Source organism: Paenibacillus sp. JGP012 (genome assembly GCF_014203995.1).
In the GTDB taxonomy this organism is placed as follows: Bacteria; Bacillota; Bacilli; order Paenibacillales; family Paenibacillaceae; genus Paenibacillus; species Paenibacillus silvae.
Window position 1 is genome coordinate 1 of the sequence record NZ_JACHKG010000031.1, and the last position, 55,305, is coordinate 55,305.

Annotated in this window: 71 protein-coding genes, 1 rRNA gene and 1 other annotated feature (1 of these 73 only partly in view); of the genes, 3 read left to right on the forward strand and 69 right to left on the reverse strand. The window is 46.8% G+C overall.

All coding sequences use genetic code 11. The features are described from left to right. From HNR77_RS24830 to HNR77_RS24840, 3 genes are all read right to left on the reverse strand, one after another. A 16S ribosomal RNA gene (locus HNR77_RS24830) occupies window positions 1–192 on the reverse strand; the annotation flags it as partial. A gap of 544 nt (window positions 193–736) precedes the next feature. After that, window positions 737–967 (reverse strand): hypothetical protein, encoded by a 231-nt coding sequence (locus tag HNR77_RS24835; protein WP_110899305.1) that lies wholly within the window; start codon window positions 965–967, stop codon window positions 737–739. A 168-nt stretch (window positions 968–1,135) separates the two neighbouring features. Beyond that, window positions 1,136–1,753: a stage II sporulation protein M gene (locus tag HNR77_RS24840; protein WP_184190196.1), complete on the reverse strand. Its 618-nt coding sequence runs from the start codon at window positions 1,751–1,753 to the stop codon at window positions 1,136–1,138. A 144-nt stretch (window positions 1,754–1,897) separates the two neighbouring features. Between HNR77_RS24840 and pdaB the strand changes: the two genes are divergently transcribed. Next, on the forward strand, window positions 1,898–2,674 hold the full coding sequence (gene pdaB, locus HNR77_RS24845; protein WP_184190197.1) for a polysaccharide deacetylase family sporulation protein PdaB: 777 nt from the start codon (window positions 1,898–1,900) through the stop codon (window positions 2,672–2,674). A gap of 117 nt (window positions 2,675–2,791) precedes the next feature. Here the strand turns inward: pdaB and HNR77_RS24850 are convergent, their stop codons facing one another. Further along, on the reverse strand, window positions 2,792–3,424 hold the full coding sequence (locus HNR77_RS24850; protein WP_184190199.1) for a KinB-signaling pathway activation protein: 633 nt from the start codon (window positions 3,422–3,424) through the stop codon (window positions 2,792–2,794). A gap of 125 nt (window positions 3,425–3,549) precedes the next feature. Between HNR77_RS24850 and gerD the strand changes: the two genes are divergently transcribed. Beyond that, the gene (gene gerD / locus HNR77_RS24855; RefSeq protein ID WP_184190201.1) at window positions 3,550–4,287 is read left to right on the forward strand and encodes a spore germination lipoprotein GerD; all 738 of its coding nucleotides are present in this window, start codon (window positions 3,550–3,552) and stop codon (window positions 4,285–4,287) included. Window positions 4,288–4,389: 102 nt separating this feature from the next. Here the strand turns inward: gerD and HNR77_RS24860 are convergent, their stop codons facing one another. The 63 genes from HNR77_RS24860 to HNR77_RS25170 form a co-directional block, all read right to left on the reverse strand. Then, complete coding sequence (locus tag HNR77_RS24860; protein WP_184190203.1) at window positions 4,390–5,490, reverse strand: Mrp/NBP35 family ATP-binding protein; 1,101 nt, start codon at window positions 5,488–5,490, stop codon at window positions 4,390–4,392. A gap of 78 nt (window positions 5,491–5,568) precedes the next feature. After that, window positions 5,569–6,324: an N-acetylmuramoyl-L-alanine amidase CwlD gene (gene cwlD / locus HNR77_RS24865; RefSeq protein WP_184190205.1), complete on the reverse strand. Its 756-nt coding sequence runs from the start codon at window positions 6,322–6,324 to the stop codon at window positions 5,569–5,571. A gap of 69 nt (window positions 6,325–6,393) precedes the next feature. Next, window positions 6,394–7,563, reverse strand: coding sequence for a sulfate adenylyltransferase (gene sat / locus HNR77_RS24870; RefSeq protein ID WP_184190207.1), 1,170 nt, complete (start codon window positions 7,561–7,563; stop codon window positions 6,394–6,396). Between the two features lie 108 nt (window positions 7,564–7,671). Continuing rightward, window positions 7,672–8,364, reverse strand: a complete 693-nt coding sequence (locus HNR77_RS24875) for a phosphoadenylyl-sulfate reductase (protein ID WP_145406611.1) — start codon at window positions 8,362–8,364, stop codon at window positions 7,672–7,674. Between the two features lie 769 nt (window positions 8,365–9,133). Continuing rightward, a complete protein-coding gene (gene rpsI / locus HNR77_RS24880) occupies window positions 9,134–9,526 on the reverse strand; it encodes a 30S ribosomal protein S9 (RefSeq protein ID WP_090924661.1) in 393 nt (130 codons plus the stop codon). 19 nt (window positions 9,527–9,545) lie between these two features. Continuing rightward, window positions 9,546–9,983: a 50S ribosomal protein L13 gene (rplM, locus tag HNR77_RS24885; RefSeq protein ID WP_024633564.1), complete on the reverse strand. Its 438-nt coding sequence runs from the start codon at window positions 9,981–9,983 to the stop codon at window positions 9,546–9,548. A gap of 205 nt (window positions 9,984–10,188) precedes the next feature. After that, window positions 10,189–10,962, reverse strand: a complete 774-nt coding sequence (gene truA / locus HNR77_RS24890) for a tRNA pseudouridine(38-40) synthase TruA (RefSeq protein ID WP_184190209.1) — start codon at window positions 10,960–10,962, stop codon at window positions 10,189–10,191. 159 nt (window positions 10,963–11,121) lie between these two features. Continuing rightward, window positions 11,122–11,487 carry a 50S ribosomal protein L17 gene (rplQ, locus tag HNR77_RS24895; protein WP_017692102.1) on the reverse strand — a complete coding sequence of 122 codons (366 nt, stop codon included), beginning with the start codon at window positions 11,485–11,487 and terminating at the stop codon, window positions 11,122–11,124. Window positions 11,488–11,521: 34 nt separating this feature from the next. Continuing rightward, window positions 11,522–12,466, reverse strand: coding sequence for a DNA-directed RNA polymerase subunit alpha (locus HNR77_RS24900; protein WP_024633566.1), 945 nt, complete (start codon window positions 12,464–12,466; stop codon window positions 11,522–11,524). Window positions 12,467–12,602: 136 nt separating this feature from the next. Then, entirely contained in the window at window positions 12,603–12,998 is a 396-nt protein-coding gene (gene rpsK, locus HNR77_RS24905; protein ID WP_068537278.1) for a 30S ribosomal protein S11, read from the reverse strand. A gap of 19 nt (window positions 12,999–13,017) precedes the next feature. Beyond that, window positions 13,018–13,386: a 30S ribosomal protein S13 gene (rpsM, locus tag HNR77_RS24910; protein ID WP_095293406.1), complete on the reverse strand. Its 369-nt coding sequence runs from the start codon at window positions 13,384–13,386 to the stop codon at window positions 13,018–13,020. A 20-nt stretch (window positions 13,387–13,406) separates the two neighbouring features. Beyond that, a complete protein-coding gene (gene rpmJ, locus HNR77_RS24915) occupies window positions 13,407–13,520 on the reverse strand; it encodes a 50S ribosomal protein L36 (RefSeq protein ID WP_003333770.1) in 114 nt (37 codons plus the stop codon). Between the two features lie 152 nt (window positions 13,521–13,672). Beyond that, window positions 13,673–13,888, reverse strand: a complete 216-nt coding sequence (gene infA, locus HNR77_RS24920; protein WP_017692098.1) for a translation initiation factor IF-1 — start codon at window positions 13,886–13,888, stop codon at window positions 13,673–13,675. Window positions 13,889–13,891: 3 nt separating this feature from the next. After that, entirely contained in the window at window positions 13,892–14,200 is a 309-nt protein-coding gene (locus tag HNR77_RS24925; RefSeq protein WP_111271033.1) for a KOW domain-containing RNA-binding protein, read from the reverse strand. A 10-nt stretch (window positions 14,201–14,210) separates the two neighbouring features. Beyond that, the gene (map, locus tag HNR77_RS24930) at window positions 14,211–14,963 is read right to left on the reverse strand and encodes a type I methionyl aminopeptidase (RefSeq protein ID WP_111271032.1); all 753 of its coding nucleotides are present in this window, start codon (window positions 14,961–14,963) and stop codon (window positions 14,211–14,213) included. 3 nt (window positions 14,964–14,966) lie between these two features. Further along, entirely contained in the window at window positions 14,967–15,611 is a 645-nt protein-coding gene (locus tag HNR77_RS24935) for an adenylate kinase (RefSeq protein ID WP_111271031.1), read from the reverse strand. 90 nt (window positions 15,612–15,701) lie between these two features. After that, window positions 15,702–17,000, reverse strand: coding sequence for a preprotein translocase subunit SecY (gene secY, locus HNR77_RS24940; protein ID WP_184190211.1), 1,299 nt, complete (start codon window positions 16,998–17,000; stop codon window positions 15,702–15,704). Continuing rightward, the gene (gene rplO, locus HNR77_RS24945; RefSeq protein ID WP_110899289.1) at window positions 17,000–17,440 is read right to left on the reverse strand and encodes a 50S ribosomal protein L15; all 441 of its coding nucleotides are present in this window, start codon (window positions 17,438–17,440) and stop codon (window positions 17,000–17,002) included. Before rplO ends, secY begins: the two co-directional genes overlap by 1 nt. A gap of 45 nt (window positions 17,441–17,485) precedes the next feature. Beyond that, window positions 17,486–17,671, reverse strand: a complete 186-nt coding sequence (gene rpmD, locus HNR77_RS24950) for a 50S ribosomal protein L30 (RefSeq protein WP_111271028.1) — start codon at window positions 17,669–17,671, stop codon at window positions 17,486–17,488. Between the two features lie 12 nt (window positions 17,672–17,683). Next, window positions 17,684–18,181 (reverse strand): 30S ribosomal protein S5, encoded by a 498-nt coding sequence (rpsE, locus tag HNR77_RS24955; RefSeq protein ID WP_024633574.1) that lies wholly within the window; start codon window positions 18,179–18,181, stop codon window positions 17,684–17,686. A gap of 27 nt (window positions 18,182–18,208) precedes the next feature. After that, a complete protein-coding gene (gene rplR, locus HNR77_RS24960) occupies window positions 18,209–18,577 on the reverse strand; it encodes a 50S ribosomal protein L18 (protein ID WP_184190213.1) in 369 nt (122 codons plus the stop codon). Between the two features lie 117 nt (window positions 18,578–18,694). After that, the gene (gene rplF, locus HNR77_RS24965) at window positions 18,695–19,237 is read right to left on the reverse strand and encodes a 50S ribosomal protein L6 (RefSeq protein ID WP_110899287.1); all 543 of its coding nucleotides are present in this window, start codon (window positions 19,235–19,237) and stop codon (window positions 18,695–18,697) included. A 30-nt stretch (window positions 19,238–19,267) separates the two neighbouring features. Continuing rightward, entirely contained in the window at window positions 19,268–19,666 is a 399-nt protein-coding gene (gene rpsH, locus HNR77_RS24970; RefSeq protein ID WP_110899286.1) for a 30S ribosomal protein S8, read from the reverse strand. A 32-nt stretch (window positions 19,667–19,698) separates the two neighbouring features. Beyond that, complete coding sequence (locus HNR77_RS24975) at window positions 19,699–19,884, reverse strand: type Z 30S ribosomal protein S14 (RefSeq protein ID WP_013312154.1); 186 nt, start codon at window positions 19,882–19,884, stop codon at window positions 19,699–19,701. Window positions 19,885–19,958: 74 nt separating this feature from the next. After that, window positions 19,959–20,501 carry a 50S ribosomal protein L5 gene (gene rplE / locus HNR77_RS24980; RefSeq protein WP_111271027.1) on the reverse strand — a complete coding sequence of 181 codons (543 nt, stop codon included), beginning with the start codon at window positions 20,499–20,501 and terminating at the stop codon, window positions 19,959–19,961. Window positions 20,502–20,533: 32 nt separating this feature from the next. Continuing rightward, window positions 20,534–20,887, reverse strand: a complete 354-nt coding sequence (gene rplX, locus HNR77_RS24985) for a 50S ribosomal protein L24 (protein WP_090924672.1) — start codon at window positions 20,885–20,887, stop codon at window positions 20,534–20,536. 41 nt (window positions 20,888–20,928) lie between these two features. Further along, a complete protein-coding gene (gene rplN / locus HNR77_RS24990; protein WP_090905289.1) occupies window positions 20,929–21,297 on the reverse strand; it encodes a 50S ribosomal protein L14 in 369 nt (122 codons plus the stop codon). 35 nt (window positions 21,298–21,332) lie between these two features. Beyond that, window positions 21,333–21,599, reverse strand: a complete 267-nt coding sequence (gene rpsQ, locus HNR77_RS24995; RefSeq protein WP_184190215.1) for a 30S ribosomal protein S17 — start codon at window positions 21,597–21,599, stop codon at window positions 21,333–21,335. Window positions 21,600–21,645: 46 nt separating this feature from the next. Further along, window positions 21,646–21,843, reverse strand: coding sequence for a 50S ribosomal protein L29 (rpmC, locus tag HNR77_RS25000; RefSeq protein WP_017692083.1), 198 nt, complete (start codon window positions 21,841–21,843; stop codon window positions 21,646–21,648). After that, window positions 21,833–22,267, reverse strand: coding sequence for a 50S ribosomal protein L16 (gene rplP, locus HNR77_RS25005; protein WP_076292170.1), 435 nt, complete (start codon window positions 22,265–22,267; stop codon window positions 21,833–21,835). The genes rpmC and rplP overlap by 11 nt, the downstream gene beginning before the upstream one ends. A gap of 2 nt (window positions 22,268–22,269) precedes the next feature. After that, window positions 22,270–22,935: a 30S ribosomal protein S3 gene (rpsC, locus tag HNR77_RS25010; RefSeq protein ID WP_184190217.1), complete on the reverse strand. Its 666-nt coding sequence runs from the start codon at window positions 22,933–22,935 to the stop codon at window positions 22,270–22,272. 15 nt (window positions 22,936–22,950) lie between these two features. Then, entirely contained in the window at window positions 22,951–23,283 is a 333-nt protein-coding gene (rplV, locus tag HNR77_RS25015; protein ID WP_110899282.1) for a 50S ribosomal protein L22, read from the reverse strand. 35 nt (window positions 23,284–23,318) lie between these two features. Further along, complete coding sequence (gene rpsS, locus HNR77_RS25020; RefSeq protein WP_056697694.1) at window positions 23,319–23,597, reverse strand: 30S ribosomal protein S19; 279 nt, start codon at window positions 23,595–23,597, stop codon at window positions 23,319–23,321. A gap of 71 nt (window positions 23,598–23,668) precedes the next feature. Further along, window positions 23,669–24,499, reverse strand: a complete 831-nt coding sequence (rplB, locus tag HNR77_RS25025; protein WP_076292169.1) for a 50S ribosomal protein L2 — start codon at window positions 24,497–24,499, stop codon at window positions 23,669–23,671. A 31-nt stretch (window positions 24,500–24,530) separates the two neighbouring features. Then, window positions 24,531–24,821: a 50S ribosomal protein L23 gene (rplW, locus tag HNR77_RS25030; protein WP_110899281.1), complete on the reverse strand. Its 291-nt coding sequence runs from the start codon at window positions 24,819–24,821 to the stop codon at window positions 24,531–24,533. Next, window positions 24,821–25,444 (reverse strand): 50S ribosomal protein L4, encoded by a 624-nt coding sequence (gene rplD, locus HNR77_RS25035; RefSeq protein WP_111271025.1) that lies wholly within the window; start codon window positions 25,442–25,444, stop codon window positions 24,821–24,823. The genes rplW and rplD overlap by 1 nt, the downstream gene beginning before the upstream one ends. A gap of 25 nt (window positions 25,445–25,469) precedes the next feature. Then, complete coding sequence (gene rplC, locus HNR77_RS25040) at window positions 25,470–26,093, reverse strand: 50S ribosomal protein L3 (RefSeq protein ID WP_184190219.1); 624 nt, start codon at window positions 26,091–26,093, stop codon at window positions 25,470–25,472. Between the two features lie 47 nt (window positions 26,094–26,140). Continuing rightward, entirely contained in the window at window positions 26,141–26,449 is a 309-nt protein-coding gene (gene rpsJ, locus HNR77_RS25045) for a 30S ribosomal protein S10 (protein WP_017692074.1), read from the reverse strand. Between the two features lie 433 nt (window positions 26,450–26,882). After that, complete coding sequence (gene tuf, locus HNR77_RS25050; protein WP_184190221.1) at window positions 26,883–28,073, reverse strand: elongation factor Tu; 1,191 nt, start codon at window positions 28,071–28,073, stop codon at window positions 26,883–26,885. A gap of 95 nt (window positions 28,074–28,168) precedes the next feature. Then, window positions 28,169–30,247: an elongation factor G gene (gene fusA / locus HNR77_RS25055; RefSeq protein ID WP_145406607.1), complete on the reverse strand. Its 2,079-nt coding sequence runs from the start codon at window positions 30,245–30,247 to the stop codon at window positions 28,169–28,171. 48 nt (window positions 30,248–30,295) lie between these two features. Next, window positions 30,296–30,766: a 30S ribosomal protein S7 gene (rpsG, locus tag HNR77_RS25060; protein ID WP_007432586.1), complete on the reverse strand. Its 471-nt coding sequence runs from the start codon at window positions 30,764–30,766 to the stop codon at window positions 30,296–30,298. Between the two features lie 87 nt (window positions 30,767–30,853). After that, the gene (gene rpsL / locus HNR77_RS25065; protein WP_017692070.1) at window positions 30,854–31,276 is read right to left on the reverse strand and encodes a 30S ribosomal protein S12; all 423 of its coding nucleotides are present in this window, start codon (window positions 31,274–31,276) and stop codon (window positions 30,854–30,856) included. 153 nt (window positions 31,277–31,429) lie between these two features. After that, a complete protein-coding gene (locus HNR77_RS25070; protein WP_090924680.1) occupies window positions 31,430–31,678 on the reverse strand; it encodes a ribosomal L7Ae/L30e/S12e/Gadd45 family protein in 249 nt (82 codons plus the stop codon). A gap of 201 nt (window positions 31,679–31,879) precedes the next feature. After that, window positions 31,880–35,494, reverse strand: coding sequence for a DNA-directed RNA polymerase subunit beta' (rpoC, locus tag HNR77_RS25075; RefSeq protein ID WP_111271020.1), 3,615 nt, complete (start codon window positions 35,492–35,494; stop codon window positions 31,880–31,882). A gap of 112 nt (window positions 35,495–35,606) precedes the next feature. Next, window positions 35,607–39,152 (reverse strand): DNA-directed RNA polymerase subunit beta, encoded by a 3,546-nt coding sequence (gene rpoB, locus HNR77_RS25080; RefSeq protein WP_111271019.1) that lies wholly within the window; start codon window positions 39,150–39,152, stop codon window positions 35,607–35,609. A 413-nt stretch (window positions 39,153–39,565) separates the two neighbouring features. Then, window positions 39,566–40,168 (reverse strand): class I SAM-dependent methyltransferase, encoded by a 603-nt coding sequence (locus HNR77_RS25085; protein WP_184190241.1) that lies wholly within the window; start codon window positions 40,166–40,168, stop codon window positions 39,566–39,568. 98 nt (window positions 40,169–40,266) lie between these two features. Then, window positions 40,267–40,629, reverse strand: a complete 363-nt coding sequence (rplL, locus tag HNR77_RS25090; protein ID WP_184190223.1) for a 50S ribosomal protein L7/L12 — start codon at window positions 40,627–40,629, stop codon at window positions 40,267–40,269. Window positions 40,630–40,699: 70 nt separating this feature from the next. After that, window positions 40,700–41,203 (reverse strand): 50S ribosomal protein L10, encoded by a 504-nt coding sequence (rplJ, locus tag HNR77_RS25095; protein ID WP_111271016.1) that lies wholly within the window; start codon window positions 41,201–41,203, stop codon window positions 40,700–40,702. Between the two features lie 23 nt (window positions 41,204–41,226). Continuing rightward, window positions 41,227–41,374: a sequence feature (ribosomal protein L10 leader region), on the reverse strand. Between the two features lie 68 nt (window positions 41,375–41,442). After that, the gene (gene rplA / locus HNR77_RS25100) at window positions 41,443–42,135 is read right to left on the reverse strand and encodes a 50S ribosomal protein L1 (protein ID WP_090924686.1); all 693 of its coding nucleotides are present in this window, start codon (window positions 42,133–42,135) and stop codon (window positions 41,443–41,445) included. A 94-nt stretch (window positions 42,136–42,229) separates the two neighbouring features. After that, complete coding sequence (rplK, locus tag HNR77_RS25105; protein WP_017692062.1) at window positions 42,230–42,655, reverse strand: 50S ribosomal protein L11; 426 nt, start codon at window positions 42,653–42,655, stop codon at window positions 42,230–42,232. A gap of 68 nt (window positions 42,656–42,723) precedes the next feature. Next, window positions 42,724–43,257 (reverse strand): transcription termination/antitermination protein NusG, encoded by a 534-nt coding sequence (gene nusG, locus HNR77_RS25110; protein ID WP_024633599.1) that lies wholly within the window; start codon window positions 43,255–43,257, stop codon window positions 42,724–42,726. A gap of 22 nt (window positions 43,258–43,279) precedes the next feature. After that, the gene (secE, locus tag HNR77_RS25115; RefSeq protein WP_024633600.1) at window positions 43,280–43,471 is read right to left on the reverse strand and encodes a preprotein translocase subunit SecE; all 192 of its coding nucleotides are present in this window, start codon (window positions 43,469–43,471) and stop codon (window positions 43,280–43,282) included. Window positions 43,472–43,492: 21 nt separating this feature from the next. After that, entirely contained in the window at window positions 43,493–43,642 is a 150-nt protein-coding gene (gene rpmG, locus HNR77_RS25120) for a 50S ribosomal protein L33 (protein WP_072735843.1), read from the reverse strand. A 309-nt stretch (window positions 43,643–43,951) separates the two neighbouring features. Further along, complete coding sequence (gene sigH, locus HNR77_RS25125; RefSeq protein ID WP_024633601.1) at window positions 43,952–44,596, reverse strand: RNA polymerase sporulation sigma factor SigH; 645 nt, start codon at window positions 44,594–44,596, stop codon at window positions 43,952–43,954. Window positions 44,597–44,768: 172 nt separating this feature from the next. Then, entirely contained in the window at window positions 44,769–45,290 is a 522-nt protein-coding gene (locus HNR77_RS25130; RefSeq protein WP_145406606.1) for an NYN domain-containing protein, read from the reverse strand. Window positions 45,291–45,295: 5 nt separating this feature from the next. Further along, the gene (rlmB, locus tag HNR77_RS25135; protein WP_184190225.1) at window positions 45,296–46,042 is read right to left on the reverse strand and encodes a 23S rRNA (guanosine(2251)-2'-O)-methyltransferase RlmB; all 747 of its coding nucleotides are present in this window, start codon (window positions 46,040–46,042) and stop codon (window positions 45,296–45,298) included. A 50-nt stretch (window positions 46,043–46,092) separates the two neighbouring features. After that, window positions 46,093–46,614: a Mini-ribonuclease 3 gene (locus HNR77_RS25140; RefSeq protein ID WP_260410882.1), complete on the reverse strand. Its 522-nt coding sequence runs from the start codon at window positions 46,612–46,614 to the stop codon at window positions 46,093–46,095. Further along, window positions 46,611–48,011, reverse strand: coding sequence for a cysteine--tRNA ligase (gene cysS, locus HNR77_RS25145; RefSeq protein WP_184190243.1), 1,401 nt, complete (start codon window positions 48,009–48,011; stop codon window positions 46,611–46,613). The genes HNR77_RS25140 and cysS overlap by 4 nt, the downstream gene beginning before the upstream one ends. 81 nt (window positions 48,012–48,092) lie before the next feature. Further along, on the reverse strand, window positions 48,093–48,746 hold the full coding sequence (cysE, locus tag HNR77_RS25150) for a serine O-acetyltransferase (protein ID WP_111271012.1): 654 nt from the start codon (window positions 48,744–48,746) through the stop codon (window positions 48,093–48,095). Between the two features lie 755 nt (window positions 48,747–49,501). Beyond that, a complete protein-coding gene (gltX, locus tag HNR77_RS25155) occupies window positions 49,502–50,965 on the reverse strand; it encodes a glutamate--tRNA ligase (protein ID WP_184190227.1) in 1,464 nt (487 codons plus the stop codon). 33 nt (window positions 50,966–50,998) lie between these two features. Continuing rightward, the gene (ispF, locus tag HNR77_RS25160) at window positions 50,999–51,475 is read right to left on the reverse strand and encodes a 2-C-methyl-D-erythritol 2,4-cyclodiphosphate synthase (protein WP_017692052.1); all 477 of its coding nucleotides are present in this window, start codon (window positions 51,473–51,475) and stop codon (window positions 50,999–51,001) included. Further along, the gene (gene ispD / locus HNR77_RS25165) at window positions 51,472–52,164 is read right to left on the reverse strand and encodes a 2-C-methyl-D-erythritol 4-phosphate cytidylyltransferase (protein ID WP_184190229.1); all 693 of its coding nucleotides are present in this window, start codon (window positions 52,162–52,164) and stop codon (window positions 51,472–51,474) included. Before ispD ends, ispF begins: the two co-directional genes overlap by 4 nt. Window positions 52,165–52,266: 102 nt before the next feature. Beyond that, a complete protein-coding gene (locus tag HNR77_RS25170; RefSeq protein ID WP_184190231.1) occupies window positions 52,267–53,352 on the reverse strand; it encodes a PIN/TRAM domain-containing protein in 1,086 nt (361 codons plus the stop codon). A gap of 172 nt (window positions 53,353–53,524) precedes the next feature. Here HNR77_RS25170 and HNR77_RS25175 point away from each other — a divergent pair, with 172 nt between their 5' ends. Beyond that, window positions 53,525–53,920, forward strand: a complete 396-nt coding sequence (locus HNR77_RS25175; protein ID WP_110899262.1) for a nucleoside triphosphate pyrophosphohydrolase family protein — start codon at window positions 53,525–53,527, stop codon at window positions 53,918–53,920. 132 nt (window positions 53,921–54,052) lie between these two features. Here HNR77_RS25175 and pssA read toward each other — a convergent pair whose 3' ends face one another. Together pssA and disA are read right to left on the reverse strand one after the other, a co-directional pair. Next, on the reverse strand, window positions 54,053–54,781 hold the full coding sequence (gene pssA / locus HNR77_RS25180) for a CDP-diacylglycerol--serine O-phosphatidyltransferase (protein ID WP_184190233.1): 729 nt from the start codon (window positions 54,779–54,781) through the stop codon (window positions 54,053–54,055). Between the two features lie 41 nt (window positions 54,782–54,822). Further along, window positions 54,823–55,305, reverse strand: partial view of a DNA integrity scanning diadenylate cyclase DisA gene (disA, locus tag HNR77_RS25185; protein ID WP_184190235.1) — the 3' portion only. The gene runs 594 nt beyond the window's last position; the window shows 483 of its 1,077 coding nt (coding positions 595–1,077); its start codon lies off the right edge, out of view; its stop codon occupies window positions 54,823–54,825.

The window sequence follows — 55,305 nt, forward strand, 5'->3', positions numbered from 1 at the left end:
AGAAAACAAATATTCGGTATTAGCTACCGTTTCCGGTAGTTGTCCCAAGCTTGAGGGCAGGTTGCCTACGTGTTACTCACCCGTCCGCCGCTAAGTCTCAGGAAAGCAAGCTTTCCATCAACTCCGCTCGACTTGCATGTATTAGGCATGCCGCCAGCGTTCGTCCTGAGCCAGGATCAAACTCTCCAATAAAGATGAATTTCGTCAGCGTGGTTAAACGCTGTGAAACTCATCGGGGTATTGAAAAGAGCGATAAGCTCATTTTGAATCTGACGAGATTAAAAATCCCATTATTGTTCCAGTTTTGTTACAGCCAGATGGCATGCGCCAAAAACCTTCACGTTCATTCTGCAAGCAGAATGATTACTCACTCGTTGTTCAGTTTTCAAAGATCAAACATTCGATTTAATGTGTTGTTTTCCATCTCGTCGTCGTTTCAGCGGCGACCTTTATAATGTATCACATTCACATTATCTTTGCAAGCCTTTTTTTGATAACTTTCAATCCAGATATCAAAACAGCTTGATTTAGTGACCAGCTCCTTAAAAAAGGAACGAAAATTAATTTACCATATCATATTAGAAAGGTCAACCCTATTTCGACAAAAACACAGATTCTTTTTCGTTTAGTGCGCGAGATATTTCTTTTTACACATGAAATGAATGAGAGGTGTGAGCACTATATGGATTGCCCCACCTCCTATCACTTTGAACCGGTTTATATATTCAGCCTTACTTCACGGCCTGGACTTCTTCAACTTCCCACCTCTTGCATACTTGGATAACTCTTTAGGCGGGGCAAACCGTGCATACATGCGGAATACCGTCTTGTACCGACTCGCGATAGCATGTTTTATCTCCTGGTCAAGACGATGATCACTCAGATCGAACAGCATTTCATCCAATTCTTTGCGTAATACATAGTCCAGCTCTTTGCATTCCTTCTCGTTAAATAGCATACCCAGCATTAAGAGTTCTCCTTTTTGTGCATATCCTCTATAGTCATACTCGCGTTTTTCAGCAACATGATTCGTTAACAAGCGTTTTGATCTCCTGATTGCTGAAACCCGTTTTATTGTTATGGTCAACTTTCTGGGAAATTATGAATGCTGGGTATCATAATTTTCACAAAACATTTATCCTCTTACAAGCGCATAGGTAAGTGTGCTTTCGATAATTGCGGCAATGAAAAGCAGGATGACTACCCAGAAGCTTGCTGTTAACGTCATTTTCACAAACTCCCTCCAATGTGTCCCGATCAGCGCTCTCTTCTCTCCCCCTAATTGGGCAAGACTGCTTATCGTTAAACCGCCAAACTTTATTCCAAACGCACATGCGATGATAATTACCGGGATCTCGATAATTCCGTGAGGAAGCAATCCCTTAACAACGATATCGAAAAAACTTGCTCCATTATTCATCGTTGCATGAACGACAAATCCCAGCACCATCCCGTTAATTAGCAAAAATATAATGGGTAAGATGCCGAAGAAAATGCCTGCGTAAATGACCAATACACTCTTGATGGCGTTGTTAAAAAAAATAAACAGGAAGAAATTCCATTGCACATTTCCTCCTTGCTCCAACTGTTGGCTCACCTGGCGTATTCCTTCAATCTGATTCAGCATCAGCTGCTCTAAGGGTCCTGTACTCACCCATCCAGCCCCGATTCCAACAGCAAACAGTAGGAAGGCCCAGATTAATGCTGTCCTTATTTTGCTCATGTCTCTCATGAATGCGCTAAATTTTAACATAATAACCTCCTGGTTAACGAAATGATGGACAATCAATGATATAAACGAATAACTGAGCCGTACGAGCATACATTGAAAACAAACAAGCATTTTCCTATCGAACAGAAACAAGCATTTTTTATTGGGAGAGGGGCGCTTAGCGAAATGAACTCGTTCTATGTATTCAGCGGCAAAAAAATCAAACGTAACCTGATTGTGCTCGTTGCTGCCATCTTTGCAATCGGTATTATCTATCTGGAAAGTGGCAACGTGTCTGTATTTTCGGAGGAAGCACCTTCCGCCGTTTACAGTGTTCCAACCGACAAGAAGGTGATTGCTCTTACCTTTGATATTAGCTGGGGTGATAAACGGACTGAGCCAATCCTGAAGGTGCTTCAGGAAAATAAAGTGCAGAAGGCCACCTTCTTCCTCTCTTCACCCTGGAGCAAAACCCACCCTGAGATTGTCACCGCCATCAAGGAGGCAGGATATGAGATTGGCAGTCATGGCCACAGACATGAAAATTACAGCAGCTTGACCGAAGAGCAAATACGTAAAGAAATTTCGACAGCTCACAGCATTTTAACCGATCTAACGGGAAAAGAACCGAAATTGCTGCGTCTGCCTAATGGAGACTTTGATAAGCGCGTGCTCCAGGTTGCTAACAGCCTCAACTATCAGGTCGTGCAGTGGGATACTGACTCTATGGATTGGAAAAATCCAGGCGTACAAACGATTGTAGATCGCGTTGTCAGCAAAGCCCATCCGGGTGATATCGTTTTGCTGCATGCCAGCGACTCTTCCAAACAAACGCATGAAGCCTTGCCCATCATCATTGACAAGTTGAAAAATCAGGGATATGAGTTTGTGACCGTATCCGAATTGCTAAGCCACTCCAGTGTAGAGGGTAAAGAAGTCCGTGACCAAGCCAGCGGCCAATAGCATGCGACAAAACAAGTAAAAAATTGAAAAGAGCTAACATGGTTAGCTCTTTTGGTGTTTATTTTTCAAAGATAACGCCTTATACGTATTGACGCTTCTAGTGAATCGTGCTGTCTCTTATGCCCTGCTCCCCTTCATGGACTTGCCCGCAGGCTCAGCCGATCGCTCTTCTGAATTATCGACCAGTTTGTGCAGAATCAGCATCTGGTATGCATTACATAACAGCAAAGGGACCACAATAAAGATCGTTGCCGCGTTGACATCAATACGCAATACACCGATCGTCTCCACAGCAGTAACGGCTATCATAAAAAAGAGCGTGGGTACCAGCGCAGAGATATGTGTTTGCTTAACTTTCACGTAAGCGGTAACAACTGCGGCCGCCAAAATGAGCAGTCCCAGTACGATATCCGAGATGCGCTCCCGCTCACCACCGACAAAGAGACGTAAAAACATAACATCCAGCAGCGCAAGCACAGTCAGCACAATCTGAACAATCTGCCACCCGCGTTTTGGAAATACACCTTTCCCCATATAATTTAATATGAGATATGCAAAGAAACCCATTTGTGAATATACGCTAATCATCACTCCGGAGCCAAACAAAATCAGAAGATACAGCATAAAGTCAGCTATTCCGTTTGTTTTCTCCCCGTTTACCAGCATCATAATCAGCCCCGTGGCTAATGCGCCTGCAGCGCCAATCAGCAAGGCTGTCCAAAACAGGAAAAACCATCTACGCAAATTCAAATGTTTTCCACCCCCGAGAGTTTATTTTACCAACCTTCACAGCAAAAAACCATCATTGCTCAACATATTTCCCCCTTTCCCATCACATACTACATCCAGTATCTATTCAAGGAGGGATTGTACACATGAAACGGCCTATATGGCAGCTGTCCTGTATCGTGCTCGGGCTATCCGTCATGCTTGCCGGCTGCGGTTCAGATCAAAGTTCTTCGCCTCCTCAGGGCAGTTATAAAGAGATGAAAACGATGGTTGTTGATATTTTGAAAAGTGACGAAGGCAAAAAAGCTGTAGAAGAGGCTTTGACGGGTCAAAGCTCCTCTGGCGGCGGTGGGGGTGGCAGCTCAGAAGGAGGCGGAGGAGCCGGCGGTGGATCAGGAACAGTTGGGATGAAAATGTTAATGCCTATGCAATCTTCGGAACAAATACGTATTGCCGTAAAAGATACTATCACCGCACCTGAATACCAGAAGGAATTCGAGAAAATTATGACAGATCCGCAATTTGCGGGTGAATTCGCCAAAGCGATCAATGCGCAAAGCAAGCAGCTCCATATGCAGCTGATCAAAGACCCCACATATCAGAAATCCATAGCGGACATTATGAAATCACCTGAGGTGTCCAAGATGTTTATGGATATGACCAAAACTCCGGAATATCGCAAGCAGACGATGACCGTTATGCAGGAAGTGATGCAGAATCCATTGTTCCGTATGGAAGTGCTCACGCTGTTGAAAAAAGTTGTACAAGAAGAGCTGCAGCCTAAAACGGAAAGCGGTGGCGGGCAAAAGGGGCAGGAATCCGGTGGTCAGGACGGTGGAGATGGTGGCAGTGGTGATTCTGGAGGCGGTGGTGAAAGCTCATAAAATGCACTCTACGGCTTCGCCAAGCCATCCGACGATGCCAATCGAAGATGATAATAAGCCTGCATCCAATCTAAAGGACGCAGGCTTTTGTCTGTACTCTCGTTAAAATTTGGACTCAATGTTACGGGCAACCTCATCATAGATCGCGCCAATGGATGTTTCTGCCTTGTATACGGAAGGAGAGAAATCCGGCTCGGAAGGATGGTTGTCCGGTGCACCCAATGGAATCTGGGCAAGCAGCACGGTATGCAGACTCTCCGCCAGCCGTCCGCCGCCACCGCGTCCAAAGACATAATCCTTCTCTCCACAGCTGCCACATTCGTAATAAGCCATATTCTCGATAACACCAAGCAGCTCATGTTCCGTCTGAATCGCCATCGCCCCAGCTCGCGCTGCAACAAAGGCTGCTGTAGCATGCGGGGTTGTCACGATGATTTCTTTACTCTGCGGCAGCATCTGATGCACATCAAGAGCTACATCGCCTGTTCCTGGTGGCAAATCCAGCAGCATATAGTCCAGTTCTCCCCATTGAACATCGGTGAAGAACTGACGCAGCATACGGCCTAGCATCGGTCCGCGCCAAATGACAGGGTTATTTTCCCGAATGAAGAACCCCATCGACATGACTTTGACACCAAAACGTTCCACCGGCTGAATGACGCCGTCTTCAACAACCGGGTACTCCTCAATGCCCATCATATCAGGCACACTGAACCCGTAAATGTCGGCATCAATGAGGCCAACCTTTTTCCCTTGACGAGCCAAGGCTGCCGCCAGGTTAACGGTAACGGTGGATTTACCTACCCCGCCTTTACCACTCGCCACAGCAATATAACGAACCCCTGACTCGGGACTTAGCAGCTCATGCCCATCCAGACCTGCTGCATGCCCCTTTACAAGCACTTCATCCTGATCCTGGGCCTCATCGGCTTGTCCTGTGTTCAGACTCTCACGGTCATGCTCAGACGCTGCTCGTGTGCGAACGTGTACATCCTTCACACCATGCTGAGCAAGCAGATTGCGCGCAGCATCTGTTAAAGCGGTTGCATCTTCCGGTCGATTCTCCAGAGTCACCATACTTAATGCCACATGATGCTCTTTCACCATAATGTCACGAATCCATCCCAGCTCCGTCAGGCTTTGTCCAAGCTGCGGTTCCTGTAATGGCTGTAAAATTTCAAGTATCTGTTCTTTGGATAACATCAGACAGCACCTCGGTTTTATCTATTGGCATGTATTAGGTATGCTGTTCCAATTATAGCACTACCTTTCTTCTTATGACTAACTTTTCGGACGTTCTCCTGCGGAATACCTGAGAATCCCGTTATATATGGATGCCGCTACCTTTCGTTGATACGTTTCATCGGCTAGCATACGCGCTTCCTGAGGATGTGACAAAAAGCCAACTTCCACGAGTGCTGACGGAATTTTCAGCGCCTGCAGCAGATAAACGGTATTCACCGTTTTGGCGATCCGGTCTGTATTTTCCAGATTACGAATCATTTCAGCTTGCAGCAAATTTGCGAGCCCTTCATTATCAGGGTGATTGGGGGTGTAGAACACCTGTGCGCCGCTCCAACGATTTGAAGGTACACTGTTCATATGAATGCTGATAAACAGATCTGCCTGTTTATCTTCAATTCGCCGTAATCTTTGCTTGAGATCCTCCGTTTTGCGCTTGGAATATCCCCTTGTGCCTTCCTCTGCCAGGTCTTTATCCATCTCACGAGTCATGACGACAAGTGCACCAGCCTGCTGCAGATAGTCTCTCACATACAGCGCAATAGACAAGTTGATATCTTTCTCGATTACCCCCTGTTTGCTTACAGCACCGCCATCCGGTCCCCCATGTCCTGCATCGATGGCTATTACCTTGCCTGCCAAAGGCAGACTCCAATAGCCCGACGTTTTGGCAGAAGGCATCTCATACGAAACAACTGCCACAAACATGGCCAGCAAACACAGACTCAACATAACCCTCTTCACTGTTTTTAATCTGATCCAGACCACCAGATGTTTACCCATGTTTTTGCGCATAAAAAAAACCACCTCGCCCCTATAAATGACTCTAATCATCTATATGGGACAAGATGGACAAATATACCCTTACGAATGGACTTGCTCTGCCATACCCTCAATCAGCACTTCAGCAACCTCAGGACGTGTGAATTCAGGAGGCGGACACTGACCATCGCGCAGCAGTGCACGTACTTTCGTACCTGACAGCGTCAGATGGTGCTCCTTGCCATGTGGACATGTTTTGCTGGAAGCCATGTTTCCACATTTCGTGCAGAAAAAGCTGTGCTCGAAGAACAGCGGTGTAATTCCGAGTTCCTCAGCTGTAAAGTTAGAGAAGATCTCCTGCGCTTCATAGGTGCCGTAATAATCACCTACACCTGCATGATCGCGGCCTACAATAAAGTGGGTGCAGCCATAATTTTTACGTACCATCGCATGGAAAATCGCTTCCCGTGGTCCAGCATACCGCATCGCCGCCGGGAACACACCCAGAAACGCACGATCCGCAGGATAATAGTTCTCCAGCAGCACCAGATAACTTTTCATCCGTACATTAGCAGGTACATCATCAGACTTTGTTTCGCCCACCAGCGGATTCAGGAAGAGTGCATCCACGATCTCCATCGCACTTTTCTGAATATACTCATGCGCACGGTGCACAGGATTACGAGTCTGAAAACCAACAACCGTTTTCCATCCCTTCTCCTGAAAAATACTGCGTGTCTCTGCCGGGTCGTAATAGAACTCTTCGAACTTTGCCGGCTTCGGTCGGTTTAATACCTGAATTGGGCCCCCTACATAGGTTGCAGGGCGCTCCAGCAGCTTTTTCACACCCGGATGCTCTGGATCATCTGTTTTGAATACACGACGCGCTTCCTCTCCCTGATCCACCTGATAGATGCTTTGAACTTCAAGCAGTCCGTATATCACCCCATCATTTTCACCAACAAGGGCTACTGTTTCGCCTTTGCGAAGAGCAGCCGCCTGTTGATCGTCAACAGCAAGTGTAATCGGTATGCTCCACACCGTACCATTTGCCAAACGCATCCGGGATACAACCGATTGATAATCCTCCTCGTTCATAAATCCTTCAAGCGGCGAGAAGGCACCTACACCGATCAGGTCGAGGTCGGAAATCGTCCAGGTATTGATGCGCAGTGAAGAAAGGCTCTTGCTCTCCTGCAGTAAACGTTCACGTTCTTCTCCTTGTACGACACGCTGCACCAGCGTACCTCCATGAGGCAGAATCGAAGTCATCTTGTCAGCTCCTTATATATCCATTCGTTTATAGTGAGGCCATGCGCTTATATATCCAATGCTGTAGGATACAGAAAACGTCGTTTGCGTCATCCTATCCTCAGGTCCTTATTTATGCAGACCGCACTCCGTTTTATCATTGCCAGACCAGCGTCCTGCACGTGGATCTTCACCAGGCATCACCTGACGTGTACAGTACTCGCAACCGATACTTGGATAGTTCTGATCATGCAGCGGGTTATAGATCACGTTATTGGCGCGAATATATTCCCACACATCCTCACTCGTCCAATGTGCAATCGGGTTGAATTTCATCAGGCCAAACTTTGTATCGTACTCAACTTTCTTCGCATTCGCACGTGTTGGAGCCTGATCTCTGCGAATACCTGTAATCCATGCATCATACTGAGAAAGAATACGTGTTAGCGGCTCTACCTTGCGAATGTTGCAACAAGCGTTAGGATCGGATTTCCACAGCTCTTCCCCATGCTGGGCAGCCTGTTCTTCTGGTGTAATTTTCGGTGACACTCTCACAAAATCGAGATTGTACTTTTCCTGCATCCGATCACGTGTATCATACGTTTCCTGAAAATGAAAATCAGTATCCAGATAAAAAATATCCGTGGACGGACTGATCTTTTGAAGCATATCTACGAGCACAACATCCTCTGCGCCGAAGCTGCACGCAAAAGTAATGTTCGGGAATGTTTCAATTGCATATCGAATAATATCTTCAGGACTTGCATGCTCCAGTTCCTCTGCTTTGGTCCGTGCCAATTCTTCTTTTTCCAACAAGTTCATTGTTTCATTTCCCCCATTCATGATCTGAAAAACAGTAAAAGCCGACTAATCTAATATGAATTATGTATAGTATAAATCTTTCACTCGGTATGTCAATGCCTGCCAGATGGTAAAATACAGCGATTGTAACCTCTAATTAACGGGTAAGATTACATAACTTTTTAGTGTCATTTAGGCAACTCCATCATCTTGAGACAAATTCATCTGAAGATGAGATGGTCGATAGCGAATACTCCGTAGTTTACAAATTGGCTTAAACCGTTGCTGTTGCTGGATTTCCAAGCTCAGCAGTATATTCAAACAAGCCTTACATAAAATCTTAACACGTAAAAGAGAAGAAGTGCAGTTTCCATTCTCTTCCTGAGGATGGATGCGTAGTACGTTTTCAAATGTAAGAGACCTTTATCATATCCATAAGAAAGACTGATAAGCATGGAGTGATATGTGTCGCTTGTGAAGAAACCACATGTATTTCTTGTTGTATTGACCGATGTGTGCATTATTCATTGATGTGCTATTTGGTTTACTTACGGAGGCTCTTACGCAAGCTCTTACGGACATACTCACTGGCGTGCTGACTGAATTGCTGACTAATGTACAATGTGCACCTGGATGTGTCACTGGAGGGCTATGAAATGACTGACCTGACCGCTTTAGTAATCAGGACCACCCGTGCAACGGGTAGTCCTGATTTTCGCGCGTTTCACGCACTCAACTGCCTAAAGCCAAAAAAAAGCTCTTGACCGAGGGCCAAGAGCTTTTGAAAATCTTAACGTTTGGAGAACTGAGGTGCGCGACGAGCCGCTTTGAGACCGTATTTTTTACGCTCTTTCATACGTGGGTCACGAGTCAGGAATCCTGCTTTTTTCAGGGATGCACGGTATTCCGGATCTGCTTTAAGCAGAGCGCGGGAGATACCATGACGGATCGCGCCGGCTTGACCGGAGATACCGCCACCATGAGCGATAACCAAAACGTCATAGTTAGTGAGCGTTTCTGTCAAAGTCAGTGGTTGTTTTACGATCAGTTTGAGTGTTTCCAAACCGAAGTATTCATTAATATCACGTTTATTGATGACAATGCGTCCTTCACCCGGTACAAGGCGAACACGTGCTACCGAATGTTTACGACGACCTGTCCCATAGTATTGTACTTGTGCCATGAAACTGTCCTCCTTTTAATTAACCGCGAAGTTCGTAAACTTCTGGTTTTTGTGCTGCGTGTGGATGCTCAGTGCCTCTGTACGCTTTAAGTCTCAGCTTCATTTTCTCGCCCATGCGAGTTTTAGGAAGCATACCGCGAACAGCCAATTCCAACATACGTTCAGGTTTGTTTTTAACCATCTCTTCTGCAGTAGTTACTTTCAAACCACCTGGGTGCATCGAGTGACGGTAGTATTTTTTGCCTTGCATTTTTTTACCAGTCAATACAATTTTCTCTGCATTGATGATAACAACGAAATCGCCAGTGTCCACATGTGGAGTGAATTGTGGCTTATGTTTGCCGCGGATCAAAGCAGCTGCTTCGCTCGCCAAACGTCCGAGGGTTTTGCCTTCAGCATCAATGATGTGCCATTGGCGCTCAACTTCGTTAGGCTTCGCCATGTACGTAGTACGCATGAAAAGTTCCTCCTTAAATGTTCAAAATCATCATTTTTCATTTATCTTCATTCGTTAAGTGATAACTTTAGGTGTTGATGGATAGTTGTTGCGATGTGAACATCTTAATTGGGGCTGTGGGAAAGCCATTAAGAAAACACAACTTTTATATTACATGATAGGCGATCAAATCGCAAGTATAAATTAAGCTTTTTACTAACCAAGTTTAATCTTTTTTGTATTCAAGATCCCAGAGCATCAATCCGCAGCTAACCGCAGTAGGTCCTGCGGCAGAACGATTGCATGCAGCAATCATATTCGGCACATCAGAGGCTTTCCGTTTGCCCTCTCCGATCTCCAGCAGCGTTCCTACAATGATCCTTACCATGTGCTGCAAAAAGCCGTTACCACTCACGTAGATGTGAATGACGCCTTGATCGCGCGGATGGTCTCTGCACATTGAACGGTCCACTTCTATCCATGCTTCGTATACCGAACGTACATGATTCTCTTTCTGCGACTTGCGTGAAGCAAAGGATGTAAAGTCATATGTGCCTATGAAATGACGCAGGCCCTCTTCCATAGCAGCGATGTCCAGCTTGGCATGATGATGATGCTGTAGTCTTCGGTTAAAGACATCCGGGAATTGATTTGCATTGATCGTGTATCGATAGGTTTTCTTTTTCGCTGCATAACGAGAATGGAAATCTAGCGGTACCTCAATCGCATCAATAACAACAATATCGGATGGCAGTCTCGAATTGAGTGCAATACACCAGCGTTCCACCGGAATCTGTGAAGCTGTAGGAAAATTGAAGATTTGTCTGCGAGCGTGAACGCCTGCATCCGTTCGGCCTGAACCCGTGATTTTAACGCTCTCACCTGTCAAAGCACGAATGGCATCCTCAAGATGATCCTGGATGGTATTGCCTCCTGGCTGTACTTGAAAGCCGTAGTAGGCCGTTCCATCGTAAGTGACCGTCATACATAAGTTGCGCATATTACCACACCTTTGTTCCATACTATACATAAGCCTATCCCGAACAGCAAAAGAAGCCCCTTACGGAGCTTCATTTACAGCACGAATTCCGAAATGAAGAGAAAAAAAGGGTTGATCCAGAATCGTTAGACTCTGTCCCCTTTCCTCATCTCATCTGTTTTACGCGCGGTCTACCAGTTCCAAGTAAACCATAGGCGCTGCGTCACCACGACGAGGTCCCAGTTTCAGGATACGAGTGTATCCACCTGGACGCTCAGCGTAACGACCGGACAATTCGCTAAACAGTTTTTGGATTGCATCTTGCTCACCATCGATTGTTTCGCGGCGAACGTAAGCTGCCACTTGGCGACGGGCATGAAGATCTCCCTTTTTCGCTTTAGTGATCAGTTTTTCAGCAATAGAGCGAACCTCTTTTGCTTTCGCTTCAGTTGTCTGAATACGCTCGTATAAGAACAGGTCGGTTACCAGGTCACGGAACAAAGCTTTACGTGCGCTGGAATTACGGCCCAACTTTTGGTATGCCATTGTTTTCCCTCCTTCACTTCAAGCACTCAGCTGTCTATTCTTCTGTACGAAGTCCCAGTCCCAGTTCCTCAAGCTTCTCTTGAACTTCTTCCAAAGACTTGCGTCCGAGGTTACGGACTTTCATCATGTCTTCTTCCGTTTTCGTTGTTAGCTCTTGTACGGTATTAATACCAGCACGTTTGAGGCAGTTGTAGGAACGAACAGAGAGATCCAGCTCTTCAATCGTCATTTCGAGTACTTTTTCTTTTTTGTCTTCTTCTTTTTCAACCATGATCTCTGCATCCTTCGCTTCGTCTGTAAGACCCACGAAGAGCATCAGATGCTCGGTCAAAATTTTAGCGCCGAGGCTCACAGCCTCTTCAGGACGAATACTTCCGTCAGTCCAAACTTCCAACGTGAGCTTGTCATAGTTGGTCACTTGGCCTACACGCGTATTTTCCACAGCGTAGTTTACGCGGCTGATCGGGGTGAAGATGGAATCGACAGGGATGACGCCGATCGGCTGGTCATCGCGTTTATTCCGATCTGCCTGGACGTAGCCGCGACCGCGATTGGCAAAAATACGCATGTGAAGTCTCGAACCTGGTCCAAGCGTAGCAATGTGAAGATCCGGGTTAAGGATTTCAACATCGGAATCAGCACGAATATCTCCAGCCGTGATTGCTCCTTCGCCTTCAGCATCAATCTCGAGCACTTTCTCCTCATCAGAGTGAATTTTGAGCGACAAAGCTTTCAGGTTAAGGATAATCTCTGTAACGTCTTCCATTACGCCAGGAACTGTAGCAAATTCATGCAGAACGCCATCGATTTGAACCGAAGACACTGCCGCACCCGGCAGTGACGAGAGCAGGATTCGGCGAAGCGAGTTTCCAAGCGTCGTACCGTATCCGCGCTCCAGCGGTTCTACTACGAATTTCCCATAGGTGCCATCATCGTTGACGTCTACCGTCTCAATTTTCGGCTTTTCGATTTCTATCACTGCAATACCCCTCCTTCAAAACGTCGGTCCTCTATGAAACATTTACCTTCTCTTGCGAAAACATGTAGTAGTATGCCTAAACAACCATTATTAGCAGATTGTGCCGGAAGTATACCACACGCAGGGGCAAATCTCATTAGACACGACGACGTTTTGGAGGACGGCATCCGTTATGCGGGACTGGAGTTACGTCTTTGATCAGGTTAACTTCAAGACCAGCAGCTTGCAAAGAGCGGATCGCTGCTTCACGGCCTGCGCCTGGTCCTTTAACCATAACCTCAACGGACTTCATCCCATGTTCCATTGCAGCTTTGGCAGCAGTCTCAGCAGCCATTTGTGCAGCAAACGGAGTCGATTTACGGGAACCTCTGAATCCGAGGCCGCCGGAGCTTGCCCACGAAATCGCATTTCCGTGAGGGTCCGTAATAGTAACGATAGTGTTATTGAAAGTGGAGCGGATATGTGCCACGCCAGATTCAATATTTTTACGGTCACGACGTTTAGTACGTACGACTTTTTTCGGTTTAGCCATTTTCTCTTATCCCCCCTTATTATTTCTTCTTGTTCGCTACAGTACGACGAGGACCCTTACGAGTACGAGCATTCGTTTTCGTACGTTGTCCACGAACAGGCAGACCACGACGATGACGAACTCCACGGTAACAACCGATCTCCGTCAAACGTTTAATATTCAAAGAGATTTCACGACGCAGGTCACCTTCTACTTTGACCTCTTTGTCGATACTTTCACGCAATTTGCTGACTTCATCTTCCGTCAAATCACGAACACGAGTGTCCGGATTGATGCCTGTAGAGCTCAGAATTTTCTGGGAAGTCGTTTTACCGATTCCGAAAATATAAGTCAAGGCGATCTCAACGCGCTTATCACGTGGCAAATCCACACCAGCTATACGTGCCATTTTACGCTACACCCCCTTCATTAACCTTGTTTTTGTTTGTGTTTCGGATTTTCACAGATAACCATTACATTCCCTTTGCGGCGAATGACTTTGCATTTTTCGCAAATCGGCTTGACCGAAGGTCTTACCTTCATGTGAATTACCTCCTCAAAGTTCTGCTTAGCAAAACTCTCTTCGTAAGCATTGACCTTGTTCTACTATTGTAAAACCGGCTTCGAAGCTTTCGCAAGTTTTGCCGGGCAAAACCCGCTTCATAAGCTTCACAGTTCATTGCAACTGTCTACTACTATTTACGGTAAGTTATACGACCTTTTGTTAGATCATAAGGCGATAACTGAACAACTACTTTGTCTCCAGTCAGGATACGGATGAAGTGCATCCGCAATTTTCCGGAAACGTGAGCGAGAATTTGATGACCATTCTCAAGCTCAACCTTGAACGTTGCATTCGGTAGCGGTTCAAGAACCGTACCTTCCACTTCAATGACATCTTCCTTGGCCATTAGTCAGTCTCCTTTCTCTTCAGCTTGAATGTTGGTGGATTCCAGAAACGAATGAACCGCATAGCGGAGCTTTCCGTTTGTCACCCGACCACTCTCGTTTAAACTGTTTACAACCTCACTGCTAATCATGGGCTGAAGTTCAAGATGAAGAATGTTCTTCTTCTTGGGTTGGTCAAACTTTCGTTTGTCTCCATCCGCTATATATACGAACCTACTGTCCACTATAGCAACAATTACTGCGGCTTGGTCCGCGTTGCGGCCTTTACGGATCTTCACAAGTTGACCGAGCTGCGGATTCGACTGATTGTTCATGCCTCATCACCTACGCATTCAGTTTTGTGAAAATTTCCATACCCTCAGGTGTAACTGCTACGGTGTGTTCAAAGTGGGCGCATAACGATCCATCAACTGTAACGACAGTCCAGTTATCTTCCAACGTTTTCACATACCGTCTGCCTGCGTTAACCATCGGTTCAATGGCCAGCACCATACCAGCCTTTAACCTTGGACCACGATCAGGAAGACCATAGTTCGGAATTGATGGCTCCTCGTGCAGATCCGCTCCAATGCCGTGACCGACATATTCACGAACGACAGAGAACCCCTCATCTTCGATATATTTCTGAATTGCATGAGATATTGTAAACAAGCGAACGTCTGGTTTTACCAGCGCCAGACCTGCGTATAACGAAGCCTCGGTGACGTCCAGAAGACGACGGGCTTCTTCGGAAATACGGCCGACTGGATAGGTCCAGGCAGAATCTCCATGATACCCCTGGTACTGCGCGCCAATGTCAAACGTAACGATATCGCCCTCGTTCAACTTGCGTTTGCCGGGAAATCCATGTACCAACTCTTCATTTACTGAAGCGCACACACTGGCAGGGAAACCGTTATAACCTTTGAAAGACGGCACAGCTCCTTGACTGCGGATATATTGATCAGCCATATGGTCAAGTTCACCAGTCGTAATACCGGGAGCGATATGCTCTGCCAAGAGACGATGCGTTTCCGCAACAATTCTCCCTGCTTCCCTCATCAAACCCAGTTCCGTTTCGGACTTACCAATGATCATCAATTAACCTCTCAACAAGGACACGATTTCTTTAGAAACTTGATCGATATCCTGTTCTCCGTCGATTTGACGAAGAAGACCTTTAGTTTCGTAGAACGTGAGGAGTGGTGCTGTTTTGTTGATATATTCGTCCAAACGAGTGCCTACGCTCTCTTCATTATCATCAGAGCGCTGATACAGCTCGCCGCCGCATTTATCACAGATACCTTCCTGCTTCGGTGGATTAAATACGACATGATACGTGGAACCACAGTTTTTACAAATGCGACGACCCGTCAAACGAGCGAGCAATTTGTTGCGATCCACTTTCAGGTTGATGACATGATCAAGACCTGAGTTCAGTCGTGCCAGGATGCCATCCAGCGCTTCTGCTTGAGACAGGGTTCTTGGAAATCCATCCAAAAGGAAACCTTCTCTGCAGTCCGCTTGCTGCAAACGTTCTTCAACGATGCCGATGGTTACATCATCTGGTACAAGTAATCCTTGATCCATATATTCCTTGGCTTTCAGGCCAATGGGAGTTCCCTGTTTAATCGCGAGACGAAATGCATCGCCTGTTGAAATATGGGGAATACCGAACTCTTTCACAATGACGTCTGCTTGCGTACCTTTTCCTGCCCCCGGAGGGCCCATGAATAGGATGTTCACGTTATGTCACTCCCTCCAAGACTACCCTACATCAACAAACAGCACAATAGGTGCCGGCAAGTAAATCTTTACTCAACCGGAACCTATTGCCTATTTATTGATAAAACCTTTGTAGTGGCGTTTGATCAATTGGCTTTCGATTTGCTTCATCGTATCCAGCGCTACACCGATAACGATCAGGAGGGATGTTCCTCCAATTTGCGCTGATTGAGGCAAACCAGAAAGTGCCCCTAAGAATACAGGCAGAACGGAAATGACTGCCAAGAAGATGGCTCCGGCCATTGTCAAACGAGTCATGACACGGGTCAGATATTTCTCGGTTGCTTTACCCGGGCGAATGCCTGGGATGTAACCGCCGTTCTTTTTCATATTATCAGCCATCTGCTGAGGATTCATCTGTACGAAAGTATAGAAGAATGTGAATCCGAAGATCATCACAACATACAGCACCATACCAAGTGGTTTGTGTGTAGTCAAGTTTTGACCGATCCACTGTGCCCAACCATGATTAGCCCAGAAGTTGGCGATAATCGTCGGGAACATCAACAGCGATGATGCGAAGATGACAGGGATAACACCAGCTGCATTAATCTTCAGCGGGATATGTGTGTTCTGTCCACCGTACATTTTGTTACCTACGACACGTTTAGCGTACTGTACCGGAATTTTCCGAATCGCCTGTTGGATGTAAATGACCCCGATGATAATCAGTACGATGACAATCGCAATGATTACAGCTTTGAGGATGTTCATAAACAACTGATCAGGTTGAATGAAGTCGGACTCGATGGTTTGTTTGATAATGTTAGGCACTGTTGCCAGGATACCCGCAAAGATCAAAATCGAAATTCCGTTTCCGATGCCCTTCTCGGTGATCTGCTCACCAAGCCACATCAGGAATGAAGTACCGGCTGTAAGTACAATCGCGATCAAGATATAATCTGCAAATGTTGCGTTAGGAACCATCTCTGTATTGTACAAGCGGTTAAATCCGATCGACGTACCAAACGCTTGAATCAATGCCAGCCCGATGGTTAAATAACGAGTCAACTGTGCTGATTTTTTCTTACCTTGTTCACCTTGCTTTGCCCACTCCGCTAGTTTAGGAATAACGTCCATGGAAAGCAACTGTACTATGATAGACGCAGTGATGTAAGGTACGATCCCGAGTGCAAATATCGAGAACTGGAACAGTGCTCCACCCGAGAACGTATTGAGAAGTCCAAAAACTTCTTTACCCGCAGAATTTGTCGCTTCGAACACATCTTTGTTAACACCCGGTACGGGAACAAAGGAGCCGATGCGGTAAATGATCAGTACAAAAAGGGTAAATAATACCCTTTTGCGCAGATCTTCAACCCGCCAGATATTCTTTAGGGTCTTGAACATTAAATCACCTCGGTTGTACCGCCGGCAGCCTCGATTTTCTCTACCGCAGATTGAGAAAACTTATTAGCTTTAACAGTCAGCTTCACAGTGACTTCACCGTTACCCAGGATTTTGATTCCGGATTTAGCGTTTTTAACAACGCCATTCGTCATCAAGAATTCTGGAGTTACTTCAGTACCCGCAGGCAAACTGTTCAGGTCTTCGATATTAACAACTGCATATTCTTTGCGAGTTGGGTTTACGAAACCGCGTTTCGGCAAGCGACGATACAGTGGATTTTGTCCACCTTCGAAGCCTGGACGAACACCACCGCCAGAACGAGCGTTTTGTCCTTTATGACCGCGACCTGATGTTTTACCCGTACCACTACTTGGACCGCGACCAACACGTTTGCGTTCTTTACGCGATCCAGGAGATGGTGAAAGCTCATGTAACTTCATCGTTCGTTGCACCTCCTTAAAGATTTGTGGGATTATTCCCGTTTATTAAGCTTCTACTTCTTTAACAGATACCAAGTGACTCACTTTGTTAATCATACCACGGATGGCTGGATTATCGTTTTGAATCACTTTGCTGTTGATTTTGCGCAAACCCAATGTTTTCACAGTTGTTCTTTGCGTCTCCGGACGTCCGATCAAGCTGCGGACGAGGGTAATTTCTAATTTAGCCATGAGAATTCCCTCCTAACCCAGAAGCTCTTCGACGGATTTTCCGCGCAGTTTAGCCACGTCTTCAGCACGCTTCAAACGGGACAAACCTTCCAAAGTCGCATTGACCATGTTCATGGAATTCGAAGAACCCAGAGATTTTGTCAAAATGTCACCCACACCAGCAAGTTCGAGAACCGCACGTACAGGACCACCAGCGATAACACCAGTACCTTCAGATGCTGGCTTCAGCAGAACGCGTCCTGCGCCGAACTTACCTGTTACCAAGTGAGGAATCGAAGTTCCTACGAGTGGAACGTGTACAAGGTTTTTCTTAGCATCTTCAATACCTTTGCGAATTGCATCAGGTACTTCGCCCGCTTTACCGATACCCGCTCCAACCCAGCCGTTGCCGTCGCCGACTACAACCAGTGCGCTAAAGCTGAAACGGCGTCCGCCTTTTACTACTTTAGCTACGCGATTAATGTTTACTACTCTTTCAGACAGTTCCAAAGTATTCGGATCTACACGCAAGTCGTTAACCTCCTTTTGAAAAATATCTTAAAACTCAAGTCCTGCTTCACGAGCCGCTTCAGCCAATGCTGCGATACGACCATGGTACAGATATCCGCTACGGTCAAATACGATGTTGGAAACACCTTTGTCTTTCGCACGTTTAGCAACGAGTTCGCCAACTTTGCGAGCAGATTCAACAGATGCACCGTTTTTGATGTCGCCGCTCAATTCTTTGTCTACAGTAGACGCGGAAGCGATCGTTACACCAGCTACATCATCGATGATTTGAGCGTACATATGTTTACCAGAACGGAATACGTTCAAACGAGGACGTGCTGCCGTTCCTTGGATTTTTTTACGAACGCGCAAGTGTCTTTTCAGACGAGCCTTGTTTTTATCCTGTTTCGTAATCATCTCAGGGATTCACTCCTTTCAGGTTACCTCGCTGGCTTCAAACCGGAAGCCACGGGGTATATTAGAAACACACGAAGCAAGCAAGCCGAAAGCCGCGAAAAGGCGGTAAGAGAAATCTTATTTCTTCTTACCGGCTTTACCTTCCTTACGGATGATACGCTCGCCTTCATATTTGATACCTTTACCTTTGTACGGCTCAGGTTCACGAACGGAACGAATTTTAGCAGCGTAAGCACCTACGCGCTCTTTATCGATACCGCGAACGATGATTTTAGTGTTCGAAGGTACTTCGAACTCAATTCCCGCTTCCGGTGTAATTTCAACCGGGTGAGAGTATCCAACGTTCAGAACGATTTTATCTCCGGATTTGCTTGCACGATATCCGACCCCAACCAGCTCCAGAGATTTTGCGAATCCTTCAGTTACGCCGCTCACCATATTGCTGACAACGCTGCGTGTTGTACCGTGCAAAGAACGGTGAGTTTTGTTATCGGAAGGACGCACAACTGTAATTTCGTTGTTTTCAACTGTAACCTTCATGTCTTTATGAAGCTCACGAGTCAAAGTTCCTTTTGGTCCTTTTACCGTAATAACGGAATTGTCCAAAGTGATGTCTACACCACTTGGTACTGTAATTGGTTTGCGACCAATACGAGACATGTGTTGCACCTCCTATCTTGTGACGTTATATTACCAAACGTAGCAAACGACTTCTCCGCCGGATTTTGCTTGACGAGCTTCTTTGTCCGTCATAACACCTTTGGATGTCGAGATGATCGCGATACCCAGGCCGCCAAGTACACGAGGTACTTCATTGCTTTTCGTGTAAACACGAAGACCAGGTTTACTGATTCTTTTCAGACCAGTGATAACGCGCTCGTTATTTTGACCGTATTTCAAGAAAACACGGATAATCCCTTGTTTGTTATCTTCGATAAATTCAGCGTCACGGATGAAACCTTCACGCTTCAAGATATCGGCGATTTGTTTTTTCATTGTCGAAGCAGGCATTTCTACCGTTTCGTGACGAACTGTGTTCGCGTTACGAATACGAGTAAGCATATCTGCAATTGGATCAGACATAGTCATTGTGAGTTAACCTCCTTCCCGTTCAGGACTTTTTACCAGCTTGCTTTTTTCACGCCAGGGATCTGGCCTTTATAAGCTAATTCACGGAAGCAAATTCTGCAAATTTTGAACTTTTGCAGTACCGAATGTGGACGACCGCAACGCTCGCAGCGTGTATAAGCACGTACTTTAAACTTTGGTGTACGTTGTTGTTTAACTTTCATCGAAGTTTTTGCCACTTTAGCCTGACACCTCCTAAATAATTTCGGAGAAAAGGGAGTCTTTCCAGACACCCGGAACGTTTATGCCAACATTATTTAACGAAAGGCATTCCCAGTTGCGTGAGCAACTCGCGGGACTCTTCGTCTGTTTTCGCCGTTGTTACGATGACAATATCCATACCGCGGACTTTGTCTACTTTATCATACTCGATCTCTGGGAAGATCAATTGCTCTTTCAGACCCAGAGTGTAGTTACCGCGACCATCGAACGCTTTGCTCGATACACCACGGAAGTCACGTACACGTGGAAGTGTAACGTTGAACAATTTATCGAGGAAGTAGTACATACGCTCGCCGCGCAATGTTACTTTCACACCGATAGGCATGTTCTCACGCAGTTTGAAACCTGCGATAGATTTTTTCGCACGAGTGATTACAGGTTTTTGACCTGCGATCAGTTGCAAATCGTTTACTGCGGAATCCAACACTTTGGAGTTTTGGACAGCGTCGCCCACACCCATGTTGATAACGATTTTCTCGATTTTCGGCACTTGCATTACCGTTGTATAGTTAAACTTCTGCATCAAAGCAGGAGCGATTTCTTGCAGGTAACGTTCTTTCATTCTTGATGCCATGAATCATAGCCCTCCTTTCTCATTCGGTTCAATTAGTCGATAATTTCTCCGGAACGTTTTGCAACGCGCACTTTCTTACCGTTATCCAACACTTTGTAACCGATACGGGTTACTTTTCCGCTCTTTGGATCGATGTGCATCACGTTGGAAACGTGAATCGGAGCTTCCTTCTCGATAATGCCGCCTTGCGGGTTTTGCTGGTTAGGCTTCTGGTGTTTTTTCACCATGTTAACACCTTCCACAAGGACGCGGTTTTCACGAGGATAAGCAGCGATGACACGGCCTTTTTTGCCTTTGTCTTTACCGCTGATCACCATAACCGTATCTTCCTTTTTAACGTGAAGTTTGTTGTTATGGGATTCCAGAACTTTTTTCACTCTTGGCATTTCGTACACCTCCTGTTTCTAAACATCACGAGCATAATCTATTAGATAACCTCTGGGGCCAAGGAAACGATTTTCATGAAGTCTTTCTCGCGAAGTTCACGAGCAACAGGTCCGAAAATACGTGTTCCACGTGGGCTTCTGTCGTCTTTTACAACAACAGCTGCATTTTCATCAAAACCGATGTAGGAACCGTCTTTACGACGTACAGAACGTTTCGTACGAACGACAACCGCTCTTACTACATCACCTTTTTTGACAACGCCGCCTGGTGTTGCTTGTTTTACAGAACAAACGATCAGATCACCGATTTGTGCTGTACGACGTCCCGTTCCGCCCAGTACGCGAATACACATCAGTTCCTTCGCACCGGAGTTGTCGGCTACAGCCAAACGTGTAAATGGTTGAATCATTTAGAATTCCTCCTTTCAGCTATGCTGCTAATGCATTAGATGATAACCGCTTTTTCTACGACTTCAGCAAGTCTCCAGCGTTTATCTTTCGAAAGCGGACGAGTCTCCATGATTTTCACCGTGTCACCGATTTTCGCAGTGTTTTCTTCGTCATGCGCTTTGAATTTTTTAGTGTACTTGATACGTTTATGGTACAAGTCGTGTTTTTTGTAGGTTTCTACAGCAACAACGATCGTTTTGTCCATTTTATCGCTGACCACTTTACCGATTTGCACTTTACGTGCGTTACGTTCTTCGCTCATTGTTGGCCTCCTTCCTGATTACGGACGGAATATATCCGACCTCTGATTAACCGATTCCCAGTTCTCTTTCACGGATGATGGTTTTAGCACGAGCTATTTCTTTCCGCACATCACGGATTCGAGTCGGGTTATCCAGCTGACCGGTAGCGAGTTGAAAGCGGAGGTTAAAGAGTTCTTCTTTAAATCCGGCAATCTTTTGCTCGATTTCAGCAGAGGTTAGGTTGCGAAATTCACTAGCTTTCATTTGCTTCACCACCCAATTCTTCACGTTTCACGAACTTCGTTTTGATTGGCAGTTTGTGAGCGGCAAGACGCATTGCTTCGCGAGCAATATCCTCCGGTACACCAGCAAGTTCAAACATGATCTTACCTGGTTTCACTACTGCAACCCATTTTTCTACGTTACCTTTACCGCTACCCATCCGAACCTCGAGAGGCTTTTGAGTGATTGGTTTGTCAGGGAAAATTTTGATCCAGACTTTACCACCACGTTTGATGTAACGAGTCATCGCGATACGAGCCGCTTCGATCTGACGGTTCGTAATCCAAGCCGGTTCCGTAGCTTGCAGACCGTATTCGCCAAAGTTCAGTGTAGTTCCGCCTTTAGCTTGGCCTTTCATATGTCCGCGTTGTTGCTTACGGTGTTTTACGCGTTTTGGTACCAACATGATTAGTTGCCTCCTTCCTTAACAGCTTGTTTCTTAGCCGTAGGAAGAACCTCTCCACGATAGATCCATACTTTTACGCCGATACGTCCGTAAGTTGTATGTGCCTCTGCTGTACCATAGTCGATATCAGCACGCAGTGTGTGCAGTGGAACAGTTCCTTCGCTGTAGCCTTCAGAACGTGCAATCTCAGCACCGCCAAGACGTCCGCCTACTTGAGTTTTAATACCTTTAGCACCGGAGCGCATAGTTCTTTGAATAGCTTGTTTCAACGCACGACGGAAAGAAACACGACGTTCCAATTGTTGTGCAATGCTTTCTGCTACCAGGATTGCGTCCAGGTCTTGGTTTTTAATTTCAGAGATGTTGATGTGTACTTTTTTACCGCCAGCAATTTTCGTAATTTGGTTACGAAGATTTTCAACTTCAGATCCACCTTTACCGATTACCATACCTGGTTTCGCAGTGTGAATCGTTACGTTTACGCGGTTAGCTGCTCTCTCAATTTCTACACGAGATACAGCGGAGTCTTTCAATTTATTTTTGAGGAATTCACGAATTTTCACGTCTTCCATCAAAAGATCACCGAAGTCTTTGCCTGCATACCATTTAGACTCCCAGTCACGGATAACTCCGACACGAAGTCCGACTGGATTTACCTTTTGGCCCACACGTTTTCCCTCCTTCTACTTTTCAGATACCACCAAAGTGATGTGGCTAGTACGTTTGTTAATACGACTTGCACGTCCCATTGCACGAGGGCGGAAACGTTTCATCGTTGGTCCTTGGTTTACGTATACTTGCGAGATCACCAAGTTATTAACATCCAAAGAATAGTTATGTTCCGCATTCGCAATAGCGGAGTTAAGCAACTTCTCAACAACTGGAGAAGCGGATTTCGGAGTGTGACGGAGAATGGCAACCGCCTCACCTACTTGCTTGCCGCGAATCAAGTCAACAACGAGTTGAACTTTACGAGGAGCAATCCGGATAAACTTAGCATGTGCTTTTGCTTCCATTGTGTAACCTCCTCTCAAACATTAGAGATGTTCATTTATCTTCTTGTTTTCTTGTCATCATCAGTATGGCCTTTGTACGTACGGGTTGGAGCGAACTCACCCAGTTTGTGTCCGACCATGTCCTCAGTTACATACACTGGCACGTGTTTACGACCGTCGTAAACGCCAAATGTGTGTCCGATGAATTGTGGGAAAATTGTAGAACGACGGGACCAGGTTTTGATAACATTCTTCTTGCCTGATGCTTCCATCTCTTCTACCTTCTTGAGCATGTAGCCATCAATGAATGGCCCTTTTTTCAAACTGCGACTCATGTGGAGATCCTCCCTTCAAACATAGCTTTTATGCATCCGCAGATGCCTCACGAAGTTATGCACAGTGTGTATTACTTCGTGCGGCGACGGATGATGTATTTATCAGAAGCTTTATTTTTCTTACGCGTTTTGTAACCAAGAGTAGGTTTACCCCATGGTGACATTGGCGATTTACGTCCGATAGGAGCACGACCTTCACCACCACCGTGAGGGTGATCGTTAGGGTTCATTACCACACCACGAACCTCAGGACGTTGACCCAACCAACGGCTACGACCGGCTTTACCGATTTTGATGAGCTCGTGGTCTTGGTTACCAACAGATCCGATTGTTGCGCGGCAAACTTTCAGAATACGACGAACTTCTCCGGAAGAGAGACGAACGGAAACGTATTTTTCTTCTTTACCAAGCAATTGAGCTTCTGTACCAGCTGCACGAACCAATTGTCCGCCTTTACCTGGTTTCAACTCGATGTTGTGGATAACGGTACCTACTGGAATGTTTTCGAGTGGCAGTGCGTTACCGATTTTGATGTCTGCGTCAGGACCGGAGAATACTTGATCTCCAACTTTCAGACCTTTAGGAGCGATGATGTAACGTTTCTCACCATCAGCATAGTGAATCAATGCAATGTTGGAAGTACGGTTCGGGTCATACTCGATTGTAGCAACGCGGCCCGGTATTCCATCTTTAGTACGTTTGAAGTCGATGATACGGTATTTACGTTTATGTCCACCACCGTGGTGACGAACTGTAATTTTACCTTGATTGTTGCGGCCTGCTTGTTTGCTCAGCGGGGCCAACAACGATTTCTCCGGCTTATCTGTGGTGATTTCCTCAAATGTAGAAACGGACATGTTCCGTCTTGCCGGGGATGTTGGTTTATACTTTTTGATTGGCACTAGTTTTCCCTCCTTACTTCAAAAATTTCAATTATACAGTTTCAAAGAACTCAAGCGCTTTGCTGTCTTGTGTCAGCGTCACAAAAGCTTTTTTCCATTCGCTTGTATATCCGGAATAACGACCGTACCGTTTCGGTTTAGCTGGAACACGAAGAGTGTTCACGTTTTTCACTTTTACGCCGAAAATAGCTTCAACCGCTTTTTTGATCTCGGTTTTGTTTGCACGGATATCGACTTCAAATACATATTTCAAGTCGTTCATCATGTCAGCAGTACGTTCCGTAATAATCGGACGTTTAACAATATCACGAGGATCCTTCATTACGCGAGCACCTCCTCTACCTTCTGAACTGCTTCTTTCGTAATGATCAGTTTGTCGTGCCCAAGCACGTCAAGAACATTAATGCCGTCAGCAGCTACGAATTTCACGCCAGGAATATTCCGTGCGGAAAGAGCTACATTATCATCATAGCTAGGTGCTACGATCAAAGCTTTGCGACCTACTTTGAGGTTATTCAAGATAGCTGCAAATTCTTTAGTTTTAGGAGCGCTCAGAGTCAGAGCATCCAAAACGATAATGTCATTGTCTTGCACTTTGGAAGAAAGTGCTGATTTGATCGCCAGACGGCGAACTTTCTTAGGCAGTTTGTACGCATAGCTCCGTGGAGTCGGACCAAATACGATACCGCCGCCTTTCCATTGTGGAGAACGAATCGAACCTTGACGAGCGCGACCTGTACCTTTTTGTTTCCAAGGCTTACGTCCACCGCCACGTACTTCAGAACGTCCTTTTACTTTGTGGGTACCTTGACGAAGGGAAGCGCGTTGCATAAGAACTGCATCGTACAGAACGTGTTGATTCGGCTCAATTCCGAATACAGCATCATTCAGTTCAACTTCACCTACTTGGCTACCATCTACATTGTAAACTGATACTTTTGGCATTTTGTGTTCCTCCTTTCTTCAGTGGTTATTTTTTCACCGTTTCTTTAACTTTTACAAGGCTGTTTTTCGCACCAGGGATGGAACCTTTAACAAGGATAACGTTACGCTCAGCGTCTACTTTTACAACTTCAAGACGTTGGATTGTAACTGTTTCATGTCCCATGTGTCCTGGCAAGTGTTTGCCTTTAGGAACGCGGTTAGCTTGGATCGAACCCATCGAACCCGGGCCACGGTGGTAACGCGAACCGTGAGACATAGGTCCAGTGCTTTGTCCCCAACGTTTGATTACGCCGGCAAAACCTTTACCTTTAGAAATACCCGTTACGTCAACGAATTCGCCTTCAGCGAAAATGTCAGCTTTCAGTTCTTGGCCAACTTCATATTCCGCGATGTTGATGCCGCGAAGCTCACGAACGTAGCGCTTAGGTGCAGTATTCGCTTTTTTAGCGTGTCCTGCTTCTGGCTTGTTAGCATTTTTCTCTTTCTTATCGGAGAAACCGATTTGAACTGCTTCGTAGCCATCGTTCTCAAGATCTTTCTTTTGCAAAACAACACAAGGGCCTGCTTCGATAACCGTTACTGGAACTACGTTACCTTCAGCGGTAAACACTTGAGTCATTCCAAGTTTTTTTCCTAAGATACCTTTCATGTTGACACCTCTTTTCCTTTATACGTGGTCTTGTTTGTTGCTATATATTACAGTTTGATTTCGATATCTACACCGGACGGCAGATCCAAGCGCATCAAGGCATCCACAGTTTGTGGAGTCGGGTTAACGATGTCGATCAAACGCTTGTGAGTGCGTTGCTCGAATTGCTCCCGAGAATCCTTGTACTTGTGCACCGCACGAAGAATAGTAATGATTTGTTTTTCAGTAGGAAGCGGAATCGGACCGGATACACCAGCACCGGAACGTTTTGCTGTTTCAACAATTTTCTCCGCGGATTGATCAAGAATTCTGTGGTCGTAAGCTTTCAAACGAATACGAATTTTTTGCTTTGCCATTTTAGTCCCTCCTTCTATCGCCCAATTTTTTATCGGACATACTCCGTGAAAATTTTCTGACCACTCTCCCATGGCAAAGGGGCCGGGTGTGTCAGTAACCTCTCACATCATCGCAACGTCACAAGAACAACATTCATTATTATATAGAAAAGATGGGCGTATTGCAAGCATATTTAAAAAAAACATATAAACAAATCTTTTCTAATGAAAAGACACTGTTTAGTACGAAGTTTTTTGAAATATCCAGGCTGCCTAGCCTATCAATCTATAAAATGAATTTTGTCCATTTTAGATGACGCAGGTTCCGAAACGTTGACATAATAAAAGAGTTCTTTATCCGATGTCGGATAAAGAACTCTTCCGAAGCTTCGTTACAATACAATGTTACTCGTTCCAGTACACTGTTGCTTATAGATAATTGGCTATAGCCAAATTATTTTTGAATTGTTGCTACGGAACCCGCACCAACTGTACGTCCACCTTCACGAATAGAGAACTTAGTTCCTTCTTCGATCGCGATTGGAGAGATCAGTTGAACAGTAACCGTGATGTTGTCACCAGGCATTACCATTTCAGTACCTTCTGGCAAGTTGATGATACCAGTTACGTCAGTTGTACGGAAGTAGAACTGTGGACGGTATCCAGTGAAGAAAGGCTTGTGACGGCCACCCTCTTCTTTAGTCAAAACGTAGATTTGTGCAGTGAATTCTGTGTGTGGTTTAACAGATGCTGGTTTAGCAAGTACTTGACCACGCTCGATTTGAGTACGGTCAACACCACGCAGCAACGCACCGATGTTGTCACCCGCTTGTGCGGAATCCAACAATTTACGGAACATTTCAACGCCCGTAACTACGGATTTTTTAGTTTCTTCTACGATACCAACGATCTCAACCTCTTCGCCGACTTTAACAGTACCACGCTCTACACGACCTGTAGCAACGGTACCACGACCAGTGATAGAGAACACGTCCTCGACAGGCATCAAGAAAGGCTTGTCAGTTTGACGCTCAGGCAGTGGGATGTAAGTGTCGATTTCTTTGAACATCTCAACGATTTTTTGAGCCCACTCACCATCAGGGTTTTGCAGAGCTTCACGAGCGGAACCACGAGTGATTGGAGTGTCATCACCTGGGAACTCGTATTCGTTCAGAAGGTCGCGAACTTCCATCTCAACCAATTCAAGCAACTCTTCGTCTTCAACCATATCACATTTGTTCAAGAAAACAACGATGTATGGTACGCCTACTTGACGGGAGAGCAGGATGTGCTCACGAGTTTGTGGCATTGGGCCGTCAGCTGCGGATACAACCAGGATTGCTCCGTCCATTTGTGCCGCGCCAGTGATCATGTTTTTAACATAGTCGGCGTGACCTGGGCAGTCTACGTGAGCGTAGTGACGAGTGTCAGTTTCGTACTCAACGTGTGCTGTGGAGATTGTGATACCGCGCTCGCGCTCTTCTGGAGCTTTGTCGATTTGGTCGAATGCTACAGCAGCACCACCGTAAGTTTTGGACAATACAGTTGTGATTGCAGCAGTCAGAGTTGTTTTACCATGGTCGACGTGACCAATAGTACCAATGTTAACGTGTGGTTTAGTACGTTCGTATTTAGCCTTTGCCATTTGAACGTGGCCTCCTTAGAATTTATAATTTTATGTTTTCACCGAATGCGGTGCTTCAAACTAGGTTTCAAGCACAAGCATTCAGTGTGAGAAAACTACTCGGTGCCTTTTGTTTTGGCAACGATCTCTTCAGCGATGCTCTTAGGAACTTCTTCATAGTGGGAGAGTTCCATGGAGAATACGCCGCGTCCTTGAGTACCGGAACGAAGAGTTGTAGAGTAACCAAACATTTCAGAAAGAGGTACCTTAGCACGAATGATTTGAGCTCCACTACGGGAATCCATACCTTCGATGCGACCACGACGGGAGTTCAACATTCCCATTACGTCACCCATGTACTCTTCTGGAACAGTTACTTCTACTTTCATGATAGGCTCAAGCAAAACTGGACTACATTTGTCTTTTGCTGCTTTCAGCGCCATAGATCCGGCAATTTTAAATGCCATCTCGTTGGAATCGACATCATGGTAAGATCCGTCTACGATTGTAGCCTTAACGTCTACCAGCGGGAAGCCCGCGAGTACACCGTTTTTCATTTGCTCTTCAATCCCTGACAGTGCAGGTTGAATGTATTCTCTTGGTACCGAACCACCGACAATCTTGCTTTCGAACTGGCTGCCTGTACCTGGCTCGAGAGGTTCGAACTCAACCCATACGTGACCGTATTGACCACGACCACCGGATTGACGTACGAATTTACCTTCAACGCGCGCTGGAGCACGGAATGTTTCACGGTAAGCTACTTGTGGTTTACCCACAGTAGTTTCAACCTTGAACTCACGACGCATACGGTCGATGATGATATCAAGGTGAAGCTCACCCATACCTGCCAAGATGGTTTGGCCAGTTTCTTCGTCAGTATGAGCGCGAAGAGTTGGATCCTCTTCGGTCAATTTGCCGAGAGCCACACCCATTTTATCTTGGTCAGCTTTGGTTTTAGGTTCAACAGCGATTTCGATTACCGGATCAGGGAAGTTCATCGATTCCAGGATAACCGGGTGTTTCTCATCACATAGTGTATCACCTGTACCTGTATCTTTCAAACCAACAGCTGCTGCGATATCACCGGAGTAAACTTCAGTGATTTCTTGACGGCTGTTTGCGTGCATTTGAAGGATACGACCGATACGCTCACGTTTGTTTTTAGTTGCATTCAATACATAAGAACCGGATTGAAGTACACCGGAATATACGCGGAAGAATGTCAATTTACCAACGTAAGGGTCAGTCATGATTTTGAAGGCCAATGCAGAGAATGGCTCTTCATCGGAAGACTTACGAACTGCCTCAGTTCCATCTTCAAGATGTCCAGTGATAGAAGGAACATCAGTTGGAGCTGGCAAGTAGTCGATAACAGCATCCAACATCAGTTGAACACCTTTGTTGCGGTATGAGGAACCACAGATAACCGGGAAGATTTTAACCTCTACTACACCTTTACGGAGAGCGGCTTTGATCTCATCAATAGAGATTTCTTCGCCTTCCAGGTATTTCATTGTCAATTCTTCGTCGAGTTCTGCAACACGCTCAATTAATTCGTTGCGAAGTTCTTCAACCTGTTCAACGAATTCCGCAGGAATATCAGTTTCTTCGATATCTTGTCCCAGGTCATCTTTGTACATATGAGCCCGTTGTGCAACGATATCAATGATACCTTTGAAATCATTTTCAGCGCCGATTGGAAGCTGAATCGCAACAGCGTTCGCTTGAAGGCGATCACGCATGTCGGATACAACGTTCAGGAAGTCAGCACCGATGATATCCATTTTGTTTACATATGCGATACGAGGTACGCCGTACTTGTCAGCCTGTCTCCATACAGTTTCAGACTGAGGCTCAACGCCTTCTTTCGCACTGAATACACCTACTGCTCCGTCCAATACACGAAGGGAACGTTCAACTTCAACAGTGAAGTCAACGTGTCCCGGGGTATCAATGATATTTACGCGGTGACCTTTCCAAGCAGCGGTAGTCGCAGCGGAAGTGATTGTAATCCCGCGCTCCTGTTCCTGTTCCATCCAGTCCATTGTCGCAGCGCCTTCGTGAACTTCACCGATTTTGTGCGTACGTCCTGTGTAAAACAAGATCCGCTCAGTTGTCGTGGTTTTACCCGCATCAATATGAGCCATGATCCCGATATTACGTGTATTTTTCAAGGAGAACTCTCTAGCCATGAAATGGGTCTCCCTTCAAAATTGAAGTTTTTTATTGTGAACTGAATCCTACCAACGGTAGTGAGCAAACGCTTTATTCGCTTCAGCCATTTTGTGTGTGTCTTCGCGTTTCTTAACGGAAGCGCCTGTGTTGTTGGAAGCGTCGATGATCTCAGCCGCCAAACGCTCTTCCATTGTTTTCTCACCGCGGTTGCGGGAGTAGTTCACGAGCCAACGTAATCCCAAAGAAGTACGTCTCTCTGGTTTTACCTCGATTGGTACTTGGTAGTTGGCACCGCCGACACGGCGAGCTTTAACTTCCAGGACTGGCATGATATTCTTGATTGCTGCTTCAAATACTTCCATCGGGTCATTACCCGTACGTTCTTGAATCAACTTGAACGCATTATACAGAATACTTTGAGCAACACCGCGTTTTCCGTCGAGCATGATGCGGTTGATCAAACGAGTAACCAACTTGGAGTTGTATACCGGATCTGGCAACACGTCTCTTTTCGTAACTGGACCTTTGCGTGGCATGGATATCCCCCTTTCTTTCTTGTTCAGCAGACCCTGTACCTTCCAGACCTAAGCCAGAAGGCTATCAGGCTACCTGCTTATAGTGATTTAGGCTTTTTTAGCTTTTGGACGTTTCGCGCCGTATTTAGAACGAGCTTGCATACGGTTGTTAACACCTGCAGTATCGAGTGCTCCACGAACGATGTGATAACGAACCCCTGCAAGGTCTTTTACTTTACCTCCACGGATCAATACCACACTGTGCTCTTGAAGGTTATGTCCGATTCCCGGGATATAAGCAGTAACCTCGAGACGGTTCGTCAAACGAACACGGGCATATTTACGAAGTGCAGAGTTCGGTTTACGAGGAGTCATTGTACCTACACGAGTGCAGACACCACGTTTTTGTGGGGCACTGATGTTAGTGGATTCACGTTTCAAAGCGTTGAACCCTTTTTGCAAAGCTGGTGATTTAGACTTTTCAACTTTTGCTTGACGTCCTTTACGAACCAGTTGATTAATAGTTGGCATGTGATTGCCACCCCCTTCCTCAATTATTCATGTTTCTTTATAAACCTTATACGCTAAGCCCACAGACCCAGGCGGTTCATAAAAAGACAAATGAAAAGTTTTTGCCTTGGAGAATCCATTAAATGTTCTCGGACAAAAACGTTCCTTACCCTATCATTTTACGACAGCAGCCATTGCTGCCCCCACTCCAATCCCGCAAGCTTTGCCGAGATTTTTCATTGTGTCCACTTTTGTGTACTTTACATTGTGCTGTTCACACAAGGCAATGATTTTGGAAGTGAGCTGCGGATCACTATCTTCTGCGACATAGACTTCAGAAGCCATTCCTGTCTGCACAGTCCGCATGGTCTGTTTGGTACCAATCTTGACATGAGCATCTTGCAAGCCTTTTTCATTAGACATCATACATTCCTCCGAATAGGACCATTTACAATCAGCTGCCCACGCACCTTTGATATATTAGCATCTAGCGCAAGCAATGTCAATGCTAATCCTAAAAGATTTTAAAAAGTTTGTGTATGCCAGGGTTACTCCACCAGTTTGACACTAGCGAAGCGCCCAGACATACACATCCTTAATCATTTCAGATCAAAAGAGTCGATGTTAGTCTACCGAAACTGGTTCCAGTTCTTCTACCGAAGATTGGCCATCCTCCGGCTCAGCAAACTTGATACTGCGATACCGGTTCATACCCGTACCTGCAGGAATCAATTTACCGATGATAACATTTTCCTTCAGACCCAGCAATTGGTCTACTTTACCTTTGATCGCTGCATCTGTCAATACACGTGTCGTTTCTTGGAACGATGCCGCAGAGAGGAAGGAGTCTGTTTCAAGGGATGCTTTTGTAATACCAAGCAGGATTGGTTTAGCAACCGCTGGCTCTTTATCACTAAGAATCGCAATTTTGTTGGCTCTTTCGTACTCATACGTATCAACAAATGATCCTGGCAGCAGCGTTGTATCTCCCGCATCCACGATACGGATTTTACGCAGCATCTGACGAATCATAACTTCAACGTGTTTGTCATTGATTTCTACACCCTGGTTACGGTATACGCGCTGTACTTCCTGCAAAATGTAGTTCTGTACGCCGCGTACGCCTTTGATGCGCAGCATTTCTTTTGGATCAATAGAACCGTCTGTCAGTTCGTCACCCGCTTCAATTTCCATGCCTTCGCTTACGCGTACACGGGAACCGTAAGTAACGGAGTACACTTTGGATTCTGCTTCACCTTGAATTTCGATTTCACGACGGTCTTTCGCTTCGCGAATTTCTTTAACCACACCATCAATCTCACTGATTGTCGCTTGACCCTTAGGATTACGAGCCTCAAAGAGCTCCTGAATACGCGGCAAACCTTGCGTGATATCGTCCCCGGCTACACCACCGGTATGGAACGTACGCATCGTCAGCTGTGTTCCCGGCTCACCAATGGATTGTGCTGCAATGATACCAACTGCTTCGCCGATCTCCACGTGTTTACCTGTCGCAAGGTTGCGACCATAACACTTCTTGCAGACACCATGGCTTGCACGGCAACTGAGAACGGAGCGGATTTGCAATTTGGTCACGCCAGCTTTGATAATCGCTTCTGCTTTGTCAGAATCGATCAGTTCATTGCGGCCAGCGATAATTTCTTTTGTTTCCGGATGACGAACAGTCTCGAAGCAATATCTGCCTTCAATACGGTCGTAGAGATCCTCAATAACCTCTTTACCATCCTGGATACGGCTAACGGTAAAGCCTTTATCTGTACCACAATCGTCCTCGCGCACGATTACGTCTTGGGCAACGTCTACGAGACGACGAGTCAGGTAACCTGAGTCGGCCGTACGCAGGGCTGTATCCGCGAGACCTTTACGCGCACCGTGAGTGGAAATAAAGTACTCGAGTACTGTCAGACCTTCACGGAAGTTCGATTTGATTGGGAGTTCGATAATTCGACCAGACGGGTTGGCCATCAGACCACGCATACCGCCCAATTGAGTGATTTGTGATTTGTTACCCCGGGCTTTGGAGTCAACCATCATCATGATCGAGTTGTAACGATCCATGGATTTCATCAGGATGTCCGTGATGTCATCTTTGGATTTTGACCAGATATCAATGATGCGGTCATAGCGCTCTTCATTCGTAATCAGACCACGACGGTATTGATTCGTAACGATTTGTGCTTTCTCCTCGGACTGTTTCAGAATCTCTGTTTTCTCATCTGGAACGACAACGTCAGCCACGGCTACAGTAATACCTGCTCGTGTAGAGTATGTGAACCCGAGCTGTTTGATTTTATCGAGAATAACCGCCGTTTCGGTTGTGTGATAAATTTCAAAGCAGCGTGCGATGATGGAACCCAGATATTCTTTGCCGACACCGCCTGCTTGAGGAGCATTCATGATTGCTTCTCTCAGGTCAGCCCCTTTTTCATATACAAAGAAGTGATCAGCAGTACCTTGATACAGGTTTGCACGAGTCGCGTCATTGATATAAGGGAAGCTTGCAGGGAAAATTTCGTTAAAGATAATTTTACCCACTGTTGTTAACAGCATGCCTTTTTGCTGCTCTTCCGTGAAACTTGTTTTACCAAGTGCCTTAACCGGAATAGCTACACGTGCATGCAGTCCAGCAGTACCCCGTTGGTATGCTGAAACAGCCTCATTGACCGTACGCAGAACCATACCTGTACCCTTCTCTTCCTTGTTGTCCATGGTCAGATAGTAAGAACCAAGAACCATATCCTGAGAAGGAGTTACAACCGGTTTACCGTCTTTCGGGTTCAAAATGTTGCCTGATGCCAGCATCAGGATACGTGCTTCCGCTTGAGCTTCAGCAGACAACGGAACGTGCACAGCCATTTGGTCACCGTCAAAGTCGGCATTGTACGCCGTACATACGAGCGGGTGAAGACGAATCGCTTTACCTTCAACCAGGATCGGTTCGAACGCCTGAATCCCGAGACGGTGAAGCGTAGGGGCACGGTTCAGAAGAACCGGATGCTCCTTGATGACTTCTTCAAGAACATCCCATACTTCAGGACTTACACGCTCAACTTTACGTTTTGCGCTCTTGATATTGTGGGCAAGCCCTTTATTCACAAGCTCTTTCATAACAAAAGGCTTGAACAGCTCAAGTGCCATATCTTTTGGCAGACCACACTGATACATTTTCAGGTAAGGTCCGACAACGATAACGGAACGACCGGAGTAGTCAACACGTTTACCGAGCAAGTTTTGACGGAAACGACCTTGTTTACCTTTCAGCATGTGGCTGAGAGATTTCAAAGGACGGTTACCCGGACCTGTAACAGGACGTCCACGACGACCGTTATCAATCAAAGCGTCAACCGCTTCTTGCAGCATCCGTTTTTCATTTTGCACGATAATATCTGGCGCGCCCAGGTCAAGCAGACGTTTCAGACGGTTATTCCGGTTAATTACACGGCGATACAGATCATTCAAGTCAGACGTAGCGAAACGTCCACCATCCAGCTGTACCATCGGACGAAGCTCCGGCGGAATGACAGGAAGCACATCCATGATCATCCACTCTGGGTTATTGCCAGAGTTACGGAAAGCTTCAATCACTTCCAGACGTTTGATTGCACGGTTGCGGCGTTGTCCTTGTGCAGTGCGGAGCTCTTCCTTCAGGAACTCAAGCTCTTTCTCTACATCAAGGTCTTGAAGCAATTTTTTAACTGCTTCTGCACCCATGCCAGCTTGGAAGCCATAACCGTATTTTTCACGGTAGCTGCGGTATTCTTTTTCGGACAGCAGCTGTTTTTTCTCCAGTGGAGTTTCTCCTGGATCAGTTACAACATAAGATGCAAAATAAATGATCTCTTCGAGTGATCTCGGAGACATATCCAAAGCGAGCCCCATACGGCTCGGAATACCTTTGAAGTACCAGATATGCGATACCGGAGCAGCAAGCTCAATATGGCCCATCCGTTCACGACGGACTTTCGCACGTGTTACTTCAACGCCACAGCGGTCACAGACAACGCCTTTATAACGAACGCGTTTGTATTTACCGCAATGACATTCCCAGTCTTTTGTAGGGCCAAAAATCTTTTCGCAGAACAGCCCTTCTTTTTCCGGTTTCAACGTACGATAGTTGATCGTTTCCGGTTTTTTCACTTCTCCGCGGGACCAAGAACGAATTTTCTCTGGGGAAGCAAGCCCGATCTTCATGTATTCGAAATTGTTGACGTCCAACAAGGAGCAACCCTCCTTAACCAATTCCTGTAATCTAGGTTACGCCCGCTCCGGCCGAAGCCGGAGCAAAACGTGAGCCTGATGAAAAACGCCGGTCATCATGCGCCCGAAGCAATTATTCAGCTCCGACCTCTGCACCCTCAAGGTTGAGGCTGAGCTTATCGCTCGCAGCGTCATCTTCATCGTCCATTTCTTTCATTTCAATCTCTTGCTCATCTTCACTCAAAATCTTAACGTCCATACCCAAGCTTTGCAGCTCTTTGATCAATACTTTGAACGATTCAGGAACACCTGGCTCTGGCACATTCTCGCCTTTGACGATGGACTCGTACGTTTTCACCCGACCAACAACGTCATCGGATTTAACGGTCAAGATCTCTTGCAGAGTATAAGCGGCACCGTATGCTTCAAGCGCCCAAACCTCCATCTCCCCGAAACGCTGTCCACCGAATTGGGCTTTACCACCCAGCGGCTGTTGCGTAACAAGTGAGTAAGGACCTGTGGAACGGGCATGGATTTTATCGTCAACCATGTGTGCCAGCTTGATCATGTGCATGACACCTACGGTAACTTCACGTTCAAACTCTTCACCAGTACGTCCGTCATACAGCACAGTTTTACCATTACGCTGCATACCTGCTTCTTCCATCGTATCGAAGACGTCATACTCCTTCGCTCCGTCGAATACAGGTGTTGCTACGTGGATACCAAGCTGCATTGCGGCCATACCCAAGTGAACTTCGAGTACTTGACCGATGTTCATACGGGAAGGTACGCCCAGCGGGTTAAGAACGATTTGAACAGGTGTGCCGTCTGGCAGGAAAGGCATATCTTCTTCCGGCAAGATGCGGGCCACGACCCCTTTGTTACCGTGACGTCCCGCCATTTTATCACCCTCGGAGATTTTCCGTTTTTGGGCAATATAGACACGAACGAGCTGGTTCACACCTGGTGGCAGTTCATCTCCGTTTTCACGGGTAAATACTTTCACATCGACGACGATACCATCTGTACCGTGAGGCACACGCAGGGAAGTATCACGAACTTCACGTGCTTTCTCACCGAAGATCGCGTGCAAGAGACGTTCTTCTGCAGTCAGCTCTGTTACCCCTTTTGGTGTAACTTTACCAACGAGAATGTCGCCAGCTGCAATTTCAGCACCGATGCGGATAATACCGCGCTCATCCAGATTACGCAGCGCTTCTTCCCCAACGTTAGGGATATCGCGTGTGATCTCTTCAGGTCCGAGCTTGGTATCCCGAGCTTCCGACTCATATTCCTCGATATGGATAGATGTGTATACATCTTCTTTAACGAGTTTTTCGCTGAGCAGGATCGCATCCTCGTAGTTGTAACCTTCCCAAGTCATGAAGGCAACTACAACGTTACGTCCAAGTGCAAGCTCACCCATTTCCGTCGAAGGACCGTCAGCAAGGATGTCGCCAGCTTTGACAACAGCGCCTCTTTTCACGATTGGACGTTGGTTGATGCATGTTCCTTGGTTCGAACGCATAAATTTGTGTAATTTATATTTAACGATATCGCCTTTGACTTCCTGACCGTCTACCTCTTCTACACGACGAAGCCAGATCTCGTTCGCAGAGGAACGTTCAATAATTCCGTCATAATCGGCAACAATACATACACCGGAGTCTTTAGCTGCTTTGTGTTCCATACCTGTTCCTACAAGCGGAGCTTTAGGAATCAAGAGCGGAACCGCCTGCCGTTGCATGTTTGATCCCATGAGGGCACGGTTGGAGTCATCGTTCTCAAGGAACGGAATGAGCGCCGTAGCGACAGATACAACCTGTTTAGGCGATACGTCCATGTAGTCCACTCGATCACTCGGCATCGTAAGGATGTTATCCGACTGTTTGTTGTAACGTACAATGATCGCATCTTCAGCAAAGGTGTTATCTTCATTCAGCTTCGCATTCGCCTGAGCGATAACGTAGTTGTCCTCTTCATCTGCTGTCAGGTAATCGATTTGCTCGGTCACGACCCCAGTTTTCGGATCAACCCAACGATAAGGAGCCTCGATAAAGCCATATTCGTTCACGCGTGCAAAAGTAGACAAGGAGTTGATCAAACCGATGTTCGGTCCCTCTGGTGTCTCGATCGGACACATCCGGCCATAGTGGGATGGATGGACGTCACGGACTTCCATGCCGGCGCGCTCACGTGTCAAACCGCCCGGTCCGAGTGCGGACAGACGACGTTTATGCGTCAACTCACCCAGCGGGTTGGTTTGATCCATAAACTGTGACAGTTGGGAACTTCCAAAGAACTCTTTAATGGACGCGATGACTGGACGAATGTTGATCAAAGCCTGTGGTGTAATGACGTTAGCATCCTGGATGGACATTCTTTCACGAACCACACGCTCCATACGAGACAAACCGATACGGAACTGGTTCTGCAGAAGCTCACCTACGGAACGCAGACGACGGTTACCCAAATGATCGATATCATCCGTGCTACCGATGCCATGCAGCAAGTTCAGGAAGTAACTGATGGAAGAGATGATGTCGGCTGGCGTAATGTTTTTTACGGACTTGTCAATGTCACCATTGGCAATCAGCTTAACCACTTTACCATCTTCAATTGGTGAAAATACATCAATCGTTTGCATCGGGATATCATTGGCATCCAAAACGCCATTGCCTACATGATATGTGCGGAAACCAACGCTTTTCTCCAGGTAAGGCATGATTTCGTCGAGCAAACGACGGTCAACCATCTGACCTGCTTCTGCAATGATTTCACCCGTTTCAGCGTCGATGAGAGACTCAGCAAGGCGCTGATTAAACAAACGGTTTTTGATGTGCAGCTTTTTGTTGATTTTGTAACGACCTACGTTTGCGAGGTCATAACGTTTTGGATCAAAGAAACGTGCAACGAGCAAGCTCTTTGCGTTATCCAGCGTTGGCGGCTCACCCGGACGAAGACGCTCATAGATTTCAATGAGTGCTTTCTCCGTAGAGTCCGTGTTGTCTTTGTCCAGCGTGTTACGGATATATTCGTCATTACCGAGCAAATCCAGAATCTCAGCGTCTGTACCAAAACCAAGGGAACGCAGGAGAACCGTAACCGGAATTTTACGTGTACGGTCGATCCGGACATAAACAACGTCCTTCGCATCCATCTCCAGTTCCAGCCAAGCGCCGCGGTTAGGAATTACTGTAGCGGTATACGTTTTTTTGGCGTTCTTATCTACTTTTGTACTGAAGTAAACGCTAGGAGAGCGAACCAACTGGCTGACAATAACCCGTTCCGCACCATTAATAATGAATGTGCCGGTGCTGGTCATCAGCGGGAAATCTCCCATGAATACTTCCTGCTCTTTGACTTCTCCGGTTTCCTTATTAATGAGCCGGACTTTGACCCGAAGCGGTGCTGCATAAGTAACGTCACGCTCTTTCGCGTCATCTACTGTATACTTCGGTTCTCCGAGACTGTAATCGATAAATTCCAAAATCAAGTTGCCTGTGAAATCCTGGATCGGCGAGATATCCTGGAACATTTCGCGCAACCCTTCCTCCAAAAACCAGTCGTACGATTTTTGTTGGATTTCAATCAGGTTCGGAACTTCGAGTATCTCGTTAATTCGTGCATAACTGCGCCGAGTGCGTCGACCATATTGAACAAGATGTCCTGCCAACTTAAACTCACCCCTCAATGTCTACTCACTTTAAAAATTTCGTTGCGAACCTCTGTTTGTAACCTTATAATGGTACACATACAGAGCAAAGCAATGCACCCGCAAATAAAGAAAAGCCCTTATTCGAAATGTCGTTCGATAAAAGAGCAACTTTGATCGGCGGATGTCTTTCCAAATCATTCATATCCCCAGTTTGCCCAAAATGTACATATTATACGCCAAACATAGGCATAATAAGCCCGGTTCGGCGTAAAAAAGGTTGACATTTTCAGTTAGCTAAAGCCAAGTAGGGCATCTTAATACTGACATTTTACAACTATACCACGGCTTGAATTTCAAGTCAATAGTCCTATTGCAAAAAAAATGATCCCCTGCTTACTTTACAAATCCAAAAGAACCTCTGATAGATTTCACTACTCTTCCTTTACCGCTTTGAAGATCCGATAGCCTTTATCCTTTGTCACTTCTTCCACTCGTGAAAATAACGATTCCAGCTTCGCTTTCGCAGAAGGTGCACCTTGTTTCTTTTGAATGACAATCCATAACGCCCCGCCAACCTTCAAATGCCCATACGCCTGCTCAAAGATCGTGTGAACCGTTTCTTTGCCTGCTCGTATAGGCGGATTAGTCAGAATCACGTCGAAATCCCGCCGCTTCACTTCAGTTAGTAGATTGCTTTGCATAACCGTAACATTAGCAACGCCATTGCCTTTAGCATTTTCCCTGGAAAGCTCAACCGCTCTCTCGTTGATATCGATCATGGTGACATGTCCATCCGGTACAAGTTTTGCTGCTGTAAGCCCGATCGGCCCGTAACCACATCCCACATCGAGAACCTGAGCGCCTGACGGCAGTTCCATCGCATCAATCAATACTCTGCTGCCATAATCGATTCCGTTCTTGGAAAAAACACCAGCATCCGTCACCAGCCGCAGACTGAATCCGCGAAGCACCACTTCAGCGGCCTTGCGATCATGTGCTGCTTGCGGTTTGTCCGAATAATAATGATTGGACATGCCCTCACTCACTTTCCATAGTTACATTTACAGCAACAAACCCCTTGATATAAGTCAAGGGGTTTGTTGTTTTGTTCATTCAGCTTGGATAAGCTAAATTATTTAACTTCGATTGTAGCGCCAGCTTCTTCAAGCTTAGCTTTGATTGCGTCTGCTTCTTCTTTAGCCACTTTTTCTTTCAGTGGTTTTGGAGCGTTGTCAACCAGTTCTTTTGCTTCTTTCAAGCCAAGACCAGTGATTTCACGAACTGCTTTGATAACGTTGATTTTGGAAGCACCAGCGCTAGCCAAGATTACGTCGAATTCGGATTGCTCAGCTTCAGCTGCAGCTGCGCCGCCACCTACAACAGCTACTGGAGCTGCAGCAGTTACGCCGAATTCTTCTTCGATTGCTTTAACAAGATCGTTCAGTTCCAGTACAGTCATGCCTTTGATTGCTTCCAAGATTTGCTCTTTACTCATGATTGAACCTCCATATATAATTTTATTTTTTGTATTTCATTACTGCTACGCAGTATTCAGATCAAGTAGCTTACGCGCCTTGCTCTTCTTTTTCTGCAACGGCTTTAACCGCAAGCGCGAAGTTGCGCATAGGGGCTTGAAGCACGCTGAGGAGCATGGAGAGGAGACCTTCGCGGGATGGCAGTTCTGCCAACGCTTTAACTTCTTCTACTCCAATTACGCGACCTTCTACGACAGCACCTTTCAATTTCAGTGCATCGTTCTTTTTCGCGAAGTCGTTCAGAATTTTGGCTGGAGCTACAGCATCTTCTCCGCTGAATGCAATTGCAGTAGGACCTGTCAGAACGCTATCGAGTTCTGTCAATTCTGCTGCAGCAGTCGCACGGCGAAGCAATGTGTTTTTCAGCACTTGGAATTCTACACCAGCTTCACGAAGCTGCTTACGCAGTTCAGTAGCTTGGGCAACGTTCAATCCGCGGTAGTCAACAACAACTGTTGTCGCGCTTTCGCGCAATTTTGCAGTTACTACATCAACGGACTCTTGTTTTGCTTGAATCACTTTTGCGTTTGCCAATCTGTACACCTCCTGATCAAATTTATCCCATTAAGAAAAGCCTCCGTAGAATCACGAAGGCTTGATATATACTCGCAACCGATTTGCATCGTTTCAAGTTGTATAATCACACCTCGGTAGGAAATTAAGCCAGATGGCACCTACTGTCTACGGCAAGCATATTCAAATGTCAACGGTCAGTCACTCGGACTCACAACTTTTATATCATACCAGAACAAGGAGAACCTTGTCAAGAGATATTATCTAAAAGCTGCTGCGTTCACGCGTGCGCCAGGGCCCATCGTAGAAGAAAGACTTACGTTCTTCAGATAAACACCTTTTGCTGCCGCCGGTTTAGCACGGTTCAGAGCGTCCATGAGAGCTTTGAGGTTCTCATTCAGTTGCTCGGAAGAGAAAGAAGCTTTACCGATCGGTGCATGAATTTGACCTGCACGATCCAGACGATATTCGATTTTACCGGCTTTGATTTCTTGAACAGCCTTAGTTACATCGAAAGTTACCGTTCCGGCTTTAGGGTTAGGCATCAGGCCTTTACCGCCGAGCAGACGGCCCAATTTACCTACTTCACTCATCATATCCGGTGTCGCTACGCAGACGTCGAATTCGAACCAGCCTTGTTGGATTTTGTTGATCATGTCTGCATCACCAACATAGTCCGCGCCAGCCGCTTCCGCTTCTTTCGCTTTGTCACCTTTTGCAAATACCAATACGCGTTGTGTTTTACCTGTACCATGTGGCAGGACAACAACACCACGTACTGCCTGGTCTTGCTTACGAGGGTCTACACCCAAACGAACTGCCGCTTCGATCGTTTCATCGAACTTCGCAGTAGCTGCCTTTTTCACAAGCTCAACCGCTTCTGAAGGCTCGTAAGTTGCTTCGCTGTCGATCAGCTTGGCAGCTTCCAGGTATTTTTTACCGTGTTTAGCCATGTTTTATTCCTCCTTTGTGGTTTTAGCGGATATACCTCCCACATTGACCGGCCGCGAATCGGCCGGCTTTACGAAGCCATGTTTCGTTTGAAAATTAGTCTTCGATGGTGATACCCATGCTGCGGGCAGTACCTTCGACCATACGCATTGCAGACTCAACGTCAGCAGCATTCAGGTCAGGCATTTTTGTTTCCGCGATTTGACGTACCGCATCACGTTTAACGGTAGCAACTTTTTTCTTGTTCGGTTCGCCGGATCCTTTTTCAACTTTCGCTGCCACTTTCAACAGAACTGCTGCAGGTGGAGTTTTAGTGATGAATGTAAAGGAACGGTCCTCGAATACAGAGATTTCAACTGGAATGATCAATCCCGCTTGATCAGCTGTACGAGCGTTGAATTCTTTACAGAATGCCATGATGTTGACACCTGCTTGACCCAATGCCGGACCTACTGGTGGTGCTGGATTTGCTTTACCTGCTGGAATCTGCAGTTTTACCATTTTGATTACCTTTTTTGCCATGATTGACACCTCCTTGCAAAATAGTGGTTAACGGGCCTCACAGCCCTCCCACAAGAAACTTGAAGAAACTATATCTTCTCCACTTGCGTATATTCCAACTCAAGCGGTGTTTCCCGTCCAAACATGTTGACGTGTACCTTCAGCTTGCTTTTGTCTACCAAAATCTCTTCCACGGAGCCCACAAAATTCGCAAAAGGTCCGACTTTAATACGTACGGATTCCTTAATATCGAATTCAATTTTAGGCTTAGGCTCAACCATACCCATGTGCTTCAGAATTTGTTCCACTTCTTCTGGCAACAAGGCTGTTGGTTTGGAGCCGGAACCTGTCGAGCCGACAAATCCGGTAACACCTGGCGTATTGCGAACAACATACCAAGAGTCATCCGTCTGAACCATTTCGACCAAGACATATCCGGGGTAAACTTTACGCATAACGGTCTTTTTCTTACCGTCTTTGTTCACCACTTCTTCTTCCATCGGAACAAGAACGCGGAAAATCTTGTCTTCCATGCCCATGGACTCTACGCGTTTTTCCAAATTGGCTTTGACCTTATTCTCATACCCTGAGTAGGTATGAACGACGTACCATCTTTTTTCCATATCAAGCCACCTGGGACCCTTCTTAAATAATCGCTTCGATCACAGCGGAGATGCCGATATCTACGACCCAAAAAAACAGCGTCATAACCACAACAGTACCAAGTACAATTAACGTGTAGTTCGTCAGCTCTTTACGATTAGGCCAGCGAACCTTTTTAAGTTCAGCCCAGCTTTCAGAGAAAAAGGAAATCAGAGATTTGAAACTACGTTTCACGCCGACTACACCTCCCAAAAACTATCTGGTTTCGCGATGAGAAGTCTGCTCGTTACAAAACTTGCAAAATTTCTTCATCTCCATGCGGTCGGGGTGATTACGCTTGTTTTTTGTCGTAGTGTAATTTCTTTGTTTGCAGTTTGTACAAGCCAAAGTAATAATTACCCGCATGATGTACACCTCCCGAAGACTTCCGCACTGAGCAGAGTCTCTAAATTGATCCTGAAAAAAAAGCCGTAAAATAGGCCTACCTAAAACACTTTATCACAAGGGTATAAGCATGTCAATGAAAGAATAACCTTTCATCGTTGGGTATTAATTCCGCACTACACGTGCCGTGTCTCTCATCTCTGATTTTTTCAATTCTCCGGCATGAACCGAGCGATTACTAGTATTTATCAATCCTTAACAATATAAACTCCAGACAATAAAAAAAGACTCAAACACCGAGCCTTTTCCGTCAACGACAACAACCTCTGTTCAATTATCTCGAACTTCCAGGTACTTTTCAAGTTTGCGCTTCACACGCTGTAATGCATTATCAATGGACTTCACATGACGATCCAGATCAACAGCTATCTCCTGATAGGATCTCCCGTCCAGATACAACATCAGCACTTTACGTTCCAGGTCACTCAAAATCTCGGACATTTTATCTTCCAGGCCAACGAACTCCTCCTGGTTAATAATTAATTCTTCCGGATCACTGACCTGTGTTCCACAAATCACATCGAGTAACGTACGATCAGACTCTTCATCATAAATGGGCTTGTCCAGAGATACGTAAGAATTCAGCGGAATATGCTTCTGTCGTGTGGCTGTCTTGATCGCCGTAATAATCTGTCTTGTAATGCACAATTCGGCAAACGCCTTGAAAGAAGCAAGCTTGTCCCCTTTGAAATCACGGATGGATTTATAAAGGCCAATCATTCCTTCTTGAATAATATCTTCCCGGTCAGCTCCGATCAAAAAATAAGATCTTGCCTTGGCGCGTACAAAGTTGCGATACTTGTTGATCAAAAACTCCAGCGCTTCGCTCTCGCCTTCACGGACCGCTTCGACAATGTCTTCGTCACTTTGGTAATCATACTTTGATAACATGATATCTTTGAGGTCGACACTCACAGACAATCCCTCCGGCTGCAACGCAAGGTACCCCGTTACTCTACTCTATGAAATATACGAACAGTATATATGATGGTACCTGCCACCGTCAACCACGCCATCCCTAAAAAAGAACAGGTATAACATAATTGTCAATAGTTTCAATATTGTAAAATTTGTAAAAAACCCGCTGTCAGCCTCGTCTCCAGCGTTCAAACTGCTTCAAAATCTCAGGGCTTAATTTCCCCCCGATTGTATTGCGAGTGGATCTCGCCTGATCCTCCGCAAGCCGCTGCTGAAGTTCCTTTTCATTCTGTTCCACTTCAATCAGCAGTTCTCGGGCAGATACACGCAGCGCTCCCTGGCCGAAAATAACATGTTGTTCTACCATATCGCTTGTAGCCACATAGATTTGGCGTCTTCGCATGCTTAGTTCCCGAACGAGTCTCTCAATGCATTCGTCTGCCGTCTCTTTTTCCTTTGTAAAATGAACTTGAACTTTGCTCTGTGTAAAGGATTTACCGAGTCCTGGCACAAGGTAGGCGTCAAACACAACGATGACGCGCCTGCCGGAAAAAGCCTGGTAGTCGGCAAGCCGGAAGAGCAGTCTATTTCGAGCCTCTTCCAGCCCGCTTTCAGCCAGTTTGGATAATTCCGGCCAGTCGCCAATCATGTTGTACCCGTCTACAAGAAGCACATCACGGGAATCAGCCATATCATCTATTCCTGCGCTTGGCGGGAACGGAGCACTTCATACATGACAACCCCCGCTGCCACGGAAGCGTTCAGGGAATTAATCTGACCTTGCATCGGCAGTTTGACCAGCACGTCACATTTCTCACGAATGAGGCGACCCATGCCTTTGTTTTCGTTGCCGATGACAAGGGCCACAGGACCTGTAAATACACCATTGCCAAAGACAGCCTCGCGTGCAGTAACATCCGTACCCACGACCCATACGCCTTCATCTTTGAGACGATCAATCGTTTGCGCCAGATTGCTTACCCGAGCAACGGGTACATACTCTGCAGCGCCTGCAGATGTTTTGGATACCGTTGCCGTTACCGAAGCTGAACGCCGCTTGGGTACAATGACACCGTGAGCTCCAGTGCAGTCTGCCGTACGCAGGATGGAGCCCAGATTATGAGGATCTTCAATTTCATCCAGCAAAAGGATAAACGGTTGTTCATTTTTGGATCTGGCTGCTTGCAAAATATCTTCAACCTCAGCATAAGCATACGGAGCTGCCTGAGCAACAACACCCTGATGCTGAATACCGGGAACGGTTTGATCCAGCTTACGCTTGTCCACGTGCTGAATGACGATCCCTTGTTTTTTGGCCTCCGCAATGATCGGTTGCGTCAGATGTTTCTGCGCCGTGTCTGCAATCCATATTTTGTTAATGGTCCGGCCCGAACGCAGCGCCTCCGTTACGGAGTGTTTACCGGCAATCCATTCTTCTTCCATCCTTGTTCGTTCCTCTCTGTATTGCTTGTTATATAAAATAGTCACCGCAGCTATTTGGACGTTGATGCAGATGCCTGTTCTGCCTGCTCAATCCCCAGCCCAATCAGTTCAATCATTCGATGATGCTGACTGCTGCTGTATAGGTAACCGATCAGACATTCAAACGCCGTTGCGTGTCTGTACTCCAGCACATCCGCATTTTTGGGAACACTGCCGGACTTAGCATTGCGCCCCTGCCGTACCACGTCCAGCTCCTCTTCCGTCAATGCAGCCTCTATACTTGTCAGTATGCGGCTTTGCGCCTTGGCAGATACCAGCTTTGTTGCACTGCGGTGCAGATGGTTAGGACGCATGTTCGCTTTGGATAACAGATACTGCCTCACCGCAACCTCATATACCGCATCACCGATATAAGCCAGTGCAATGGGCGGGATCAACCGTGCAGGCCGGGAAGGAGGATAAGGAAACCATCCGCCCTCCTGCGCATTCACCTGATGCGTCCCTTCACTCTGTACATCATTGGCCGTTCGCTCGACAGATTGAGACAAAATATTCTCTTTTTCCTCACTCATTTGCGACGCCATCTCATTCCCTGAGCCGTATCTTCCAGCAGGATACCTTGAGCAGACAATTCATCACGAATTTCATCTGCGCGGGCCCAGTTTTTGGATTTACGTGCTTCCACGCGCTCTTGAATCAAACGTTCAATCTCTTCGTCCAAAAGTTCCGGCTCCACTTCTGTATAGATTCGCAGCACCGCATTCAGTTCATCGAACAGTTCCAGCAATGCATGAATCTCGGCGGCATTGACCACGTCCTGCTGCAGCAGCTGGTTCGCTTCTGCCGCCCATTCAAACAGCGCCGTAATTGCATCTGGAGTATTGAAGTCATCCTGCATTTTTTCATGATACTGTTGTCGAATTCCGTCCAGCCTTGCTGCGAATTCTTCAGGAATCTGCTGATTCACGGTTACAGCCCCCAGACGATGCTTCAGGTTACCCACCGCATTGGCGATGCGATCCACACTGTTCTGCGCCTGCTCCATCGTATCCTCAGTGAAATTAAGCGGGTTGCGATAGTGAGTAGACAACATGAAGTAACGGATTGCTTCGCGCTTGTACTGGCTTCGCAGATCCTTCACCAAAACGCCGTTACCGAGAGATTTCGACATTTTCTCGTTATCAATGCGAATAAAACCGTTATGCATCCAGTAATTCGCGAGAGGTTTGCCCGTAATTGCTTCGGATTGCGCGCATTCGCACTCATGGTGAGGAAACTGCAGATCCTGTCCTCCACCGTGAATATCCAATGTATCACCAAGATACTCTCTTGCCATGGCGGAGCACTCGATATGCCAGCCAGGACGACCATCGCCCCAAGGGCTGGACCAGAAAATTTCGCCAGGCTTAGCTGCTTTCCAGAGCACGAAGTCTTCCGGATGCTCCTTGCGCTCGTCTACACCGATCCGAATACCGAACTGCAGCTCCTGCAGGTTCTGTTTCGACAATTGTCCGTATTTCTCGAACTTGCCTGTTCGATAATATACGTCACCGCCATTTTCATAAGCGAAACCTTTTTCAACAAGTTCACTTATAAAATCAATAATCAGCGGCATATTCTCGGTTACCCGTGGGTTGCTGCTGGCCTTAGGAATGCCAAGCCCTTCCAAATCCGCATAATACGCGGCAATAAATTTCTCTGCCACATGCGGAACGTCGGTGCCAAGCTGCTCGGCTTTGCGTATCAGTTTGTCATCCACATCCGTAAAATTCACGACATAATTCACTTCATGTCCGGTCTGCTCCAGATACCCGCGAACGGTGTCGAAAAAGATCACTGGACGGGCATTCCCGATATGAATGTAGTCGTATACGGTCGGTCCGCATACGTACATTTTCACCTTGCCGGGCTCTTGCGGAACAAACTCCTCTTTGGTACGGCTCATCGTATTATAAATCTGAAGCGTCATGGTCACTTTTCCTTTCATCCTGAACTGCTGTACTGTATACCTATTCAATGTGCATGCATCAGCGATTGTGCATCAATCATCTTATGTGCATTTCTCGGATTCGCGTGTATTTTGCATTGTGCGCACTTCCTCCTGCAGCCGTTCAATTTCGCGCTGCATGCTGCGCAGAGAATCAACAACCGGGTCAGGCAGCTGTTGGTTCAGACGGTCCACACGCCGGCCATCCTGCTTGACGATTCGTCCCGGAATACCTACGACTGTACTGTTCGCCGGCACTTCCTTTAAAACAACAGAGTTCGCACCAATATTGCTTTGATCTCCTACGCGAAACGATCCCAGCACCTTCGCACCGGATGAGATAACCACATTATTGCCAATTGTCGGGTGTCTCTTTCCTTTTTCTTTCCCTGTCCCGCCCAGGGTTACGCCTTGATAGATCACAACATCGTCACCAATCTCACACGTTTCTCCAATGACAACCCCCATCCCGTGGTCAATGAACAAACGATCACCGATGGTAGCTCCAGGATGAATCTCGATGCCTGTCATAAACCGGCTAACCTGAGATATAAACCGGGCAAGCGAGTACCATCTTCGTTTGTATAGATAGTGCGCGAATCGATGGGCCCATATCGCATGCAGCCCTGAATACGTAAATACAACTTCAAACCAACTCCGGGCGGCTGGATCATTTTCAAAGACCGTCTGGATATCTGATCTGATCTTTTTGAACATGCTCGTTCCCCTCTTGTTCCGGTTCTCGTCCTCCGGGTATGCCGGACGGCGTGTTCCTTGGTAGTGTACTGCGCACTCGCCAAAACAAAAAACGCCTCTGCAGCACGAAGCTGCAGAGGCGTTAATCGCGGTCCCACTCTGCTTGGTTTAGTTCATTCCTGATGAATTACGAATAAAACAAACCCTCTAGCGGCTCGGTAACGGGAACCAGTCGTCGCCATCTATCCTGACGTTCTCCTCTGTACTGTTGACTGAGGCGGGGCCGGATTCGACGGTGCAGCTCACGGGTGCATTTCAGACTGCTGGACAATGGACGGCTCGCAGCCACCGCTCGCCAAACAGGTCTGTTCTCTGTCTGGGCGTGCGGGGCCATCCTCTCTGGATTTGTCCGGATCAGCTTACTTCTCCCGGTCTTTGCTGTTCTATATGAACGTATTATGACAATTCAACCTTGTGTTGCTATTATAGCGAAAAGCCTTCGCACTGACAACCAGCAGAATTGAATGGCATCAGTTAAACAATGAATTCTTACACAACCACTCCGATGACAGAATAACCTTCCAATCGCTGTTATCCCCAGATTTTTTTGATTCCCTTTTCAAAGGGAAAAATCCGGTGATAAAGGCGAAGTGTATGCTTCCGATGCAGCTTTCTTTCAGAAAGCTTGTAGCTCCACTTTTTCAGGTTTTTTCTGTCCTCTCCGTTAATGTGTAATTCACAGTCTCCACTTATGAGGATTCAGGAGTATACGCGATTTACGCGCCTGTCACCTGTGCCAGCAAACGCTGGATGACAGTATCACGGCCCAATAGCACTATGGTCTGATTCAGATCACGTCCATGCGTCTGTCCCGTCAAGGCCACACGGATTGGCATAAAGAGCTGTTTGCCCTTGAAGCCTGTTTCCTTCTGCACTTCCTTAATCAGGGCAGCCATTTTACTCGGTGTAAATTCGTCGCTCTCCTGTACCTTGTCAGCAAATGCCTTCAGCACCGTTGGTACCTGCTCTTCAGCAAGAACCGCAGCTCCTTCACTCTCCAGCACAACCTCGGAACGGAAGAACACTTCCGACAGTTCTACAATATCGGATGCCGCATTCATCTGCTCCTGATAGAGATGTACGAGGGAATATGCCCATTCTTTTTGCTCCGCGGACAGATCGGCAGGAAGACGTCCTGCTTTTTGCAGATGCGGGATCGCCATCTCGGCTATGCGCGCCGGGTCAGCATGTTTGATGTAATGGTTGTTCAGATGCGCCAGCTTGTGTGTATCAAATACAGCCGGGCTCTTGGACAGACGCTTCGTATCAAAGATGGAGATCAGCTGTTCCTGTGAAAAGATTTCCTCTTCTCCTTCCGGCGACCAGCCAAGCAATGAGATAAAGTTGAACATCGCTTCGGGCAGATAACCCAGCTGATCATACTGTTCAATAAACTGAATAACGGATTCATCCCGTTTACTCAGTTTTTTGTGATTTTCGTTCACAATCAGCGTCATATGACCAAATTGCGGCGGCTCCCAGCCAAGCGCTTCATAGATCATCAGCTGACGCGGGGTGTTGGAGATATGATCCTCCCCACGCAATACGTGGGAGATCTTCATCAGATGATCGTCCACGGCAACCGCATAGTTGTACGTGGGAATGCCGTCCTTTTTCACAATGACAAAGTCGCCTGATTCCTTGCTGTTGAACGAAATCGTACCTTTAACCATGTCGTTAAATGTATATGTGCGGTCTGCCGGTACACGGAAACGAATGCTCGCCACGCGGCCTTCCGCTTCAAATGCTTCAATCTGCTCCGGTGTCAGGTCACGGTGCTTGCCGGAATAACGCGGGGTTTCTCCACGCGCCGACTGCTCTTCGCGCTCCTGTTCCAGCTCTTCTTCCGTGCAGTAGCAGCGGTATGCAAGACCTTTGTCCAGCAGCTCTTGTGTATATTTGCGATACAGATCGAGACGCTCCGTCTGACGGTACGGTCCATAGTCCCCGCCTACATCAATACTCTCATCCCACTCGATGCCGAGCCATTTCAAGTATTTCAGCTGGCTTTCCTCACCACCCGCAATGTTGCGTTTCACGTCCGTATCCTCGATACGAATAATGAATTTACCGTTATTATGTTTGGCATACAAGTAGTTAAACAGCGCCGTACGGGCATTCCCGATATGCAGGTGTCCCGTTGGGCTCGGTGCGTAGCGCACCCGAATTTCTGCGCTCATATGATCCCCTCCGTCTCTAATTCGTTGATGATATCACACACGTACCAGGCACACAACCGATTGGGCTGCAATGCCCTCTCCCCGTCCAGGGAACCCGAGCTGCTCTGTCGTTGTTGCCTTCACGTTCACTTGTGTCACATCGGCTTCCAGCGCCTTCGCAATCACTTCAGCCATCTGCGGAATATAAGGTGCCATCTTGGGCTTCTGGGCAATAATCGTTGAATCAATATTACCGAGCTTATAACCGCGATCCTTCACGAGCTGCCATACATGCTCCAGCAGTTTCAAGCTGTCCGCATCTTTAAATTCCGGATCGGTATCCGGGAAATGCTTGCCGATATCCCCGAGTGCAAGTGCACCAAGAATCGCATCACTAATCGCATGCAGCAGCACGTCTGCGTCCGAGTGGCCCAGCAGTCCTTTTTCATAAGGAATCGTAACCCCGCCAATAATGCACGGTCTTCCCTCCACCAGCTGGTGCACGTCAAATCCTTGTCCTACACGTATCATCGCTTCTTCTCTCCCCCAAGCCAAAACGCGGCATACTGTAAATCTTCAGGCGTCGTTAGTTTGATGTTGGTGTAACTGCCTTCCACAACCTTGACCGACATTCCCTGGCGCTCGGCCAGCATGGCATCATCCGTTCCCAGAAACCCGTCCCGCTCCGCCGTATCGTAAGCCTCCAGCAAGGAAGAAAGACGAAAAGCCTGCGGGGTTTGAATGCTCCACAGACTGCTGCGGTCCGGCGTTGCTGTAACGATGCCCTCCGCATTCACTTGTTTAATCGTATCCTTCACCGGCACGGCCAGCACAGCTCCTCCGCCCGAAGCGGCGGCAGCCATGCAGTCCCTGATCTGCTCACGGTGCACAAAAGGACGTACCCCGTCGTGAACGAGCACCCAATCGGTTCCTAACGCCCGCAGGCCTTCATGGACCGAATGCTGTCTCTCTTTCCCTCCGGGGATAACGCGGACATGCGATTCCAGCTGGTATTCTTTTACCCATTCCAGGCATCGTTCAACATCTGCAGCACCCGTAACCAGAATCATCTCGCGAATCTCGTCCAGCGCCGCAAATACTTCAAGCGTATGTATGAAAACGGGCTTGTCCTGCAGCAGCAGAAATTGTTTGCTCTCGGTTGTGCCCATACGGGTTCCCCGCCCTGCCGCCACAATGACAACGCCCCAACCTTTATCCATGCCGCAATCCCTGCCTTGTCTGTCAGTTTATCGTCTGGAGTCTATAATTGATAATACAGCACCTATTATAGCTCATTACGATACACTACTCATCATACCCCTTTATTGGGCTTTTTCCAACAGTTTCGGCTTGGCAAATATCATTCGTCCTGCAGATGTCTGCAGCACACTGGTCACCAGCACTTCCATCATCATGCCGATGTACTCCCGTCCACCTTCAACCACAATCATGGTACCATCGTCCAGATAGGCCACACCTTGCCCGTGCTCCTTGCCATCCTTGATAATCTGCACCATAATCTCTTCTCCTGGCAGCACTACCGGCTTCACCGCATTGGCCAGATCATTGATGTTCAACACCGATACACCTTGCAGCTCACACACTTTGTTCAGGTTGAAGTCGTTGGTCACGACCTTTCCCTGCAGCACCTTGGCAAGTTTCACGAGCTTGCTGTCTACCTCGGAGATTTCTTCAAAATCCCCTTCATAGATCAGTACCTGCACATCAAGCTCCTTCTGGATTTTGTTCAAAATGTCCAGTCCGCGCCGCCCACGGTTCCGCTTGAGCAGATCCGATGAATCCGCGATATGCTGCAATTCCTCCAGCACAAATTCAGGAATGACGATCGTCCCCTCAATGAAACCCGTCTTGCAGATATCCGCAATCCGTCCGTCAATGATGACGCTAGTGTCCAAAATTTTATGCTCTTCCATGCGTCGTTCCTCGTCCACTTCAGGATGGCCCCATCGTCCCGACTTCCAGAATGCCCCCAGATCGTCTTTCTTGGCCATAGCCAGACTGTACCCTGAATAAGCAGCAATGGCAGTCAGCCCCACCTGCAGCACCTCTCCTGCGGTTCCCAGCCAGGCAAGGCAAGGGTACAGCAGCAAAGCAGCCAGAAGCCCGGCCACGATGCCTGCCGCACCAGCAGCCAGCTCGTTCATCGGTATTTTGGCCAGGGAATCGATCCCGCTATGAAGTCTGTTTGCCATCATTGTGCCGCCAATCGTACATACGGACATAAAAAGTACCGCTCCCAGCAGTGTCGATACACCAGCCCCCAGCAATCCTGCCGACTGAATCCATTCAGCCATCCAGGGAATGGACTTGCCTGCCAGATGATAAGCCGTGTATCCGAACCATGCGCCGCACAATCCAGTAAAAGTTAAAATGCCTTTTCTCCACATGAGTTCCTGCACCTCCTCAATCAATCTTTATCTTCATATCCAGTATGATCCAATTCCCAAAAAGCTAATCCCGTCCGCAAGAACTTTTTGGAAATGTTTCATTCGTCAGTTGAAAGTAAGACTTTTATTGGCATATAATGAATTCAATTCATATCCAGAGGTGAGTGGCAAAATGAGTACGCTAAGTTTACAGGCTTTTCAGGATCAAGTTTCCGAACTGCTGCTGCGCCATCGCAGCCTGATTGATGTACTGTCCAAAACGGGACAAGCCGGAGCCTCTGTTAACCGCGCTGTGTCCAAAGCCATTACCGAATGCGGCTGCATTGAGCTGCACGCCACCAAACAGCAGTACGCCCCCGAAAGCGGTATATCTCAGGCCAAGGGTTCACTGGAAACGCATGTGGAAGGTGAATTGTGTGAAAATTGCAAAGAGGTTATCAGTTCCGAATTAGGGCGGAACCTGTTCTATATGTCAGCACTCTGCAATCTGCTGGACATCAACATGGAAGAGGTTGTGAATCACGAATCACAGAAATGTTCGACGCTTGGCATGTTCAACTTGTCTTAGCTCCATGATCATATACTTGGTTGGTTATGTATCAGCATAAGCACACAGCAAAAAGCACGTACTCTCCGTTCAGGAAAAGTACGTGCTTTTTGTGTTTGGTGATTTGTTAAGCTCGTGTACAACTCGCATAAGTTAGCTGTCGGAGCGGGAAGATTTCTCTCCCTTGCGTTTTTTGGCACGATTGCGAGAAGCCGCGATTCGTACACTGTGCTTCATGCCATACAAGGCATACAGCACGAGCGGAATGAAAATCAACTTGGACAGCTGATCCGGGAAAAGGAGAGCCAGCCCGACCGCCAGCAGTATAACCCACGGGGCAATCCAGATCGCCTTTCGAGGCAGACCTACCTTTTTGAAATTGGGATATTTCAGTGAGCTTACCATCAGATATGATAAAAGCAGCGTAGCAATCATCATGGAGATGGGACCGATATCCTTATGGAAAAGGGAGAGCGTTGCCAGTACGCCACCTGCGGCCGGAATCGGCAAACCTGTGAAATACCCGGGAATGCCCGGCCGTACATTAAATCTCGCCAGACGTATGGCTCCGCAGATTGGAAAAGCAGCCGTCGCAATCCAGGCGAAGATGGGCGTTGCATCCTGGAATGACACCATAAAAATAATCAGGGCCGGTGCTGCACCAAAAGAAACCATATCCGACAAGGAGTCCAGCTCCTTGCCAAATTCGCTTTGCGCATTCAATGCCCGGGCTACCCGGCCATCCAGACCATCCAGCAGCATCGCAATGATGATCATAATCGCAGCCAGGCTGTATTTTTCGTTGATTGCAAGCAAGATGGCCAGCATTCCAAGAAACAGATTACCCAGGGTAAAGAGATTTGGAATGAATCTGGTTAACATGTTGTTTCACCTCATCCATTAGAAGCCTGTATAGGCGGTTCCTACATCTGTCTGTCAATAAACATCTGCTCCTGCAGACGTTTGAGTCCTTCCTTGATGGTACGGGCACGAACTTCACCAATGCCATCCACCTCATCCAGCTCCTCAATTGTAGCGGTGATAACGTGAGGTAGCTGTTCGAATTGATCCACCAGGTTATGAATAATGACATTAGGCAGACGAGGGATCTTATTTAATACCCGGTAACCGCGTGGTGCAACCGAATCCTCGGAAGTTGCTGCCGATGAAGGATAACCTAGCAGACGTACGATATGATGTGCATCCAGCAACTCCTCATCCGACAATCTTTTTAGGCCTCCGATAATCTCGCGAATCTTGTCGTCACTGTCGTCACGGGCATAATCCTTGTACAGCAGCCAGGCCTCTTCCTCTGTTGTGCCAACAAGCTCCTCCATCTGCATGGAGATGAGTCGTCCTTCATTGCCCAGCTCATCAATATATCGTTCAATCTCCGTTTTGATCCG

What these genes read in the sequence shown, in the direction of transcription:
- rplM (WP_024633564.1), bottom strand. Translation starts at nt 9,983, where the DNA reads ATGCGTACTACGTACATGGCGAAGCCTAACGAAGTTGAGCGCCAATGG.
- rplW (WP_110899281.1), bottom strand. Translation starts at nt 24,821, where the DNA reads ATGAAGGATCCTCGTGATATTGTTAAACGTCCGATTATTACGGAACGT.
- rpmG (WP_072735843.1), bottom strand. Translation starts at nt 43,642, where the DNA reads ATGCGGGTAATTATTACTTTGGCTTGTACAAACTGCAAACAAAGAAAT.
- tuf (WP_184190221.1), bottom strand. Translation starts at nt 28,073, where the DNA reads ATGGCAAAGGCTAAATACGAACGTACTAAACCACACGTTAACATTGGT.
- rplQ (WP_017692102.1), bottom strand. Translation starts at nt 11,487, where the DNA reads ATGGCATACCAAAAGTTGGGCCGTAATTCCAGCGCACGTAAAGCTTTG.
- rplA (WP_090924686.1), bottom strand. Translation starts at nt 42,135, where the DNA reads ATGGCTAAACACGGTAAAAAATACCTGGAAGCTGCCAAGCTGATCGAC.
- nusG (WP_024633599.1), bottom strand. Translation starts at nt 43,257, where the DNA reads ATGGAAAAAAGATGGTACGTCGTTCATACCTACTCAGGGTATGAGAAT.
- gerD (WP_184190201.1), top strand. Translation starts at nt 3,550, where the DNA reads ATGAAACGGCCTATATGGCAGCTGTCCTGTATCGTGCTCGGGCTATCC.
- rpmC (WP_017692083.1), bottom strand. Translation starts at nt 21,843, where the DNA reads ATGAAAGCTAGTGAATTTCGCAACCTAACCTCTGCTGAAATCGAGCAA.
- HNR77_RS24875 (WP_145406611.1), bottom strand. Translation starts at nt 8,364, where the DNA reads ATGAACTTGTTGGAAAAAGAAGAATTGGCACGGACCAAAGCAGAGGAA.
- rplO (WP_110899289.1), bottom strand. Translation starts at nt 17,440, where the DNA reads ATGAAGTTACATGAGCTTTCACCATCTCCTGGATCGCGTAAAGAACGC.
- cysS (WP_184190243.1), bottom strand. Translation starts at nt 48,011, where the DNA reads ATGACGCTTCAGATTTATAATACGATGAGCCGTACCAAAGAGGAGTTT.
- rpsG (WP_007432586.1), bottom strand. Translation starts at nt 30,766, where the DNA reads ATGCCACGCAAAGGTCCAGTTACGAAAAGAGACGTGTTGCCAGATCCG.
- HNR77_RS25175 (WP_110899262.1), top strand. Translation starts at nt 53,525, where the DNA reads ATGAGTACGCTAAGTTTACAGGCTTTTCAGGATCAAGTTTCCGAACTG.
- rplD (WP_111271025.1), bottom strand. Translation starts at nt 25,444, where the DNA reads ATGCCAAAAGTATCAGTTTACAATGTAGATGGTAGCCAAGTAGGTGAA.
- HNR77_RS24840 (WP_184190196.1), bottom strand. Translation starts at nt 1,753, where the DNA reads ATGTTAAAATTTAGCGCATTCATGAGAGACATGAGCAAAATAAGGACA.
- rplR (WP_184190213.1), bottom strand. Translation starts at nt 18,577, where the DNA reads ATGATTACGAAACAGGATAAAAACAAGGCTCGTCTGAAAAGACACTTG.
- gltX (WP_184190227.1), bottom strand. Translation starts at nt 50,965, where the DNA reads ATGAGCGCAGAAATTCGGGTGCGCTACGCACCGAGCCCAACGGGACAC.
- HNR77_RS24925 (WP_111271033.1), bottom strand. Translation starts at nt 14,200, where the DNA reads ATGAACAATCAGTCGAATCCGCAGCTCGGTCAACTTGTGAAGATCCGT.
- rpsI (WP_090924661.1), bottom strand. Translation starts at nt 9,526, where the DNA reads ATGGCACAAGTACAATACTATGGGACAGGTCGTCGTAAACATTCGGTA.
- rpsM (WP_095293406.1), bottom strand. Translation starts at nt 13,386, where the DNA reads ATGGCACGTATAGCTGGTGTGGATTTGCCACGTGATAAGCGCGTTGAG.
- HNR77_RS24835 (WP_110899305.1), bottom strand. Translation starts at nt 967, where the DNA reads ATGCTGGGTATGCTATTTAACGAGAAGGAATGCAAAGAGCTGGACTAT.
- rpsH (WP_110899286.1), bottom strand. Translation starts at nt 19,666, where the DNA reads ATGACTATGTCTGATCCAATTGCAGATATGCTTACTCGTATTCGTAAC.
- rplP (WP_076292170.1), bottom strand. Translation starts at nt 22,267, where the DNA reads ATGTTGGTACCAAAACGCGTAAAACACCGTAAGCAACAACGCGGACAT.
- sat (WP_184190207.1), bottom strand. Translation starts at nt 7,563, where the DNA reads ATGACTTCGATTCTGCCTCATGGAGGTACGCTGGTGCAGCGTGTCGTA.
- rpsL (WP_017692070.1), bottom strand. Translation starts at nt 31,276, where the DNA reads ATGCCAACTATTAATCAACTGGTTCGTAAAGGACGTCAAGCAAAAGTT.
- HNR77_RS25070 (WP_090924680.1), bottom strand. Translation starts at nt 31,678, where the DNA reads ATGTCTAATGAAAAAGGCTTGCAAGATGCTCATGTCAAGATTGGTACC.
- rplX (WP_090924672.1), bottom strand. Translation starts at nt 20,887, where the DNA reads ATGCCAAGAGTGAAAAAAGTTCTGGAATCCCATAACAACAAACTTCAC.
- HNR77_RS25140 (WP_260410882.1), bottom strand. Translation starts at nt 46,614, where the DNA reads ATGAGTGAGGAAAAAGAGAATATTTTGTCTCAATCTGTCGAGCGAACG.
- map (WP_111271032.1), bottom strand. Translation starts at nt 14,963, where the DNA reads ATGATCATTGGTAAGTCCGAAACGGAACTGGGTTTGATGAGGGAAGCA.
- HNR77_RS25085 (WP_184190241.1), bottom strand. Translation starts at nt 40,168, where the DNA reads ATGTCCAATCATTATTATTCGGACAAACCGCAAGCAGCACATGATCGC.
- HNR77_RS24860 (WP_184190203.1), bottom strand. Translation starts at nt 5,490, where the DNA reads ATGTTATCCAAAGAACAGATACTTGAAATTTTACAGCCATTACAGGAA.
- rpmD (WP_111271028.1), bottom strand. Translation starts at nt 17,671, where the DNA reads ATGGCTAAATTAGAAATTACCCTCGTCCGCAGCTTGATCGGACGTCCG.
- infA (WP_017692098.1), bottom strand. Translation starts at nt 13,888, where the DNA reads ATGGCCAAGGAAGATGTCATTGAAGTGGAAGGTACGGTTCTTGAACCG.
- rplF (WP_110899287.1), bottom strand. Translation starts at nt 19,237, where the DNA reads ATGTCTCGTATTGGTCGCAAACCAATTACAGTACCAAGTGGTGTAGAC.
- rplC (WP_184190219.1), bottom strand. Translation starts at nt 26,093, where the DNA reads ATGAAAGGTATCTTAGGAAAAAAACTTGGAATGACTCAAGTGTTTACC.
- pdaB (WP_184190197.1), top strand. Translation starts at nt 1,898, where the DNA reads ATGAACTCGTTCTATGTATTCAGCGGCAAAAAAATCAAACGTAACCTG.
- cwlD (WP_184190205.1), bottom strand. Translation starts at nt 6,324, where the DNA reads ATGCGCAAAAACATGGGTAAACATCTGGTGGTCTGGATCAGATTAAAA.
- rpsS (WP_056697694.1), bottom strand. Translation starts at nt 23,597, where the DNA reads ATGAGTCGCAGTTTGAAAAAAGGGCCATTCATTGATGGCTACATGCTC.
- rplE (WP_111271027.1), bottom strand. Translation starts at nt 20,501, where the DNA reads ATGGCATCAAGAATGAAAGAACGTTACCTGCAAGAAATCGCTCCTGCT.
- fusA (WP_145406607.1), bottom strand. Translation starts at nt 30,247, where the DNA reads ATGGCTAGAGAGTTCTCCTTGAAAAATACACGTAATATCGGGATCATG.
- rplV (WP_110899282.1), bottom strand. Translation starts at nt 23,283, where the DNA reads ATGGAAGCAAAAGCACATGCTAAGTTTATCCGGATTGCTCCTCGTAAA.
- rplN (WP_090905289.1), bottom strand. Translation starts at nt 21,297, where the DNA reads ATGATTCAACCATTTACACGTTTGGCTGTAGCCGACAACTCCGGTGCG.
- secY (WP_184190211.1), bottom strand. Translation starts at nt 17,000, where the DNA reads ATGTTCAAGACCCTAAAGAATATCTGGCGGGTTGAAGATCTGCGCAAA.
- rplK (WP_017692062.1), bottom strand. Translation starts at nt 42,655, where the DNA reads ATGGCAAAAAAGGTAATCAAAATGGTAAAACTGCAGATTCCAGCAGGT.
- ispD (WP_184190229.1), bottom strand. Translation starts at nt 52,164, where the DNA reads ATGGATAAAGGTTGGGGCGTTGTCATTGTGGCGGCAGGGCGGGGAACC.
- cysE (WP_111271012.1), bottom strand. Translation starts at nt 48,746, where the DNA reads ATGTTCAAAAAGATCAGATCAGATATCCAGACGGTCTTTGAAAATGAT.
- ispF (WP_017692052.1), bottom strand. Translation starts at nt 51,475, where the DNA reads ATGATACGTGTAGGACAAGGATTTGACGTGCACCAGCTGGTGGAGGGA.
- rpsK (WP_068537278.1), bottom strand. Translation starts at nt 12,998, where the DNA reads ATGGCTAAACCGAAAAAAGTCGTACGTACTAAACGTCGTGACCGTAAA.
- rpsQ (WP_184190215.1), bottom strand. Translation starts at nt 21,599, where the DNA reads ATGAGCGAAGAACGTAACGCACGTAAAGTGCAAATCGGTAAAGTGGTC.
- rplL (WP_184190223.1), bottom strand. Translation starts at nt 40,629, where the DNA reads ATGAGTAAAGAGCAAATCTTGGAAGCAATCAAAGGCATGACTGTACTG.
- rpmJ (WP_003333770.1), bottom strand. Translation starts at nt 13,520, where the DNA reads ATGAAGGTAAGACCTTCGGTCAAGCCGATTTGCGAAAAATGCAAAGTC.
- HNR77_RS25170 (WP_184190231.1), bottom strand. Translation starts at nt 53,352, where the DNA reads ATGTGGAGAAAAGGCATTTTAACTTTTACTGGATTGTGCGGCGCATGG.
- HNR77_RS25130 (WP_145406606.1), bottom strand. Translation starts at nt 45,290, where the DNA reads ATGGCTGATTCCCGTGATGTGCTTCTTGTAGACGGGTACAACATGATT.
- pssA (WP_184190233.1), bottom strand. Translation starts at nt 54,781, where the DNA reads ATGTTAACCAGATTCATTCCAAATCTCTTTACCCTGGGTAATCTGTTT.
- rlmB (WP_184190225.1), bottom strand. Translation starts at nt 46,042, where the DNA reads ATGGAAGAAGAATGGATTGCCGGTAAACACTCCGTAACGGAGGCGCTG.
- rpsJ (WP_017692074.1), bottom strand. Translation starts at nt 26,449, where the DNA reads ATGGCAAAGCAAAAAATTCGTATTCGTTTGAAAGCTTACGACCACAGA.
- truA (WP_184190209.1), bottom strand. Translation starts at nt 10,962, where the DNA reads ATGCGCAACTTATGTATGACGGTCACTTACGATGGAACGGCCTACTAC.